The following is a 44671-nucleotide window of genomic DNA, read 5'->3' as shown; positions in this document are numbered from 1 at the left end:
TGCCGGAAGCCTATCGCAAACGACTGAGAACCAGTAACAGCATAGAACGACTCAACGAAGAGCTACGTCGTAGGGAACGCGTTATACGGATATTCCCCAATGATGACAGTCTTATCCGACTGATGGGAGCAGTTCTGATGGAGCACCATGAAAAATGGTTGACCGGCAAAAAGTATTTCATAATGGATCGCTACTTTGATGAGAGAGAAACAGCAAGAAAAGAAGCGTTAGCAGAACGAGCAGCATACCTGCATGTTGTCACCTGATTCATGCAGATACCGGAAGACAATTTACACCAACTTTTTGGACTTGACTGATACGGAAGTGCACTGATAAATAGAATAGATGGTTGTTATTATAATGTGATGGGTTTGCCGGTGAACAGGTTGATGGACATGCTGCAAAAAGCAGCTGTAACTTCATCTGAATTTAATTTTATCTCTGGTTTATTACCCTGGTCCTGACAAGCCTCCTGAAAGGAGACTTGTTCTATGAATGATTTTAGCTATCTTTCCATGAAAGAAATGCCGGCAGATGACCGGCCATATGAAAAGCTTGAAAGGTTCGGTGCACGGTCTTTGACCGATGCCGAACTACTTTCTGTTTTGATCAGAAATGGAACCAGAACAATACCTGCATTGCAGTTATGCCATAAGATTATGGCTCTGGCCGGAGATCAGGGTTTAATGATGTTGCAAGAAAACAGTATAGAGGAATTGATGTCTATTCCAGGTATTGGCAGAGTTAAGGCTTTGCAGATCAAGGCAGCACTTGAAATCGGAAACAGAACTGTGGAAAAGGCCAGAAGTAATCCGCGTAGGCAAATTAAAACTCCTGACGATGCCAGAGGTCTTCTGGAAGAACAATTGCGGAATCTTTCCAGAGAAGAATTGCATATGATTATGCTTGATATAAGAAACAGAGTTATCCGTATTGTCAGATTATCTGAGGGTGGTTTATCTTCTGCGGTGGTAAAGCCAAGGGATTTGTTCAGGGAGGCTGTTAAAGCAAATGCAGCAGCAGTTATTCTTGCTCATAATCATCCCAGTGGAGATGCTACTCCGAGTAATGATGACATACAAACAACACTTAAACTGATGGAAATTGGTTCGATGATGGGCGTTAGTGTAATTGATCATCTTGTCATATCTGTAAAAGATTCTGTGAGCATGAAACAAAATGGTCTAATTTGATTGCCTGTTGCTTTTACGGTATTATGTCGAGTGATAGATGTTAATATAATTTTTTTGAAGGGAAGTGGAGTTGTTTGCGCAAGGTTGTGCGTACACGTATTTTTACTATAGTCCTTATTAGTTTGATTTTGATCACTCTTATTTTACTGTCTTCGTTTCCAGGCAGTCCTTTAAATCATCTCACAACTCCATTTAGTGCTGTTCTTAAACCTATACAGTCAGGATTTAGTGGGGCAGTTGATAATGTAAGTGGCTTTTGGCAGTCTTTAACAGATGGGATAACGATCAGATCAGAAAATCAAACTTTGCTTGAGGAAAATGCAGCATTGCGTAATGAAATTGCTCAGCTGCAGGAAGCTGGAAGAAATTATGAGGAATTGAAATCTGCTTTGCAGCTGAAAGATGTTTTTGATAGATATGAAATAGTAGGTGCCAAAATCATGACACGTGAGATTGGTAGCTGGTTTGATGTTTTTAAAATTGATATGGGGACAGCAGACGGTCTTACAGTTACAGAAACAATGTCTTTTGCTGTTGTGGATGCGGAATCAAGGTTGGTTGGAAGGGTGTTATCTTCAGACCTTACTACGGCAAAGGTTCTCCCATTGCTGCATGAGGGGTTCGCCGTAAGTGCAAGGGTTAATGAAGTTAATGGTGCAATCGTAAGGCTGCGTGGAGATATTGATCTAAAAGGCAGTGGCATGTGTATTATTGATCAGATTCCTGAAAGTGCTTCTGTAAGAGTTGGCGATGAGATTGTTACAAGTGGTTTGGGAGGGCTTTTCCCAGCTGGTATAATTATTGGTGAAATAGTAGATATAACAGATAGTTCCGTCCCAGGTCAGAAATCTGCAATTCTTAAACCTGCAACTGAACTGGATAATTTATCTACGGTTTTTGTAATGAAGGGACATAGTAATGAGGTTGATTAAGCAGCATGGACGTCAATTTGGTGTATATGCTATTTATGTTGTTGGACTGACTTTAATACAGTTTACTTTTTCCGGCTGGTTGGTGCCTGTCCATTTCATGCCTGATCTTGCTTTGATTATGGTAATTATAAGCGGATATTTTTTTGGCCGTGATGATGGCGTTGTGATTGGTCTTGTTGCAGGTTTTTTGCGTGATATGCTGGCAGGAAGATATCTTGGACTTGGTATGCTGTTATTAATGTTTGCCGGTCTGATTGCCGCGACTATGCTAATAAATTTTTTTCAGAGGAATATTCTTCTTGTTCTTTTGCAGGTTGCCTTGATTACTATATTCTATGAGATTGCTTTGATTATCATTACTTTTTTGTTTCCAATGTTGCCGGATCAGATTTATAGTTTTGAGCAACTTATAAGCATTAGTCTGCGGACAATTGGTCCGCAATTATTAGTAAATATTATAGCTTCTGTTCCTCTGTTACTCTTGCTTAATTATTTAGGCCCATATCCTAAGGGGCAAAAGAAAACTGGTATTGATGATGACTCGGGAGAAAATGTATGGCGGATGACTTAAAGAACACATATTACATGTTTGATAACGATGAGGCGATACTTCATTCGTCTACAGGAGAAGTTAAGCCTGGCTTAAAACACCGGGTAAAAGCTTTTGTTGGCAGTAGATTTGCTTTGCTTAGTGCAGCTATACTCATAGCGGGAGGCATGATTTTTTATCAGACTGCTGCTCTCCAGCTTGATCCGGGTTCAGTTACCGGTGTTAGTGAGACAAGTGGGGTTGCAAGACAACAGGTGGTGAAGGCGCCGCGTGGAGATATTTATGACGCTGCCGGTGTTACACTTGCTTATTCAGAGACAATTCCGGTTTTGTATCTTAGCTATGCCGGCTTGTCGCCAACCGAGCTTAATACTATGCTGCTCGATCTAGCTCTTTTTCTGGAAGAAAACGGAGTTACGGTAAAAAGTGAGCTGGATGATTATTTTGAATTGGATCATAGTTCCTGTACCCATCCTGATGGTGATGGTGAGGATTGTGGTATACCTGTATTCAAAAAAACAATGGAAGAAACTATATATTGGCAAAGCAACAGAAATCTTTTTAATCTTAAAGAGCGTGATGATTTGGCAAATTCAGAATTTTCAGATGATTTTGTCAAGACTGACCCTGAAGTTTTTTATGATTATTTGCTGTATAAACAGTTTCAGATAGAAAATATTGATACTGATGGTATACGTTATAGCCGAGAAGATGCCTGGCGGATAATGAGACTTCGCTATCTTATTATGAAGGATTACTGGTCTTTTATAAATGGTACTCCGATTGAACTTACCAGGCAGGTTTCGGAAGAAATGGTCAGTATAATCTATGAACAGAATTATCGGTTCAAAGGTTTACTTATAGGTCAGGACAGTCAGCGCATGTACTCTGATCAGGTGAGGTATCTTAGTCATATTATTGGATATACCGGCAGAATTTCTTCCTTGCAGTATGAGGAACTGAAAGAGTTAGGATATGAGCCAGATGCAATTGTCGGTCAGGCCGGTGTAGAGTCTACAGCTGAAAGATATTTATCTGGTCAAAATGGAGTAAAACCTTATAATATCTGGTCGGCGGCAGGAGAAGACGGTGCTTTTTTCTCTGAGAATATTGGTAAAGATGCTGTTGCGGGGTATGATGTCAAATTAACAATTGACCTGGCATTGCAGAAAGTTGCGCAGCAATCACTTGAAAAGGTTATTGAACAAATCCGTAACAGTCCTGACAATAAGAATCTTGGTGATGCTGATGCCGGTGCTGTTGTTGCTTTAGATGTAAGTACGGGTGCTGTCCTTGCTATGGCTAGCTATCCATATTATGATCCGGTAGATTTTTTGATTCAGGCAAATGATGAGGCCGCTGCGGAAAGAGTAGAGCAGTATCTTACCGATAATGAGCAAAAACCAATGATGAATCGCGCTATCATGGAAATTTATGCTCCAGGTTCTACTTTTAAGCCTGTTACTGCGGTTGCAGGCTTGCAGTCGGGAGCTATTACAGCTGTCTCCAATACTTTCAGATGCCGTGGATCTGAAATCATTGGTGATTGGCCATGGCGCTGTCTTGAGTATCCAGGTGGCGGACATGGTGACCTGAATCTAACAAGAGGGATGGCTACTTCCTGTAATATGTATTTTTATCATCTGGGCATTGCTACAGGTGTAGATAATATAGATTATTGGGGGAAACAACTAGGTCTTGGTGAAATAAGCGGCATAGATCTGCCGGGAGAAGCAAAAGGATACCGTTCCAGCAAAGAAACAAAAGCTCTTTTAAGAAGTGATCCTAGTGATCAGATCTGGTTTCCTGCAGATACCTGTCAGACTGCTATAGGCCAGTTTGATAATAGCTATACTATTTTACAGCTGGCAAGATATACTGCTGCGATTGCTACAGGTAATCTGGTAACGCCGCATGTTATATCTCAGATCACCAGAGATGATGGAATTGTTATTGATTATAATGATCCGCAACCTCAGCCGATCGGTCTTGATCAATCAACATTAGATGCTGTAAGAGAAGCTATGATAGCCGTAAGTACAGATCGTGAAGGAACTGCAAGACGCTATTTTTCAGATTATCCTGTACAGGTTGCTTCTAAAACAGGTACCGCTGAGACCGGCAGAGAGGATGTTTCTTCTTCAAATGGTTTGTTTATCTGTTTTGCACCGGCAGATAATCCACAGATCGCCATAGCACAGATTGTTGAGAAAGGCGCATGGGGTTCAAACACTATACAGATTGCTGTGGATATTCTTGATGCTTACTTTGGTTTTGATCAGGGAAGTTCTGCTGGAGATGCAAACAGACTGCCTGGTTTATCGGGAATTGATTTGTCAGGGCAGCAAGCAAATGATGAATCCGGTATTTCAGGAACTACAGTTACAACAAATACAGATTCAACAGAAAATGATTTTTAATCTTTTTTTACTATGAAAAGACGGTAAAATAGTGTATTTTATTTTTATGTCTTGTTAGTTTTAACAAATATGGTTAGAATATAAGTTAGTTATGTCATAAATATCAGGAGGTAGTCTAGTGAATATTGTTTTGCTTGCAGATCATCGTAAAAATGAATTACTGGTAAATTTTTGTATTGCCTATAGTCAGATATTGTCCAGACATTCGATGTTCTCGCTTTTTAATACGTCGCGTTTGATTAGAGATGCATCGTCTTTAAATGTTGTCGGACTGTCAACGGAAATTTCCGGCAGCCTTGATCAGCTTGCTTCCAGAGCAATGTACAATGAGATTGATGCTGTTATTTACTTAAGAGATCCGATACTAGAGACATATGATGCTCCTAATTCTTTGCTTAAAGCTTGTGATACGAATAGTATACCTGTTGCTACAAATATAGCTACGGCGGAACTTCTGGTTCTGGCAATTGATCGTGGGGATCTTGATTGGAGAGAACTCGTTAGATAATGCTGTGAATCTATATTATAAATTGCAAGACAAAAATAATTTTATTTCAAATGCAAGTCTGTTAAAAAAGACTTGCATTTTTCTTGACGAATCGACCGATTAGCAATAGAATATTTGTTGAGTGTTGATTTCATCTGTCCTGGTATGCAAATGAAGTCATTGTTCTAATCTATTATTTATATATTTTGTTGACGGAGGGATATCCATGAACATTTTAAAATCTGTTTACGATCAGTTCGTAACACGCAATCCTAATGAGCCTGAATTTCATCAGGCAGTACTTGAGGTACTTGAGAGTCTTGAGCCTGTGGCAGAGAAGCATCCTGAATGGGTGGCTGCCGGTATTTTCGAAAGAATTATTGAGCCTGAGCGTCAGGTAGTTTTCCGTGTAAGCTGGGTTGATGATGCCGGTAAGGTACATGTAAACCGTGGTTTCCGTGTGCAGTTTAACAGTGCTATAGGTCCTTACAAGGGTGGTCTTAGACTGCATCCTTCGGTGAATCTTAGTGTTATAAAATTCCTGGGCTTTGAGCAAATATTCAAAAATGCTCTTACAGGTCTTCCTATTGGTGGTGGTAAAGGTGGTTCTGACTTTAATCCACGTGGCAGAAGTGATAATGAAATAATGCGTTTTTGCCAAAGCTTTATGACAGAACTTTGGCGTCATATCGGCGCAGATACAGATGTTCCTGCCGGTGATATAGGAACGGGAGCACGTGAAATCGGTTATATGTACGGACAATACAAACGCCTGGCAAATGAACATACCGGTGTTTTAACAGGAAAAGGATTGAACTGGGGTGGTTCTCTTGTTAGAACAGAAGCTACAGGTTATGGCTTGCTTTACTTCATGGATGAGGCTTTAAAAGCTAAAGGTAAATCCTTTGAAGGCGCTAAAGTTTCAATCTCTGGTTCAGGTAATGTTGCTATTTTTGCTACAGCAAAAGCTACTGAGCTGGGTGCTACTGTTATTACTCTTAGTGATTCAGATGGATATATCCATGATCCTAACGGTATTGATCTTGATGCAGTAAAAGAGATCAAGCTTGTAAAACGTGGACGTATCAAAGAGTATGTAGCTGATCATCCTGGTTCAACCTATACAGAAGGTTGTGCTGGTATCTGGTCGGTTCCTTGCGATATTGCTTTGCCTTGTGCTACACAAAATGAAATAGATGGTGCTTCTGCCAAGTTGCTGGTTGATAATGGCTGTTATGCTCTGGGAGAAGGTGCAAATATGCCTTCAACTCCTGAGGCTGTTGAAGTTTATCTTAAAAACAAAGTTATTTATGGACCTGCTAAAGCTGCTAATGCCGGTGGTGTTGCTACATCTGCACTGGAAATGAGCCAGAACAGCATGCGTTATAGCTGGACATTTGAAGAAGTAGACGCTAAATTAAAACAGATTATGATTGATATTTATAGCAGAGCAAGTGAAGCTGCAGCTGAGTACGGTGATCCAGATAATCTCGTATTAGGCGCTAATATTGCTGGTTTTGAGAAAGTTGCTACTGCAATGTATCAGTTTGGTGTTGCTTATTAATCTGCATGATTTTAGATTGTTTTTGTAAGTTTATACAATTATACCTGTAAAGTAGTTCTGAAACGAGTAATAGCTTTGCTTGTTGTGGAATAATATTTTAGCAAAAGCCTGAAATCAGATCTTTAAGGTCATGATTTCAGGCTTTTTTGTAATAGTATTGTGATAAAATATTAACTGTTATAGATAAATAATAGATTCTGTTAATCAGTAATATAGATTCTGTTAATCAGTAATTTTGTAATTGAATCAGGCTCTGTAAACTAAGAATGATAAAAAGAGACTTTAAATGCAAATTGGAATGGAGATATATTTATGAATTGGAGTATAAGTGTTTTACCTATAAGTGGTTTTGCAGCAAATTGCTATTGGCTTGAGAATGGTAAAAATGCCTGGATTATAGACCCGGCTGCTTATCCGGAAAAAAAGCCGCACACGGATGCTGTGCTACAAGGTATCATTGTTACTCACGGTCATATGGATCATATTCTGACTGCGGATTACTGGCGTGATAAATTTCAGGTTCCTTTGTATATTCATGAAAAAGATGCACATATGCTAACTGATAGCAGGGGAAATGTATCTGCTACCTTTGGCTTGCCACAGACATGGCGTGCTGCCGAAAAAACTGTAGTTGACGAAGATAAAATTGAATTAGGTGATGGTTCATGGCTTGATGTGATTGCTACCCCCGGACATACCAGTGGTGGTATTTGCCTAATGCTAAACGAAAGCAATGGCATTCAGTCTGCCCTTTTTACAGGAGATACGGTTTTTTCTGATAGTGTGGGCAGGACTGATCTTGGAGGTTCCGATTTGGAACTTAACCAGTCTTTACGTAGAATAAAGAGATTAATGAATAAAGAAAATCAAAAAATGTTGATTTATCCAGGTCATGGTCCTTCGATAAGCTTTATTGATTTGTGTTTTAAAAACCCGTGGGTTAGCCGCATTAGCTGATTTTTACTGCTCTTGTTTGTTCTTTAACTACTCTGAATAACATATTATGATTCGGTCTTTGATAATAAATAAACGGATAAAGAATTACAAATTTCTCAACAGCGTCGTCTGCGACAAGAACAGCTTTACTGCTGTCAAGCTGATTTAGAGCGCTAAGCTCTATTGAAAATAGCTGCTGTTGGCGATTGCTGTCTATATAATAAAGTTTTCCGTCAAACGTTATGAATGGCTTATCCAGTGTATGTTCGAATACCAGCTGACTTTCCAGTTTGATAGGAGTTTTTGTCTGATTAGTCTCCTTATCGGAATCATCATCGGAATCATCATCGGTATCTTTGTCGTCATCATTGTCGGTATCATTAAAAGATTGCAGGCTTATACCATAGACATGATACTGATTTTGCAAATCTGCAAAATAAAGCCAGTCTTTATCGATTTGCAGACTGCCTGCGACTCTTTCAATTAATACCTGAATTTCGTCCGTTTTTAAATCATATCGGATTAGTCCGTCATGTGCTGATTTACTGCTGATATATAGAGCTTCTTTATTTAAAATCATGTTAGTAGAGGCGGATTCAATAATAACTTCGCGTCTACTGCCATCTGTTTGGTATCTTACTACCTGCTCTTCAGGCATCTCTATAGCATAGAGCATGTCATCAAAAAAGATCAGATTTTTGATATCACTGGAACCAATTCTGACATTATTTGAGCCGTCTGTATTTATTTTTGATAATTCACCTTGAGATAGTCCGCTAACATAGTAGATCTGATTTTGATCAATAACCGGCCAGGAAACATAATTGTTAAGTAAAATCTTCTGATTGGCACCGTCGGCATCTGATTTCACAAAATTCCCATCACTATCATTAAAATAGATATGTTTGCCATCACTAATTGTAATATTCTCACTGGCAATATTTGCTTGACTCATCAATTCGGTTAAAACTTGCTGATCAGAAGGCAGACTTGCTTTGTCAGGATCAAAAGTTTCGATTTGTTCCTGCTCTTCAGTACAAGAGGTGATTATAATTAACAGCATTATAAGAACAAATGCCAGGGAGAGTGCTTTTTGCCGGGTCGTTCTGGAAAATGATTGCATTTAAATAACTCCTTGCCTTTACAGTATATTTATCAGATGATATTATAACATGTAACGCAGTGATGAAGAGAGTAAAAGATGAAAGATCTCAGAGAGGGTTGAGTCGGTAGGCTGTGAGCTCACCTGATTGGAAGTTTTTGAAGTTCACTTCGGAGCGGTCTGGCTGAAGGAATGATTTTATTTCTCCCAAAGGAGTTAAACTTTGTTATGTAGGCTGGAACGGTTTGCCCCGGTAAAAGCTGTTTGAGAGCCGGAGCGGTTGCTCTGGAATTCGGGTGGTACCGCGGATATTCTTCCGTCCCGTGTATGGGATGGGAGTTTTTTTATGTCTATTTATTACTATGGGAGGAATACATATGAGTGATATGAGAGAAGATTTAGGTAATTTACTGGATTCGTTCAAGCAGGAGCTTGATCAGCAGAAGTCTTTGTCTGAACTTGATGCTTTGCGCGTTAAATTTATGGGAAAAAAAGGACCTTTGACGCAGATACTTCGTGGCATGGGCGCTTTGTCAGCTGAGGAAAGACCTGTAATCGGTCAGTTTGTAAATCAGGTGCGTGCTGAGATGGAGGATTTGCTTGACCAGAAAAAGATATCTCTAAAAAGTGTTGAGAAACAGGCTGCTTTGTTAAAAGAGACTATTGATATAAGTATACCTGGCAGATCTCAACCATCAGGTGCCCGCCATCCTCTTACCAGAGCAATTGATGAAATTTGCGAAGTATTCATGAATCTGGGCTATCAGATAGCAGAGGGTCCTGAGATAGAGCTTGATAAATATAATTTTGGACTTTTGCGCATTCCTGAGGGACATCCTGCAAGGGACACACAGGATACATTTTATATGAACGATAATATTTTGCTGCGTACACAAACATCTCCTGTGCAGATACGTGTTATGGAACAGCAAAAACCGCCTTTGAAAATTGTCTGTCCAGGTAAGGTTTATCGTTCTGATACTCCGGATGCTACTCACTCACCGATTTTCCACCAGGTGGAAGGTCTTGTTGTAGATAAAAATGTTACCATGGGGGATCTTATCGGATCGCTGCAACTTTTTGCCAAACAATTATTCGGTGAACAGACAAAAATCAGATTACGTCCGCATCATTTCCCATTTACAGAACCAAGCTGTGAAGTAGACATTTCATGTTGGACATGCGGTGGAAGCGGTTGCAGAACATGTAAAGGTGAGGGCTGGATAGAAATACTTGGTGCCGGTATGGTACATCCTGAAGTTTTATCAAATTGTGGAATAGATCCTGAAATATACAGTGGCTTTGCTTTTGGTATCGGTGTTGAGCGTACTGCAATGGGGCGTTACGGTATAGACGATATTCGTCATTTTTATGAAAATGATATTCGCTTCCTGCAACAGTTCAGATAACTTTTGGAAAAGTGTATTTTTATCATACAATCAGATTTTTTAAAAATTTATAAATGCGACTGGAGGACTATATATGAAAGTATCAGTTGAGTGGTTAAAGGATTTTACCCCGCTTGATAAACCTATAAAAGAAATATGCGACGCAATGACAATTTCCGGCTCAAAGGTGGAAGGTTATGAAGTTCAAGGGGAAGAAATAACAAATGTTGTGACCGGTAGGATAGAATCGATAGACAAGCATCCTGATGCCGACAAACTTGTGATTTGTCAGGTTAATACCGGCAATGAGAAAATTCAGATTGTAACAGGAGCTGATAATATTTCAGTAGGCGATTGCGTGCCTGTGGCTTTAGCCGGTTCTACACTGGCTGGTGGTTTAAAAATCAAAAAGGGTAAGCTGCGTGGTCAAATATCTGAAGGGATGCTTTGCTCGATCGAAGAGCTTGGATATACAACTGCTGATTTCCCTGATGCTGCAGAAGATGGAATTTATATTTTGCCGGCGAATACAGCTCTGGGACAAGATATCAAAGAGGTTTTATCCATATGTGATACAGTCATAGAATTTGAAATTACTTCAAACCGCGTTGATTGTTTTGCTGTAGAAGGACTTGGCAGAGAAGCGGCTGTTACTTTTGGTTTGCCTTTTACTGCAAAAGAGCCTGAGGTAAAAGCTCTTTCTGATAATAAATCTGCTGATCTGGCGACAATAGAGATTGCTGCACCTGATTTATGCTATCGTTATTGTGGCAGAGTCGTAGAAGACGTTAGGGTTGGCGATTCTCCTGAGTGGATACGCCGCCGCTTGCGCAGTGCAGGTGTAAGGCCAATCAATAATATGGTTGATATAACTAATTATGTAATGCTCGAATTGGGGCAGCCTATGCATGCTTTTGATCTAAAAGATCTTCATGATCAGAAAATTATTGTCCGACGTGCTGTCGAGGGTGAAACAATGATTACTCTGGATAGTGTCGAAAGAGAACTTGATCCTTCGATGCTGGTAATAGCAGATGGCTCCAGAGCAGTTGCATTGGCAGGTGTTATGGGTGCTGAAAATTCAGAAATACAGCAAAATACCAGCACGGTATTACTAGAATCTGCTACCTTTAATCCTTTAGCTGTTCGCCTGGCTGCAAAAAAAGTAGGTCTGCGTACCGAAGCCTCTTCCAGATTTGAAAAAGGACTGGATATTAATCAGGCAGCACGTGCTCTGGATCGTGCTTGTGAATTAATAGAAGAGCTTGGTTGTGGAAAGGTCTGCCAAGGCACGATTGATGTATGGCCTGTGAAAAAAGAACCTGTAATACTGGATATGACAGCTGACTATATTAATCGCTTTTTAGGAACAGATATCTCTGCTCAAGAAATGAGCAGAATGTTGACTTCTCTTGGTTGCGAAATTGCAGATGGTCAGGATCAATCTATAAAAGTTACAGTTCCCAGTTATAGACCAGACTTGGAGAGTATAGCTGATCTGGCGGAAGAAATAGCACGTTTATATGATTACAATAATATTGAACCTACTTTGCTTTCTGGTAAACAGACTACATTGGGCGGACGCAATCAAAACCAGAAGATTATCGAAAAAATCAAGGATCTGATGATAGGAAGAGGCTATTATGAAGCTCTCACATATTCTTTTGAAAGCCCTAAGCAGCTTGATAAATTGATGCTTCCTTCAGATCATCCTTTGCGTCAAAGTGTTAGAATAACTAATCCTTTGGGCGAAGATTTTTCCTGTATGAGAACTTCAATGGCTCCAGCTCTTTTACAAGCTGCAGCAGGAAATAAAAACAGATCTGTAGGATGTGCCGACCTGTTTGAAATAGCATATACATATCATCCCAAGGCATTACCGTTAACTGAGCTGCCTATCGAAACACCTCATTTAGCTGCAATTAGTTATAATGAAAATGCCAAAGAAAAAGCAGATACTTTTTATCAGGTCAAAGGCATGCTGGAAACTTTGCTTTCGCACTTAGGCATTGACCTTGCTGAGTTAAAAGTAATAAGATCCGAAGAAAAGCCATGGCTTCATCCGGGGCAAAGCGCTGATATTCTAATTGCCGGCAAAAATACAGGCTGGCTGGGAACCGTGCACCCGGATACAGCAGAAGCTTTTGAAGCACCAGAAGGGTGTGTGCTTCTAGACCTTGACCTTAACGTTCTTATGCCTATGGTTAATAATAAACGCATATTTAAATCAATGCCCAAATTCCCAGCTGTAGATAGGGATCTTGCATTGATTTGTGATCAGAATCTGTTGGTCGATGAATTAAAAACAATAATCAGAGAAAATGGCAGCAAGTTACTTGAATCAGTAGATCTTTTTGACGTGTATCAAGGCAAACAGGTCGGTGAAGGTAAAAAATCTGTTGCCTATAATTTGAAATTCCGCTCTGCAGATAAAACCTTAAGTGAAAGCGACATCGCACCGGCAATGAAAAAAATACTTAAAGCGCTGGCAGAAAAAGATATAAGCCTAAGGGAATAATTTGCAGTTCAAGCTGAAATATTTTGTTAAAAAAGCAATTTCAGGGTTTTGTTCCTGCAAAACCTTGAAATTATGCTGATTCTGATGTATAAATAGTCAGTAATCATTAATAATTCTAGTCATTGTTTGACTGAAGATCTGGCAGACGTATATGACGTATATATTGATTGTTGGTTAATTAATTGTTTCTTGATTGATGTACGTTTCTGCACGATGGCGGCAAGCTAATAGCTTGTGATTATTTGATGGATTGTTATGAATTGCAAAATAAGAATTACGAACTTGTTTAAGACAAAAAGGATGGGTGAAAAGATGAAGAAGTTTACCAGAATTATTGCAGTTTTGTGTTTAGTTGCTTTCACAATTGCTATGGCAGCATGCTCTGCAAAAGAAGTTGAAATTGGCGGTCTTGAAGATTTAGAAGGTAAAGTCATAGGTGTGCAGCTTGGTACAACAGGTGATACTTTGACAGATGATATTGATACCAAAAAAGTTGAACGTTACAATGCTTATGTTGATGCAATAACATCATTGAAGCAAAAGAAAATTGATGCAATCATCATGGATAATGACACAGCAACAGCTTATGTGGCACAAAATGATGATCTTATGATCCTTGATGTTGGTTTTGAGCCAGAACAGTACGCTGTAGCCGTACAAAAAGGCGATAGTGAATTAAAGGCAGTTGTAGACAAAGTAATTGCAGAGATGAAAGCCGATGGTTCTTTAGAAGCATCTCTCGAAGCACATAAGGATGAGACCGGTACTGCTCCAGACATGAATGAAGGTGCTCCTAATGGTAAATTGGTTATGGGTACTGAAGCAGGTTTCCCACCATATGAATATCTCAGCGGTAATGCTGTAATTGGTACAGATATAGATCTTATGGCAAGAGTCGCAAAAGAGCTGGATATGGAATTAGTTGTTGAGAATATGCTTTTTGACGGACTTATAGCAGCATTGCAACAAGGCAAAATTGATGCAATAGCCGCAGGTATGACAATCAATGAAGAACGTCAGGTAAATGTTGACTTTTCTGCACCATATGTTGATGCCTCACAGGTTGTTGTTATTCGTAAAGCAAGCTTGAAATAAGACTTAAGTTAAGCTACAAGACGTAAGCTGACAATAAGACTTAAGTTAAGCTACAAGACGTAGGCTAGCAATAAGACTTATGTTCAACGATAAAACGTAGGTTAGTAATATGACGCAAGTTGACCGATAAAGTTTAGGCTGGCAATATTATGAGTAAAAAAATTGACTGAAAAGATTGAAAAACGACTGTCCTGCCCCGGCGGGGCAGCCGATTTTTTTGAAAGTGGGAGCATATTATGGCAAAACCAGAAAAGAAAAATAATGCCACAAAAAGTATATGTACAGATACTTTACCAATTGCCAAACCGTTCTGGCGCAGACATATTTACGATTTCCTGATTGCCGGTATATTTGCGATTTTTGCTTTGATGGTAGCTTTTCAACCTCAATTGGGTATTGAAGCCCCATTTTTAATTCAGTTGAGGACTAATTTTATCAATAATTTTATTGTTGATAATCGTTACATGTGGCTTGTATCTGGTTTGGGAACAACTTTAATAATAACCGTATTTGCTACTTTGCTTGGTCTGACATTAGGTTTGACCTTGGCTATAATCAAGGTTCTTGACTATAACGGCAAAAGAATTTTCTTTTTGACACGTCTGGCTGAGTATTATTTAACTGTCGTTCGTGGCACTCCGGTTGTTGTACAGCTGATGATAATATACTATGTAATATTTGGTTCGTTTAACGCAAGTAAGATATTGGTTGCAGTACTAGCTTTCGGTATTAACAGCGGTGCTTATGTGGCTGAGATAATCAGAGCTGGTATTCTTGCTGTTGACCGAGGACAGATGGAAGCCGGTAGATCCCTAGGTTTGACATACGGCGTAACAATGCAAAAAATTATTTTGCCACAAGCATTTAAAAATGTTTTACCAGCACTTTTTAACGAATTGATAACCCTGCTTAAAGAAACTGCTGTAGCAGGTTATATTGCAGTAGCTGATCTAGCCAGAGCAGGTGATATGATCAGGTCGAGAACTTTTGATGCTTTACTGCCATTACTGGTAGTCGCTGCAATTTATCTGTGCCTTGTCTTAGGACTAACCAATATTATGGGTAAAGTAGAACGGAGGCTGCGACGAAGTGATAACCGTTAATAAATTATGTAAAAGTTTCGGCGAATTATCTGTATTGAAAGAAATTGATATACATATTACAGTCGGTGAAAAGATAGTAATAGTAGGCCCATCAGGCTCCGGCAAAAGTACTTTCCTTCGCTGCCTTAATCTGCTTGATTTACCATCTGCAGGCGAAATTATAGTTGATGATGAAGAAATTACCGATAAAAAGTGTAATATAAATAAAGTCAGACAAAAAATGGGCATGGTTTTCCAGCATTTTAATCTTTTCCCACACTTAACTGTGATGGAAAATATAATGCTGGCTCCTGTTCAATTAAAGATCATGTCCGAAAAAGAAGCAGAAAAGAAAGCGTACGAACTTCTTGATAGAGTAGGACTTCGCGAAAAAGCAAATGAATATCCAATAAAACTTTCAGGCGGACAAAAACAGCGTATAGCCATTGCCAGAGCATTAGCAATGAATCCAGAAATAATGCTATTTGACGAACCTACCTCAGCTCTTGACCCAGAAATGATAGGTGAAGTTCTTGATGTAATGAAAGAACTAGCTGAAGAAGGCATGACTATGGTTGTCGTAACACATGAAATGGGCTTCGCCCGTAAAGTCGCAAGTCGTGTGCTTTTCATGGATGAAGGCCGTATTGTAGAAGAAGGACCGCCAGATGAACTTTTCGGCAACCCACAAAACGCCAGAACAAAAGAATTTCTATCAAAAGTCCTCGCGCATTGATGGTAACAATGGGTTACGCACCTATGGGGAGAGTTCGCACCTATGTGTGGGGACGGGGTTTGCCAGCCGCCGCCCAAGCTTAAGGAGTTGCGCACCTATGTGTGGGGACACCCTAAAAGTCAAGTTTAAATGCTCGAAACGACTGGCATTAAATAGTTACAGCCTTTACGAAAAAAAAGAATGTGTGGCATCAGGTGCCACACATCGATTATGATAAAATCCCTGACTATGACTGCCTTGCAGTCAGAATCAGGGATTATCCTTATATGTGTGTCTGACACTTGTGTCAGACACGGATTTCACGATATTAGCCCAAACCTACTGTGAATAGGGCTTTTTAGTCTCATTTTCTCATATGTGTGTCTGACCCTTGCTTTTCCAGGCGATTTTCCAGGCGTTTTTCCAGGTAATTTTCCAGAGATTTTACCAGATAGTTTGCGCAATCTATTTGCCCGCTCCACTCCTTTTGTCTGGTTTTGTCTGAAAATGCTAGTAATTGTCGAATAATAGGTGCTGAATTTCTTAGATATAATTACTCATATTTTCATTTGTACATATAAAATTTATGTAATTTTGTTTCGCTTTTTTTTCGTCAGAATTGATGATTTTTAGAAGCGTTTTTAAATCTGCGAAAGATTTTTGATTTGATATTATATCTGTATGTGTGCTCCATTTATAATGGGAGGGTTTGCTGACTATTTTAGCCTTTACCGGATTATACACAAGATAATTTATTGTTACTAAAAGATGTTTTTTGCCTGTTATTTTACTGGCAGAAAATCTTGCACCAAAATTAGAGCCTTTCTTATTATATCTGGCATTATAATACCTGCTGTATCTATAATTTATGCAACTAATAATTTTGCTTAAATTAATTTTTTGCATTTTGATGATTAAATGATAATGATTATCCATAATAGTATAAAATAAAAGAGTAAAAGGATATTTTTCTTTCACATTTTCTAATATTTCAAAAAAATTTGCTTTGTCAAATTGTTCTTCAAAAATATATGATTTATTGATACCTCTTTGAACAATGTGATATATCTCTCCTGATTGGAATGATCTGGGTTCTCTTGGCATAATCATCACCGACCTTTCTGAAATATAATAGCAAGTAAATTCAACTCAAAAAATAATGATAATTCGACAAAATTCGACTTTTTCTGTCAAAATAATGTGGGGACACCAGGTGCCACACATCGATTATGATAAAATCCCTGACTATGACTGCCTTGCAGTCAGAATCAGGGATTATCCTCATATGTGTGTCTGACACTTGTGTCAGACACGGATTTCACGATATTAGCCTAGACCTACTGTAAATAGGGCTTTTTAGCTTCAACTTCTCATATGTGTGTCTGACACTTGTGTCAGACACGGATTTCACGATATTAGCCCAGACCTACTGTGAATAGGGCTTTTTAGTCTCATTTTCTCATATGTGTGTCTGACACTTGCTTTTCCAGGCGATTTTCCAGGCGATTTTCCAGGCGTTTTTCCAGGTAATTTTCCAGAGATTTTCCAGGCGATTTTCCAGGCGTTTTTCCAGAGATTTTCCCAGATAGTTTGCGCAATCATTTTGCCCGCTCCACTCCTTTTGTCTGGTTTTGTCTGAAAATGCTAGTAATTGTCGAATAATAGGTGCTGAATTTCACTAAAAATGTATTTACAATTTAGGTTGTATTCAGTATTAACAAAGAATGCTAGGAGGGGATCCTATGGCTTTTTCACTTGAGGCAGCATTGGTAGTTCCTGCTTGCTTGATAGTTTATGTTGGTGGTTTATCGCTTGCTTTTCCCTCATATTTAAGGGTAAAAGATACTTCAGTTATTGTGGCAAAAGCTGTCTATTCTTCTTTGTCAGATCATAGTTTGTACGATTCAGGATTAATTATGCACGATCAAAAATATGGTGTTAGGGTTAGTTCTTCTCCTAAGAAAATGATTGATGCTTTTCTACTTTTAAAGGATATTTATACTCCTTTAAGCGGGTTGGTTGATTGGAGTGAATATGTTGAGTGATTTCCAGCGAAGAGCAGGTGCTATGAGTTTGTTTTTTTGCTTGGTTATAGGCAGTAGCGTTACTTTGCTCTTGCTATGTTTGCAGGCTGCTCATATTAGAGCTGGAGAGGTTAATGTAGTTCGGGCTATGAAGTCATCAATGGAAGCTTCGCTTGCATCATATGATAAAGATCTACTAAAATATTTCGGCATTTGGGGAGTTGAATCTAAAAATTTTTCGAACGAGGCTTTTTATGATGTTTTACCTGACTGGCAAAAAGATGCTGCTTTGATTATGTCTCCTGTCTTAAATTCTTTTTCAGAAGACTGTCTAAAATACCAAATATCTTCTCATATGCAGCTTCGTGCACCTGTTGGGTGGCTTGAAGAGCTTTTTCTTCAGTTAAAGAATCTTAAAACACCAATTCCTAATCAAGATTTTGTTCAAACAAATAAAAATGTATCTGATCTGCATTTGAGTTCAGAATTAGAGATTTCGCTTGTGCCATATTCTAGGCTCCCATTAGAGATTTCGCTTGTGCCATATTCTAGGCTCCCATTAGAGATTTCGCTTGTGCCATATTCTAGGCTCCCATTAGAGATTTCGCTTGTGCCACATTCTATGCAACCGTTAGAGCTGTCATCTGCGCCATATTCTATGATTCCGCTGGATTTTCCCTATGATTTTGACGATGTTATGGATTTCCAGTCAAAATTATCTGAGTACATGATTAAGTATTTACCACAAAATCTTACTATGCAGGCTATTCGTAGTTGTCTTGAGTGGGCTGTTTCACCTTTGCTTGATCCTCTTGAAGAAGCTGTTACCGGCTTAGTTAAAAAGAAGATAGATGAAATGATTGAAAACTGTTTACCTGTTTATCCTGCTGATTTTGGTTTTTCTTCTGATGGCTTTGATGTCGGAGATGATACGGAAACTGTTGTACCGGTATTTTATGATCCTGAAATGATTCAAAAAATGTCTGATATGGTTGATGTTCTTTTGACACCGGCGGATAATTTTCTTTGGCAGAAGCTTTTATTGTCGGAATACTGTCTTTATTATTTTCCTTCGCAAGTAGTAAGTGATAATTCAAATTTCACTTTTCCGCATATTGATAATAGCTCTGCTGATAATAGCTCTGATTCTACAGTTGTGTCTGTCAACAGGGAAAATGAAATAGAGATTATTTTGACTGGTGAAAGTGATCCGAAGAAGGCTGCTGATAGAGTTAGAGGAAATCTTATTATGGTTAGGTCGGTAATAAGAATTTTAGAAGTTATTGCTGATCAGAATAAACTGCAGTCATATCGTCCGCTTGCACAGACTTTTTCTGCGCTTATAACTGCTGCAAGTGCAGGTTCCGTTTATATTGATGCGGAATGGATTGTATGGTTATTGGCTGTTGCCGATGCTGTGCAAATGGCTGTTTCTGATACTGATGTTTTGATAAACGGAGGGCAGATTCCTCTTTGGACTTATTCTGAGCAGGAGTTTATTAAGTTTTCCTATAATGATTATTTGCGACTTTTTTTGTTGCTGAAAACTGAAGAGGAGATTTTGAGAAATATAGAATTTGTAATTATTAATAATTTGCCTGGTAATTACATTTTTGCCATCAGAACAGATGTTGTTTGGAACAAGAAGCTGTATAGTCTGGAGGCCTCGTATGATGATTTTTCGGATTGGTATTATTAAGTCGAGAAGAGGCGGTATTGCACTAGAAGCTGCAATTATTGTAACGATATTTGTTTTATTGATATATTTTATGCTTAATACAATTTTAGTAAAGCAGATGGAAGTTGCGATTGCGGGTGCCTTAGAAAATACTGCTGCTGAGATAGCCTTGCTTGTTCCTTTGATTGATGCTGTAATAGATCATCAAGATATTGTAAATGAAGAGTTTTTATATGATGGTTTTGTAGATGATAGTTTTTTTACTGAAATTTTTACAAATGGAGATAATTTTTTTGAAGAAATTTTGAAGCAGGCAACCCTCGACCTTGCTTCTTCTTTAGTTTTTGGAAATTTTATAGAGGCTAGAAGCAGGTTTTGGCTTGAAGAGTCGGCAGCGGGACAGAATTTATCGTTAAATTTAATGTCTGGCAGTCAATTAAGGCTTGATTGGAGAGAAAGTAGTAATCAACTTATTTTGGTAAATATTGTACACTTCAGAACTTTATTTGGTATTGTGGAGAGAGAAATAATTGCCGCTGTGCCTTTATGGGTAGGCAAATCCAGATTTGCTGCAGAAGATTTTGATACAGATAAGGATAGTGTCTGGCTTTTAGATAATTTTAGCAGAGGAAGGGCTTTGAGGGAGTATTATGGCGGCAATTTACCTTTTAATTATCCTGTGATAGCAGCTTTTAACGTTTCAGAGGCGATTTCAATAAAAAGTATGGATTTAACTGCTCCTTCTTACCAGAATTATGATCAGATTATAAAAACAATTAGTGTTAATATTAAAGATTTGGCTGGTTTTTCCGGTCATCAAAGTGCTAGTGAAAACTATCCTGATATTTATCCTGAAGACATACTATCGAGAAAATTATTATTGATAATTCCTGAAAATAGTCCTGATTCATTCTGGCAAAGCGCAAAATCCGATCTTGATGCTATTGCTGCTTCATATGGTGTGATTCTGGAAATAAAAAAACATGGTAAAAGTTATAAATATCAGAATAACGAATGATTCAGTCAAACTTGTATCTTAGAACTTTATGAGTTATCATTTTAAGGTGTTGAACAGGTTTTATCTGCGCGACTTTTCTTTGCTAAAAATCAGCAATTTTGAGGTGATAGATGTGAATGGTAAAATAAGAGACGATAGTACTGACATGCTTTTAAAAGGTATTCTCAGTCTGAAAGATATTGAAGAGTGTTATGCTTTTTTTGAGGATATTTGTACAATTGCTGAGTTAAAGTCGCTTGCTCAAAGATTGCAGGTTGCACGTATGCTGAGAAATAAAAAAACGTATACTGATATTTGTGAATCTACCGGAGTTAGTACTGCTACAATCAGTAGGGTTAACCGTTGTCTTGAATATGGTGCAGATGGGTATAAGATTGTTTTGGATAGACTTGAGGGAAATGATCAATAAATGCGACATAATAAATGTTTAAGAACAAATATGACAGAATAAATATACAAAAATTATAGAAATCATGACAAAATAAATATGACAAAAATATTGACAATACTGGAAAGGAATCTGATTGATGAGCATAATTGAGAAAATATTTGGAACGCATTCTGATCGTGAAATTAAAAGGCTGATGCCTCTGGTCAGAAAGATTGAAGAACTTGCCTCTAAGTATGAGGTGATGAGTGAGGAAGAACTGCAGGCTGTTACACCTTTGTTGAAAGAAAGATTGAATGCAGGCGAGACGCTGGATGATATTTTGCCTGATGCTTTCGCTGCGATAAGGGAAGCTGCTAAACGTGTACTGGGTATGTACCATTATGAAGTACAGTTGATCGGTGGTATTGTTTTACATCAGGGTAGAATTGCCGAGATGAAAACGGGTGAGGGTAAAACCTTGGTTGCTACACTGCCTGTTTATCTTAATGCTCTTACCGGTAAAGGTGTTCATGTCGTTACCGTTAATGATTACCTTGCTTCTCGTGATAGTGAATGGATGGGTAAAGTATACCGCTATATGGGTCTTTCAGTTGGTCTTATAGTGCATGGGATAAATAATGAGCAGCGTCGTGCTGCTTATGCTGCGGATATTACATATGGAACAAATAATGAGTTTGGTTTTGATTATTTGAGAGATAATATGGTTACCTACCTCAAAAACCGGGTTCAAAGAGATTTGAATTTTGCCATCGTCGATGAGGTTGATAGTATCTTGATCGATGAAGCCAGAACTCCGTTGATTATTTCAGGAATGGGTGAAGAATCTTCCGATTTGTATGATAAGGCAGACCGTCTTGTTAGAAGATTTAAACCTTTTGTTATGTCAGAGACCGATGATAAAGTTGATCAGGAAGAGCTTGTTGGTGATGCGGATTATATTGTTGATGAAAAAGCTAAATCTGCTGTTTTGACAAAAAATGGTGTAGAAAAGGCAGAGTCTTATTTTGGTATTGAGAATTTGTCTGATCAGGAAAATTATCAGATAAATCATCATGTTAACAATGCGCTGAAGGCTCATGGTACAATGCAGCGTGATGCTGACTATGTTGTTAAAGATGGTGAAGTTATCATCGTTGACGATTTTACCGGACGTTTAATGATCGGTAGAAGATATAGTAATGGTTTACATCAGGCTATTGAGGCAAAAGAAAATGTTAAGGTTGAGCGTGAAAATAAAACTCTTGCAACGATAACTTTTCAAAACTATTTCCGTATGTACGGCAAATTGTCTGGTATGACAGGTACTGCTCTTACCGAGGAAAACGAATTCAGGGCAATTTATTCTCTTGATGTTGTTTGTATTCCGACAAACCGTCCTATGGTGCGTGAGGATATGCCAGATGCAGTTTTTAAAACTCAAAATGGCAAATACACTGCTTTGCTTAGAGAGGTTAAAGAGGCTCATGAACAGGGTCAGCCTTTGCTTATTGGTACTGTTTCTGTTGAAAGATCAGAGTATATTTCTTCTTTATTTAAAAAGAATGGCATACCGCATAATGTTTTGAATGCAAAACAGCATGACCGTGAGGCTGAGATTGTTGCTCAGGCTGGTAGATTTGGTGCTGTTACTATTGCTACTAATATGGCTGGTCGTGGTACGGATATTTTGCTTGGTGGTAATCCTGAGTTTTTGAGTAAGCAGGAGATGCGTAAGCAGGGTATTCAGGAAGAGTACATAGAAGCCTCGACAACTCTAAATGATACGGAAGATCCTTTGATTATAGGGGCAAGAAAACAGTACAGAGAAATTTTTGAAAAGATACAGGTAAAAACACAGGCAGAACGGGAAAAAGTTGTTGCTGCCGGAGGTTTGTATATTATTGGCACGGAGCGACATGAATCAAGGCGTATTGATAATCAGCTGCGTGGTCGTTCCGGTCGTCAGGGTGATCCTGGACGAAGCAGATTCTATCTGTCGCTGGAAGATGATCTGATGAGACTTTTTGGCGGCGAGAGAATGACCAGGGTTTTTGGTGCGCTTGGCGTTGATGAGGATGTAGAAATACAGCACAAAATGTTGTCTAATGCCATAGAAACAGCTCAGAAAAGAGTTGAAGGCAGGAACTTTAGCATTCGTAAACATGTTCTTGAATATGATGATGTAATGAATAAGCAACGTGAGATTATTTATGGGCAGCGTAAACAGGTTCTGGAAGGCAATGATCTGCATACTAATTTCAGAAAAATGATTGAAGAGTCCATGAGAGAAACTATGCTTGATTTTTGCGCAGGTCTGTCAAATTCTTCTGAATGGGATGTTGTTGCTCTGGAAGCAAAAATCAGAGATGTTTTTGGGGATATTCCAGGATTATCAGAGTTTGCAAAAGCTAAAGAAGGGCTTGACGCTGAGGAAATAAATGAATTGCTCACCAAACAGGCTTTGGAAAAATACGAGCAAAGAGAGCAGGAGATTGGATCGGTTGAACTGATGCGTGAGGCTGAACGAGTAATCTTGCTTAGAACTGTTGATAGCCACTGGATGGATCATATTGATATGATGGATGACTTGCGCGACAGTATTGGTATGCGTGGTTATGCTCAACATGATCCTGTTATTGAATATAAAAAAGAAGGTTTTACTATGTTTGAGGCTATGAATGCCGCAATCAGAGAAGATTCTGTCAGGTTGATTATGAGAGCGAGATTTAATACAGAGCAAGCCATGCAGCGTCAATCTGTTGCCAGAAATATAACGGAAGGCCATGGTGGCAGTGGATTTAGTGGTCAGGCAGATCCTGCTGTTCAGGCGAGAGCGGCAGCGGCAGCATCTGCAGCTGGTGCAAAGGCAAGAGGCAGAGGTGCACAAGCTGGTGAGGCAAAACAACAAGTGCCGCAAAAACGTGATGCAAATAAAGTTGGTAGAAATGAACCATGCCCTTGTGGAAGTGGCAAAAAATATAAAAATTGCTGTGGTAAGGCTGGCGAAGTGTAATTTTACTATTTAATTTATCAAGGAGTTTTTCATGAATATAGAAAATTATAATAATAGAATAATGGCAGCAGCCGATAAAATATCTTCAGTTTTTAATCAGCCGATTGATTGGCTTTTGATTTTAGGATCAGGGCTGGGGGCATTGGCTGATAAGGTTGATAATCCTGTAGTTTTACCATATGAAGATATACCAGGATTTCCCCAATCGACCGTTCCCGGTCATGCGGGCAAATTTGTTTTTGGTAAATGGGGGAAACATACTGTAGCTATCATGCAGGGTCGTTTTCACTATTATGAGGGACATAATATTGAAGATGTAGTATTACCTATCAGAGTAATGCAAAGCATAGGTGTGAAAAATTTATTATTGACCAATGCTGCCGGTGGTATGGGGGATGGCATGAAACCAGGTGATCTTATGCTAATAAGCGATCACATCGGGTTTTGGGCTGAATCACCACTTAGAGGTCCAAATTTGGAAAATTTTGGTTTGCGTTTTATAGATCAGTCGCAGGTATATAACAAAGATTTTGGTGACATCATAATTAAAGCTGCAAAAGCTCTTGGTATAAAGATTCATCAAGGGGTTTATGCTTATTGCAAAGGCCCACAGTTTGAAACTCCTGCCGAAATAAGAATGTTGAAAATGTTGGGAGCATCTGCTGCTGGTATGTCTACTGTGCCGGAAGCTATAGCTGCAACACATGGTGGCATGAAGGTAGCAGCAATTTCTTGTATAACAAATTTTGCCGCAGGTTTGAGTGATCAGCCGCTTAGTCATGACGAGGTTATGGAAACAGGAGCCAGAGTTGCCGATTCAACAATCAGGCTTTTGACAGCTTTTCTGTCTGAAGTTTAACTTTTTGAAAATTAAAGGAGATAGTAATAATGAATTATGATGTAAAGGATATATCTTTAGCCGAATCAGGTCATAAGAAAATCAAGTGGGCTGCCGCAAATATGCCGGTGCTCAGCAGGATTGCAGGTGAATTTGAGAAGACAAAGCCATTTGAAGGTTTACGTATATCAGTCAGTGTACATGTAGAAGCTAAAACAGCTTATTTGGCACAGGTTTTACGTGCAGGCGGTGCAAGAGTGGCACTTACAGGCTGTAATCCACTGTCAACGCAAGATGATGTTGCTGCTGCCTTGGCAAGTGAAGGTATGGAAGTGTTCTGTATACATGCTGCTGATTCTGAAACTTATGTGCGTCATTTAAGACAAGCTCTTGCATTCAAACCTCATATTGTAATTGACGATGGTGGTGATTTTGCCCAGTTGTTACATACAACTGATATTGATTTGCTTTCTGATCTTATCGGAGGTTGTGAGGAAACAACAACTGGTGTTAAGCGCTTGAAAATTCTTGAAAAGACAGGTCAGTTGAAATACCCTGTAATTGCTGTCAACGATGCCAGATGCAAACATCTTTTTGATAACAGATTCGGAACCGGCCAGTCAGTTTGGGCAGCTATAATGTCAACTACAAATCTTCTTGTTGCAGGGAAAACCGTTGTAGTTAACGGTTTTGGTATGTGTGGACAAGGCGTTGCACTTAGAGCTGCGGGGATGGGAGCCAGAGTAATTGTTACAGAAATCGATCCGGTAAAAGCTTGTGAAGCTTTAATGGAAGGCTATGATGTAATGAGAATGGATGAGGCGGCTTCTTTGGGTGATGTTTTTGTCACGGTAACAGGCTGCAATGATGTAATTACTAAAAAGCATTTTAAGGATATGAAAGATGGAGCAATTTTGTGCAATGCCGGACATTTTGATGTAGAAATTAATATTCCTCAATTAGCAGAAATGGCAGTAGAAAGAAAATCTGTCAGAGATAATATTGAGTCATTTATTATGGCTGATGGCCGTAGCATCAATATACTTGCCCAAGGCCGTTTGGTTAATCTGGCAGCAGGTGATGGACATCCTGCTGAAATAATGGATATGAGCTTTGCTTTGCAGGCAAGATCTGCACAGTATATTGCAGAAAATGGCAAAGGTATGGAAGCTAAGGTATATGATTTGCCAGCGGTAATTGATGATTCAGTTGCTATGACTTTATTAATGCATAAGAAAAAAGGTCTTGATGTTCTTACTCCACAACAGCAATATTATATTGATAATTGGGATTTAAGTGAAATGGAATGATTTTTGAGAGGTTTTAAAATGACTGTAAACAAACCTAATGTTTTATTTGATTGTATAACTTTGGTTACTCCATTACCTGATGAATCAAAAAAAGGTAGAGCCATTGAAATCATACAAGATGCCTATGTTTGTGTGGCTAATGGCTTAATCAGTTATGTCGGTAAAGATAGAGAAAAAGCAGTCCAGACTTTTACCGGAGCAGAATATCAGATATATAATGGTAAAAACAAAATAATCTGGCCTTCAATGGCAAATATTCATGGTCATATACCGATGACTTTGCTGCGCAATCAGACTGATGACCACAATTTGCATGACTGGTTGTTTAACGTCATTTTCCCAAGAGAAGCTAAGCTTTCATATGATCATGTATATCATGGCACTATGATCGGCTTGGCGGAGATGATCAAAAATGGTACTGGTGCGGCGGCAGACATGTATTATTACAGCGACGCAGTTGCCAGGGCTGCAGTTGAAGCCGGCTTTAGACTAAATGTATGTCGTGATGGCAAGCAAGAAGGAAAAGATGGTAAACAGCATGTCCAGATAGATGATATATCAACTTTTAAGCAAAATTGGGAATCTAAATATGATGATTTAATTAAAACATCTTTATTGGTTCATTCTGTATATTTATACGAACCGTATTTATACGAAGAACTGGCTGCAGCCGCCAAAGAGCAAAATATTTTTGTTCAGGTTCATGTTTCTGAAACGGAAAAAGAAGTTGAGGATTGCTTGGCGAAATATGGCTGCAGACCTCCGGAGCAGCTCGATAAATTCGGTCTTTTTGATAATCCTTCGATTGCAGCACACTGTGTTCACTTAAATGATGATGATCGTGATCTGCTGGCAAAACGCAAAGTTGTTGTTGCACATAATCCATCAAGCAATTTTAAGCTCGGTAGTGGTTTTGCAGACATTGATGCCATGATAAAAGCCGGTATTAAAGTAGGACTGGGTACAGACGGTGCTGCCAGTAACAACAATCTTAATTTGTATCAGGAAATGAGATTAGCTGCTTTTTTGGCAAAAGGACTGACCAGAGATGCAAGCTGCCTGCCTGCACGTGATTTGATCAGAATGGCTACATATAATGGTATGCAAGGACTTGGGTTTGCCAATACCGGTTGTATATTATCAGGCTGGACTGCAGATTTACAGATTGTGGATGCTGACAGGCCTGCTATGTGCCCACTTGGTGATGCCGATGCGGCATTAGTTTATAGCAGTGAAGGTAATTTTGTCGAATCTCTGATGGTTGACGGCTGCTGGCTTATGGAAAAAAGAGAGCTGAAAACCATAGATGAGGAAAAGGCGATGTTTGAAGCTGTTAGATATTCAAAAACTTTGATTTAATAGATTTAAAATCAAAGTTTTTTATATAGATGAATTAAATAATGGATAGGTCATTTGAGTTTAAACTTTTCCAGCGTTTGCTGCTTATATAGGCAATAAAAAACCTCGTAACTGTCTTAATTCAACAATTACAAGGTTATTTGGAGCCGCTGGTGAGAATTGAACTCACGACCTATTCATTACGAGTGAATTGCTCTACCCCTGAGCCACAGCGGCAATAAACCACGAGAAGAATGATAGCAAATCAGAAGGCATGTTGTCAATTTTTCTTCCAAATCGATTTGGTTATTTTTGTGCCATTCGTGCCTTGAATTATATATAGGAGAGGTTATAATTAACTTAGTTGCAAGAAGTACAAATGTTTGGAAAATGTATTATTTTTATTATCAGGATTCATAATTTGCTCTTTTTGCTAAAACCTCGAAAATCACAATATAGAAGACATTATCAGGAGGCGATTTTTTATGAGTATGGCATTTGCGATGAACAATATTGATGTGCAGGCCTTTATCAGGGCACTGGATAAGTGTAAAGGTGGAGTTTATTTGGTAACTCCGGAGAATGACCGTTTTAATCTTAAGAGCAAATTAAGTCAGTTGACAGGTATTATCAGCCTGATTGAAGGTGGACGTTTAGTAGATGCTAAAATAGTCTGTGACGATCCTGAAGATGAGTCTTTGCTTTTCCGCTTAAATCTTTTTGGAGATCAGAAGGATTCATAAAGATTAAACATTAAAACAATTAAATATTTGAAATATGATTTTAGGAGTCTGTCTTGAAGTTCAAAGCTTCAAGAAGGCTCCTTTTTCGGCGTGCTATGCATGGGTAAAAGACATTGATCAATTTCACATTGCTAAAATAGTTGAGCTTATATCTTTATGATGTTATATTTAACTTTGAATATCGGGTAAAAAATATTTGAGTCTGACATAAGATTATTTGGAGTTTATAGATGGATTTTGCCGTACTGTTGTATTTTGAAGATAATGCTGATCGAGTTATTCATAAATGGGTTCATGAGCTTGTGGATATAGGTCTTGATGATCGTTTAATTAATATTGATATGAAACCTCATCTTACATTGGCTGAGTTCGATTTTACGGATTTGAGCAAGGTTGAAAAAATATTAGCTGATTTTGCAGCGTCCAATGCTCCTATTGATATTAAGTTTTCTAGTCTTGGAGTTTTTCCGGGTGAACTTGGAGTGCTTTTTTTAAACCCGGTCGTTTCTGAACAACTTGTATCTTTTCATAGACGGCTCAATAGTAAACTGGAAAAATGTTGTGAGGACTTTTCTCCTTTGTATAGTGAAGAAAACTGGGTTCCGCACTGTACTTTAGGGTTGGATTATGATGAGTTGCAAATGGGCAAAGCATATCACTATATGGCGAGTAAATTTGAGACGGTTGAGACTTCGGCTGTTTCGCTTGTATTATATGGTTGCTGTCCCTATCATGAGATGATGGTTTTTCCTTTATCAAAACTTGATTGATTCGATGACTGTATTTAGGATATAATACCAATTACTTTGATTGTCAAAAAAAGAAAGAATATAGGTGTGTTTACGCATGGCTCAAAATACAAATAAAAATTCCAATGAGAGAAAAAATCCCTCGAATTCAGTTTTGCCTAGATCTATAAATATTGTTTCAACAGAGGTTGAAAATTCAGAACAGGCAAGCTGCCAAATACAGACTGATCATCAAATTAAATTTGACCATAGTGATGAAGTTTTAAGGATGGGTCTGGACGTTGGTTCTACTACCGTTAAGATTGTACTGATGCAGGGTGATAATATTTTATATCATCAGTATAGACGTCATAATGCTGATAGTATTGGCGAACTGCAGAAGGCTTTTGCCGAGGTGGCGGAATTATTCCCTGATGCCAGCGTGCAGATCAGTATTACTGGTTCTGGTGGTTTGAGTGTTGCCAAGTGGCTTGATCTTGATTTTGTTCAGGAGGTTATTGCTGAGACCGAGGCTATCAGGGTTTATAATCCTGATGCTGATGTAATTATTGAGCTTGGTGGCGAGGATGCTAAGATTACTTATATGAAGCCGGTGCCAGAGCAGCGTATGAATGGTACTTGTGCTGGTGGTACGGGGGCTTTTATTGATCAGATGGCTTCATTGCTTCAGACAGATGCTTCCGGCCTTAATGAGCTTTCTGCCAGGCATAAGCGGTTATATCCGATTGCTTCAAGATGCGGTGTTTTTGCCAAAAGTGATTTGCAGCCTTTAATTAATGAAGGTGTTGCCAAAGAGGATCTGGCAGCTTCTGTTTTGCAGTCGGTTGTAAATCAGACTATTGCAGGACTTGCCTGTGGACGTCCTATCAAGGGACATGTTGTGTTTCTAGGTGGTCCTTTGCACTTTTTGCCTGAGCTTAGATTGGCTTATGAGCGTTCATTGAAACAGTCAGTGGATAGTTTTGTTACACCTGAGACTGCACAGCTGTATGTTGCTATTGGAGCTGCTTTGTTGGCTGATAATGAGCCTATTAGTTTGACTGAAATTACAAGGCGTTTCCAGACCAATAGACGTCTGGATCGTGATATTACTAGAATTAGAGCTCTTTTCCAGGATAAGCAGGAAAAGGAAGATTTCTATAAGCGTCATGATCAGGCTTCGATTGAGCTGATGGATATTGAGCATGCACGCGGGGCATGTTATTTAGGAATTGATGCTGGTAGCACAACAACCAAAGCTGTACTTATAGATAGTGATGGTCAGCTGATGTTTACATATTATGCCAGTAATCGTGGTAATCCTGTTAATAGTGCTGTCAAGATTCTAAATAAAATATATAGTCAGCTTCCCAAGCAGGCATGGATAGCCAGATCATGTGTAACAGGCTATGGGGAGAGTCTGATCAAAGCGGCGCTTGGAGTAGAAGAAGGCGAAATCGAAACTATGGCTCACTATAAGTCTGCTGAGTTTTTTAGCCCGGGCGTTGATTTTATCATTGATATCGGCGGACAGGATATGAAATGTATGCGTGTTCGTGATGGGGTTATTGACAGTATCATAGTGAATGAGGCTTGTTCGTCCGGCTGCGGTTCATTTATACAGACTTTTGCTGAAACTTTGAATATGGATGCTCACACCTTCTCCTTGGAAGCTCTTTCTTCAGAGAGTCCGGTAGATTTGGGTACACGTTGTACGGTGTTTATGAATTCAAGAGTTAAGCAGGCACAAAAGGAAGGTGCTACTGTAGGCGATATTTCTGCTGGTTTGTCCTATTCTGTTGTCAGGAATGCGCTTTATAAAGTTATTAAAATTAAAGATCCTGCTTCTTTAGGTAATAAAGTTGTTGTGCAGGGCGGAACTTTCCTTAATGATGCTATTTTGCGGTGTTTTGAACTTGTTGCCGGAAGAGAGGTTATAAGACCTAATATTGCTGGTTTGATGGGTGCTTTTGGAGCTGCTTTGCTTGCCAGGGAGCGGTTTGAAGGGCAGTCAACAAGTCTGGTAAATGCTGAGCAGCTGGCTGGGTTTAGTGTGGATACCGAACTGACACATTGTAATTTATGTACTAATCATTGCCAGCTTACTATATCTAGTTTTAGTAATGGAGAACGTTTTGTTTCAGGTAACAGATGTGAAAGAGGGGCTGGGCTTAATAGCGGGACTGCGGATCTGCCTGATTTGTTTGATTATAAATATAAGCGTTTGTTTAAGTACAAGCCTTTGACCAAAGACGCTGCAAAGAGGGGAACAATCGGTATTCCCAGAACTCTTAATATGTATGAGAATTATCCTTTCTGGTTTACCTTGCTTTCCAATCTTGGCTTTAGAGTTATTATTTCAGGACAATCTAATCATAAATTATTTGAAAAAGGGATGGATAGTATACCTTCAGAAAGTGTGTGTTATCCAGCTAAGCTTGCTCATGGTCATATTGAGGATTTGATTGCCAAGGGTATAAAGAATATTTTTTATCCTGGTATACCTTATGAGCAAAAGGAAATTGTTGCTGCGGATAATCACTATAATTGTCCTATAGTGACTTCATATCCTGAAGTTATCAAAAATAATCTGGAGAATATTCGTGAAAAACAGATTAATTTCATGAATCCATTTCTGCCCTTGAATAATAGAAAGAAACTGGCAGAAAATCTGGTAAAAACTTTTGCTGATTTTAATGTTAATCGAAGAGAAGTTTCTGCTGCTATCGAGGCTGCTTATCTAGAGGATGAGAAATTCCGTCAGGATATAAGGGATAAGGGGCTTGAAGTATTAAAGTATCTGGCTGAGACAGGCCAAAAGGGTGTTGTACTTGCAGGTAGACCATATCATGTTGATCCTGAAATACATCATGGCATTCCAAAGATGATTAATGGATTGGGTCTTGCTATATTGACGGAAGATTCAATTATGCAACCTGGGCTTTTGCAAAGACCTATACGCGTGGTTGATCAATGGGCGTATCACTCAAGATTATATGAGGCGGCGGCTTTTGTTGCCAATAGAAAAGAATTGGAACTAGTGCAGTTGAATTCTTTTGGCTGTGGCCTTGATGCTGTTACAACAGATCAGGTTCAAGATATACTTGAGGCTAGTGGTAAAATCTATACTGTTTTGAAAATAGATGAGGTCAGTAATCTGGGAGCTGCCAGAATCAGAATGAGATCGCTTAAAGTTGCTATGCAAGAGCGTGAACGCAATAAGTCTGAAGCATCAACCAGAGAGAAAAAGCCATATACTATAGAAAAAATACCATTTACTACCGAAATGAAAAAGAAGCATACTATTCTTTCACCGCAGATGTCTCCTATTCATTTCCGTTTTGTTGAAAGTGTTTTATGTCATCATGGTTATAATACAAAGGTTCTGGAAAAAACCAGTAATGAGGATGTAGAGGCTGGTTTGAAATACGTTAATAATGATGCCTGCTATCCTTCAATCATTGTAGTAGGCCAGTTAGTTAATGCTTTTTTGTCAGGTGAGTACGATCCTGATAATTGTTCCGTTTTTATAACTCAAACAGGTGGGGGGTGCAGGGCTACCAATTATGTGGCTTTTTTACGTAAAGCGCTTAAAGAGGCCGGCTATGGTCAGGTTCCTATCGTTGCTCTTAGTGCCAGTGGGATAGAAAGTAATCCTGGTTTTAATTTTACAATCAACATGTTGCATCAGACGGTGCAGGCTGTTGTACTTGGTGATCTGCTCCAGACATTGTTGTTGCGCGTTCGCCCTTATGAGCTTGAAAAGGGAAGTGCAAAAGCTTTGTATAAGTATTGGGATAAGGTTATTAAAGAATTTTTTGAAAATGATGGCTTTTCTGAAACTCTCGGACGTAGAGTCAGATATTATCAGTTGATTGAATTGATTGTGGATCAGTTTGATCAGCTTAAGCTTCAGGATATTGAGAGAAAACCAAGAGTGGGTCTTGTCGGAGAAATTTTGGTAAAATTCCATCCGGATGCTAATAATCATGCTGTCGAGGTTATCGAATCAGAGGGCTGCGAAGCTGTTATGCCAGGTTTGTTGGATTTCTTTTTGTATTGTGCGCATAATGAGCAATGGAAACATAAAGAGCTTGGTACCAGCTATAAAGGAGCATTAATTTCGAAAATGATTATAGGACTTCTTGAGGCGTACCGATCAAAAATCAAAAAAGTTTTGCTTGCTACTAATGGTAAATTTGATGTGCCTCAACATATTGAAGAGCTTGGCAGAAAGGCAGAAAAAATTCTCTCTCTTGGTAATATGAGTGGAGAAGGTTGGTTTTTGACGGCAGAAATGATTGAGTTGATTGAAGAAGGTGTACCTAATATTATCTGTGCACAACCTTTTGCCTGTTTGCCTAATCATGTAACGGGAAAAGGTATGATTAAAGAGCTTCGCCGGAAATTCCCACAGTCTAATATAGTTCCGATTGATTATGATCCTGGTGCCAGTGAGGTCAATCAGCTTAACAGGATAAAACTGATGCTATCTACTGCTTTACATCAACATGATAAAGAATAGTATTGAAAAAGAGTAGTATAGCTGATTAAAATCAGCTATACTTTCCCGATTCAGCCAATCATGCGGGCAAACCCTTCAATCCAGGTCGGATTGCTGGCTGCAAAAGTGTAATTGATGACAATGGTATCATTGATGCCATTGTCATTAATAAATTGTGGCAAATTCATATTTACCCTTCGAGGATCAACTACATAAATATCTTCGTAATGACTTGCCAGGTAAGGGACAAAGGCATTGCCATATGATTCTTTTATTACGATTACCTTTCTGCCGTTTTTTACTGAGGTGTTGAAATGGGCAAGTGCATGGTCTCCCTCAATAAAAGCAAGATATTGACTGTTGGCGCCAACACTTTTCTTAATTAATTCTATGGAATAACCACCGTTCATAGCCGCATCGGCATATGCTTTTCCTGTAACTGCCACCTGTGGTTCATAATAGCTAACCGTGTCAGGATTTTTCTTAAGTTCCGGGCTTTGTGTATATCTGTAAAGGCTACCAAGAAAATCACCAGGTATAGTTCCTTGTGTCAGTTGACTAATTGTTACTGGTTCAAAACCTGCCGACTGGGCAAAAGCCTGATATGCGTAATATGCTCCTAAAGCAGTCCAGTGGTGATCACTGCGGAAATATATGTACTCCTGCCAGTTTGCTGCTAGTTTGCTATAAGCGTCTACACTTTTGACAGCCGGCTGAAGTTGACCATATGTATAGCTGATGGCACTTTTTTGAGAATTGGTTAATGTATGGTATTTTTCAGGAGAATAAAATTCTATTGAAGTAGGAGCAAGCAAACTATATACCTGAGAATTTGGTGTTTTTGTCTGCAGATTGTTGATCAGTCCTGCATAGTAATCGGCTTTTGCCTGATTAAACCCATATAACTCCATTGCGACCTGATTAACAATTATAACCGCTGAATAGTTCTCAACAGGTGCATCGACACCAGGTGGCGGCGGAGCTGGTTGAGTTTCCTGAGGTTCAGTAACATTTGTCTGATCTGTTATTTCTTTTTCAGTAACATTTGTTTTATCGTCGTTATTTGTTTGTGCCGTGGCACTATCATCCGGATCAGGATTTTTTTCTTCAGGTTTTACATCTGTTGTAGGATTTGGTTGCTGAGTGTTGTTCAGATCGTTTTCCCTATCTGGTTTGCCAAGTACGGCTTGGCCTGAATCTGGTTTGCTTGTTATCTGCTGCAGATTTTCGCCCTCATGGAGCAGATTCTCACCTATTCCCAGGTCATTGCCGGGTCCTTGTATCAAGGTGACGTTATCTCCGGGCAAAGAAACTTGCATTAGGCTCTTTATTTGCCTGTCGGCTTCAATAAAAGTATCACGAAAGGGAAACTGGTCTGTAAACCAGCTTTCAAAGTCTTTGCTGAAACTGCCACTATAAAGACTCTGCCAGGTTAATTTCGGCATTTGCTGTAGTTTTCTGTTTTCACTTGCAGAAATATCTTTGTTTGGCCAGACAAATTTCAAAATCCCCAAAATATATATAGGCAACAAAAACATTATAACGATTTTTTGCTGATGTTTATTCATTTTTATCATATCTCCAGTTTCTTTTAATAAAACTTTTTATATTCTATAACATTCCTTAAAATCTGAAATACAGAAAGGGATTAAAACTTGAACCAGCCAGTGAAGCGGTGCAAAATAGCAGCAATAGTAAATGTATGGCGGCAACTGTAAAGGTATAAACCGGATGATATGTTCTGGCTTTTTTGGTTTGTTCCAGAGCTTTACCTGCAGCTTTTATAATCGGTGTGGTAAGTAATATTGCAAGTACAAGGAATAAAAGCTCATTTTGTAATAATATCTCTGCCATTACATTATAATGCTGGCCGGCTCCATTTGCGAACATTTTTGTAAACATTATTCCTATTTCCGAGGGTGTTGTAAAGTAGAAGAAAACCCAACCTAAAAGAACAGTAAATATAGAGTATATATGCCCGAAAAATCTCGGTATTTTTGCTAATACTTTCAGCAGGAATAATTTTTCAAAAGTTAGTAAAACAAAGAAATAAAGTCCCCAAAGAACAAAATTCCAACTGGCGCCGTGCCATAATCCTGTTAAAAGCCAAACTATGAGCATATTTCTGATCTGCCATTTTCTGTTTCCGCCAAGTGGAATATATAAATAGTCTCTAAAAAAAGAACTTAGTGAAATATGCCAGCGGCGCCAGAAATCTGTAATTGAATTAGAGATGTATGGATAATTGAAATTCTCTTTGAAGTCGAATCCAAACATATGACCCAGACCGATTGCCATGTCCGAATAACCAGAAAAATCAAAGTAAATCTGCAAGGCAAAAGCAAGAATACCTAGCCAGGCTTCTGTTGTGCTGAGGTCGTTTAGTCTGCTGCCAATAGTTTGAGCAACAATTTCACCGGCATGGTTTGCAATTAATACTTTCTTACCAAGACCGATCAGAAATCTGCTTATTCCTTTTGAAAATCCGTTCAATGTGATTTTGCGATTATCAATCTGTTCTGATATATCTGTATATCTTACGATTGGACCTGCAATCAGTTGAGGGAACAATGAAACATATAGCAGGAAATTGGCTAATGACTTCTGCACCTTGGCTTTTCCTCTATAAAGATCTATAGCATAGGTTAAAGTCTGAAAAGTATAAAATGAAATGCCTATAGGCAATGTGAGCTTTGGTACAGGGATATTAATACCAGGTATAAGGTTAAGATTTGATACAATAAACCCGCTATATTTAAAAATGGCAAGAGATCCAAGTGTTACTATTATAATGAAGGTTAAATAGAACTTTTTTTTGCCGGTGGATTCTTTATGCTGATCAAGCTTGAGTCCTGCTGCATAAACTAATATACCGGTCATAACCATCAAAAGGACATAAACAGGCTCTCCCCAAGCATAAAAGAAGAGTGAAAATATCAAAAGGATAATATTTTTGGTTTTGGTTTTGCCTGCAAATAAATAAAAAAGCAGACATAACGGCAAGAAGGCATACAAAAAAAACAGGCTTGAAAATACCATATTACACCTAAGAGAAATTATTTCCCGCTCATATTGAGTATGTAAGAACTCTTTATTATTGTGGGATCTATATCAATATATATTTGTGAACAGAAATATTCAATTGGTTTTTGGTTAAAAAACGTCAATATTTGTAAAGTTACTGTCATTGACATGGTTGATTTGAATATTTATATTTAATACATTAAAGGTTTACTAAAAGGTGATATGAAAAGGGGTACAATAATGTCTGATTTTACAGGAAAAAATAAAAATCCTGAAAAAATTCGTGAAGCTGTTCTAAAGATTACTTATGGGGGAATTCTTGCGGCAATTATTTTGATCGCTACAATGATTTTTCAGTTTCCCATACCAATGCCTGCATTAAAAGGTTATGTGAATTTTGGTGATGGTGTTATTATGGCTGCTGCTATGATAATGGGTCCTTATGCTGCTGTAAGTGCAGCAATAGGTTCTGCAATGGCAGATATTCTGTCCTCATATGTTGTTTTTGCACCAGCCACTTTTCTGATAAAAGGAATTATGGGACTTTTTGCCGGAATTATGTTCAAAAAATATCCTAAAATAGGAATTTTACCTGCGGCTGGAGTTATTGCTATTTGTGAAGTGATAATGATCAGTGGATATTTTATTTTTGAAATGTTTTATTATGCCTTGACACACTCACCTATAGCGTTAGCTCAGGGTGCGATGACCGCTGCCATCGCTCTGCCTTTTAACGCTGTGCAAGGGGTTGCAGCGATTTTGCTTGGTCTTGCTATGCTTCCTGTTGCCAGAAGATTAAGACTTAATCGGATGGCTGAGGATCCTTATTCTGGTACGGGTCCAGATACCAGGGAATAAGGTCTTGTGATCATTAACGGTGGATATGATATAATGACCACTATGGTGTTTGCAGCAAGCGAATGCTCAGATTTATGTTGGAAAGGAATACTGAATGTCTGACATACAAAATTCGGCAGAATCTGAATGGCTTAAACTTGCAAGGCAGGGGGATGCAGATGCTTTTTCCAGACTTGTTGAGCTTTATATGCCTAGGATTTTTGCTCTTTGCCTTAAACTTACGGGCAAACGCGAGGACGCTGAAGACTGTACGCAGGAGACTTTCATTAAAGCTTGGTATTCATTAGGCAGTTTTGGCTTTAAGTCTTCTTTTTACACCTGGCTATATAGAATTGCGGTAAATACAACTAAGGATATGCTCCGATCACGATCAAGACATCAAACAGTTTCTTTGGAAACAGATAATTCAGAAGATGACTCTGGTTTGTCTTATCTTGGTACAATCAGTGATTCGAGTCCATTACCAGACGAACAGATTATAGAAAAAGAATCTGTTAATCATATTAGAAATGCTATTATGCAGCTGCCAGAGACAATGCGTGATATTTTGTTGTTAAGGGATTTTCAGCATTTTAGTTATCAGGAGATATCTCAAATGCTTGATTTGACGGCCGGAACTGTTAAGTCAAGGCTTTTTAGGGCAAGAAAACAGTTATTAAAACAGTTAAATGAGACGGATCCGGGATTTTTTGGAACAATTAAGACAAAAGGTTCGTCTAAGCAATAAGGGTGGTACCCGGAAAGGAGCTTAAATATGAAAATTTCATGTTCAGATATAGAAAACAGAATGATAGATTATCTTGACGGTGAAATGACCGAGCAAGAGAAGAATGCCTTTGAGCGTCATATTGAAGCTTGTCCGGATTGCAAATCGGAATTATTGGTGCAGCAGCAATGGCTTGAACATAAAAATATGTTAGAAGAAAATGTTCAGATGACTGCTGAAGAAAAAGAGAGAGTTCATGAAAATATCATGAACACTATAAAGTCAAATGAGCAGGCACAAAGAGCCGTAATGTACATAAATAAATATCAGAAAGATCAGAAAAAACAGGGAAAAAATATTTCTGTTGCTGCTGATTCTTCAGAAAAAGAAGAAAAGAAGAATGATCCAGTTGAAAAAGATACCGGCAAAAAGGCGAAAATTCTAAATTATTTGTTCAGACCACAGTCTTTGGCTGGATCTGCCGCTATAATAGTTTTACTTTTTGTGGCTGGTTTTCTGATAAGGGATCTTGCCTATAGTAGAAGTGATAAAGCTTTCTTATTGGATAGTTTTGATGAGATTGCTACGATGGAGCAGACAAACGATTTGGAAGTGGATTCTGCGGGGCTGGATTTTGGGGGATCCATTATGGCTGAAGACGGCATTGAAAAATCGTCAGATGATATGATCATGGGTGAGGAAGAAAGCTCAGAAGAAACTTTTCAAGCAAATGGTGGTGTTGAGGGTGAGATAAAAGAGATGGAAATAAGTGATAGCTGGACAGTTTATACTGGTAAACTATCTGATCTGGCAGCTGTTTCCAATCTTTTTGCAATCAGAATTACAGATAATACTACTGATACAAATAATGAGAATGGTGAATCTGTAGATGCTGATGCGACTGTAAGTTTTTTATCTTCGGCAGATGCTTTAAGAATTCTTGTCAGAAAGTCTGCCCTGGATACTTCTGTAGACAGTAATGCGAGTAATTCGGAAATAGTTTCAGACAGTGATGAACCTCGAATAGATGCCAGTAATGGATCACTGGAAAATGGTGATAATATAGAGATAATGATCTTATCGGCATGGCCTTCATGGGAAATAAATCAACAAATGGATACTATCAGAACTATGCTTGAGACTAGTAATTCTGCTTATAGTCTTAAAAAGATCACCGATCAGGAGAGTATGCTTTCTGTCGAAATAGAAATCGGTCAGGAACAGTTTGCTGATTGGCAAAAACAAATAAATGAGCAGGAGTTAGGTCATCTTGACTGGATAGCAATCAGAATTGGAGGATGATTTTTTGGCTGACAAAATAATGCTGCTTGACGGCAATAGTTTAATTAATAGAGCTTACTATGGTCTTAATAACAGAAATCCTTTAACAGCACCTGACGGTACTCCGACAGGTGCTCTTTATGCATTTATGAATATGCTCTCAAAATATATGGAAGAGATTAAACCAGAGTATGCTTGTGCTGCATTTGATCTTAAAGAACCTACTTTTAGACATAAGGCATATGATCAGTATAAAGGTACCAGAAAACCCATGCCGGATGATTTGGCAATTCAAATTCCTTTATTGAAAAATTTGCTTGATTCTCTTGGTATGCCTCGCTTAGAAATACCAGGTTATGAGGCTGATGATATATTGGGAACTATGGCCGACAAAGCCGCTAAAGCAGGGTTTGAAGTAGTTATAATTACAGGAGATAAAGATAGTTTCCAGCTTGTAAGTGATAGTATAAAGGTTTTGCAACCTCTAACAAGAGGAGGTAAATCAGATACGCAGATAGTAGATGTTGAGTATGTAAAAAACAAATACTTAGTTGATCCAAAACAACTTATTGATATAAAAGCTATTATGGGTGATCCTTCCGATAATATACCAGGCGTTAAAGGTATTGGCGAAAAGGGCGCAATCAGCCTTATTAGCAAATATGGCTCACTTGATGAAGTGTACGAACATCTTGATGACATAACATCATCACAGGCGAAAAAGCTTGCTGAAAGCAAAGAAATGGCTTATTTATCTTTGCAGCTTGCAGAAATATGTTTAGATGTACCTCTTGATTCTAATATTTTAAATTGGAAGATTAAGAAAATTGACAAAGCGTCTTTGTTGGAACAGTTTCGCCAATATGGGTTCAAAAGTTTGATTGAAAAATTTAATCTTAGATCATCAGATGGTGAAAATTATGATTCTTTCAGTGGTGATGAGCAGGTAAGAATTCCAGACCATGTAATGATTGTTGATAAGTCAGATTTTTTATCAAACATTGAGCAGAATTTGCTGATTGATGAAAAGTTTTTAATTGCCCTGAAGTCAGTTAATGATGATAATTATTTGTTTTCTCTTTACGACCCGCTTAAAAGCTATAAAGATATCACTGATGGAAAAGCAAATGCTAAAGACATTGTAATTAGCCGCAAAAATCTTTGCTTTTTTTGTTCTGAACTTGATAAAACAGTTAATGATAAGACTTCAATAATAGTTTTTGACTATAAAAGTTTTCTTAAAATATCTGGCATTAATCCTTTTTCCATAAATCCACATGATACTATGATTGCAGGATATCTGCTTAATCAGATTGATGGTAAGCCAGATTTTGCAAGATTATATCAGCAAGCTACCGGTGATTTCTGGCAGGCATCTGATGAAGTTTCAAATCAGCCGGTGCAGCTTTCATTAAGTGAAGCAATCGCAGGTACGATATCTTCTGAGGCAGATGGTGAAGAGCAATTAACAGATTCTGGAGACAGAACGTATCAAGAGTCTGAACTTAAAGATGCAATCAGATATTGTGATGCTCTGGCAAAAATTTTCTCTGTTCAAAAAAGTGTTTTTGACGAAGATGAAAAACTTTCTAAATTAATGTTTGAGCTTGAGATACCGTTGACAAAAATCCTTTTTGAAATGGAGAGGCATGGATTCTTGCTTGATAGTGAAGAGTTGAACAGTCTTTCTGCCAGTATGCAAAAGGAAATTGATTTGCTGCAGGCGCAGATTTATGATTTGAGCGGTGAGTCATTCAATTTAAACTCTCCTAAACAGTTGGGACAAGTATTGTTTGAGAGACTGGGTCTTAAAACCGGCAAAAAAAGAAGTGGTGGTAATTTTTCAACTGATGCTGATGAACTTGAAAGATTAAAAAATGAGCATCCTGTTATTGAATTAATAATTGCGCATAGGCAGGTAAGCAAGCTGAAATCAACTTTTGTCGATGGCTTGTCAAAACTGATTGCAGCAGATAGGAGAGTTCATACAACTTTTAGCCAGGTTTTGACATCTACAGGCAGATTGAGTAGCTCCGAGCCCAATCTTCAAAATATACCTATAAGGCGTGAAGCCGGTGCTCAAATCAGGAAAGTCTTTGTGGCAGCACCTGAGCATATATTGCTGGATGCTGATTATTCCCAGATCGAGCTGCGTTTGTTGGCACATCTTTCGCAAGATAAAGCGATGTTGGAAGCTTTCACAAATGATCAGGATATACATATGAATACAGCCTGTAGTATTTTTAATTTACCGCCGGAAATGATTAATTCAGATCAAAGAGCGATTGCAAAAACTGTAAATTTTAGTATTGTATATGGTATAAGTGATTTCGGGCTTGCCAGAGATTTAGGTGTTACTGTCAAAGAAGCACATGAATACATTAAGAATTATAATGAACAGTACCCCGGAGTGCGTCGCTATCTGGATGGATTGATTGAAAATGCACATGAAAAGGGTTATGTTGAGACTATGAGCGGTCGCAGGCGGTATATAACCGAATTAAAATCAACTAATCGTAATGTACGTATGTTTGGAGAAAGAGCTGCTATGAATGCTCCTGTACAGGGAACAGCAGCTGATTTAATAAAAACTGCAATGGTAAAAGTCAGTTCAGAGTTTAGAAGAAACAATATGAAATCAGCTTTGATTTTGCAAGTCCACGATGAACTAATTGTGGAAGCTCCGGTAAATGAAGCAGATCAGGCGGCTGTTATTTTACAGCAGGCGATGGAAAGTGCAGCTGCTTTAAGCGTCCCTCTGATAGCTGAGGTTCATCGTGGTTATAATTGGTCTGAGTGTAAGTGAGTTTAGACAGGAGTATTGTGGATGTTTATTATAGGTATTACAGGTGGAATTGGTTGCGGCAAAAGTACAGTGGCTGCTTTATGTAAAGAGGCAGGATTAAAAGTTCTGGATGCCGATGCCATTTCGCGTGAAATAACAAGATCCGGCGGGGTAGCTTTGCCTGAAATTGTAGACATTTTTGGCATGTCGGTTTTGAATGAAAAAGGTGATCTTGATAGATCAAAAATGGCAAAAACAGTTTTTAAGGATAAGAAGAAATTAGATATTCTTAGTTCGATTATTCACCGTCATGTGGTTGAACAAATGCGTTATAAAGTTGAGCAGCTATCCGAGAAAAAAGAAAAAGCGGTTATTCTTGATGTTCCTATACCTGTGAAACATGGTTTTCTTGATCTATGCGATCAGGTATGGGTTGTATGGGCAGAAGAAAGTGTTCGTCTAAAGAGACTTAGAAAAAGAGGAATGTCGGAAGATGAAGCTAAAAGGCGAATGCAGATGCAGATGACAAAAGAAGAGTATCTTAAACTTGCCGATCGGGAAATTGATAATAGCTCAAGTGTTGAAGATTTAAGACAGCAGGTAACTGTAATGTTTCAGCAGGAATTGTCTACAAGAGGTATTCGCTATCAGGAAATTGATAAAGCAGATACGGAGCAGGCAGAGTAGATTATGGATATAAAGAAATTAAAAAAAGATAAAAGCGGCATTGTCTGGATTATTGCCATAGTTGCTGTAATAGTGATAAAAATTGTTTTGGCAGAAGGTTTTTATGATTTATTCTTCTGGCTTAATATTGCCTGGCTAAGTTGCTTTTTACTTATTAATATTGTAAGACAACTACCAGCTTTGCAAATGAGAACTGTTAATGATGTTTTAGCATGGGCTTTTTATCAGAGTGGAAGCTTGCTTTTGATAGCCTTTTCGCATCGGTTTGAGACTGTTGACAGAAAAGCTTTCTGGATTGGATTAATAGGGCTTACTGCTATATTTTCTGTAGGACGTATTTCGTCATATTTGCTCAAAAAAAGATTCGACAAAATTGAAAAAATGTGAATTGCCGAATCTTTTTTTCTGGTTGCAAATTTATCAGACATTAAAACGGAAAAGAACAATATCTCCATCTTTCATGATATATTCCTTACCCTCAGATCTTACCAGCCCTTTTTCTCTTGCCTGAGCATATGTTCCCGAAGCTATAAGATCATCAAAATTAATTACTTCAGCACGTATAAAGCCACGTTCAAAATCTGTATGGATTTTGCCTGCTGCCTGAGGTGCTCTGGTTCCTTTTTGAATTGTCCAGGCTCTTACTTCTGGTTCTCCTGCTGTAAGATATGACATTAGACCAAGCAGATTGTAGCCTGCATGAATTATCTTATCTAGTCCACTTTCTGTTAAACCAAGGTCTTGCAGAAACATTTGCTTTTCTTCATCGTCTAATGTTGATATTTCTTCTTCGATTTTGGCACTTATAACGACTACTTCTGAATTTTCTGTTGCCGCGATCTTTCTGACGGCATCAACATAAACTGGTTCTGGACCGTTTATATCCTGTTCATTTATGTTTGCTACATATAATACAGGTTTAAGCGTCAACAGGAAGAGATCATTTTGATAAACAAGCTCATCTTCCTGAGTAATCAAGGTTCTTGCAGGTTTGCCGTCAGCCAGGTGTCCTGCAAGTTTTTCGTAATAAGCTACTTCGGCAAGATATTTTTTATCTCCACCTTTTAACATTTTTTTTGTTTTCTCGATCCTGCGATCCATATACTCCATATCAGATAGTATAAGTTCCAGATTTATTGTATCAATGTCTCTGGCTGGATCAGTCTGACCGTCTACATGCATTACATCTTCATCATCAAAGCAGCGCACAACGTGAACAATGGCATCTACTTCACGAATATTGGCTAGAAATTTATTTCCCAGACCTTCACCTTTACTGGCTCCACGTACAAGTCCTGCAATATCCACAAATTCAATTGTAGCGGGAGTTATTTTTTCCGGCTTGTAAATTTCTGCCAGCTTATCAAGTCTACTATCAGGAACGGCTACAACACCGACATTGGGCTCTATTGTACAAAAAGCATAATTGGCAACAGATGCCCCTGCCTTTGTAATTGCGTTAAACAATGTGCTTTTGCCAACATTAGGCAGACCTACTATACCAAGACGCATTTATTATTCCTCCGATTAATGTTTATCCTGTGGTATTATGGCAGATTATCGCCAGTCAGGCAATATCAGCTTCAATAATATTAGCTGATTATCAGCTAAAAAGATAGATTTGACAGATAATGCATGTTATTGTCAGTTTTTGTCGAAAAAAGGACGCCAATAATTGTTTAGATAAGTTTATCATTTGAGTGGCAGAAGTAGAATTTTACGGATTGCGTGAAACAAAGCTTTTTGAATGAAGAAACTTAGATTTTGAATGATAGGTTTAAGAT

Annotated in this window: 37 protein-coding genes, 1 tRNA gene and 1 other annotated feature; of the genes, 31 read left to right on the top strand and 7 right to left on the bottom strand. The window is 38.4% G+C overall.

Annotation, left to right across the window (positions count from 1 at the left end; translation table 11 throughout):
* From AC0KSB_RS06050 to AC0KSB_RS06010, 9 genes are all read left to right on the top strand, one after another.
* The coding region (locus tag AC0KSB_RS06050) for a transposase (protein WP_472307316.1) at positions 1–266 on the top strand (266 nt) is incomplete at its 5' end.
* A gap of 63 nt (positions 267–329) precedes the next feature.
* Entirely contained in the window at positions 330–464 is a 135-nt protein-coding gene (locus AC0KSB_RS06045; protein ID WP_472307332.1) for a Maf family protein, read from the top strand.
* Between the two features lie 27 nt (positions 465–491).
* Entirely contained in the window at positions 492–1193 is a 702-nt protein-coding gene (gene radC, locus AC0KSB_RS06040) for a RadC family protein (RefSeq protein WP_472307314.1), read from the top strand.
* Between the two features lie 74 nt (positions 1194–1267).
* The gene (gene mreC, locus AC0KSB_RS06035; protein ID WP_472307312.1) at positions 1268–2125 is read left to right on the top strand and encodes a rod shape-determining protein MreC; all 858 of its coding nucleotides are present in this window, start codon (positions 1268–1270) and stop codon (positions 2123–2125) included.
* Positions 2112–2696, top strand: a complete 585-nt coding sequence (gene mreD, locus AC0KSB_RS06030; RefSeq protein WP_472307310.1) for a rod shape-determining protein MreD — start codon at positions 2112–2114, stop codon at positions 2694–2696. Before mreC ends, mreD begins: the two co-directional genes overlap by 14 nt.
* The gene (locus tag AC0KSB_RS06025; RefSeq protein WP_472307308.1) at positions 2681–5095 is read left to right on the top strand and encodes a penicillin-binding transpeptidase domain-containing protein; all 2415 of its coding nucleotides are present in this window, start codon (positions 2681–2683) and stop codon (positions 5093–5095) included. The genes mreD and AC0KSB_RS06025 overlap by 16 nt, the downstream gene beginning before the upstream one ends.
* 118 nt (positions 5096–5213) lie before the next feature.
* Complete coding sequence (locus AC0KSB_RS06020) at positions 5214–5603, top strand: methylglyoxal synthase (protein ID WP_472307306.1); 390 nt, start codon at positions 5214–5216, stop codon at positions 5601–5603.
* Between the two features lie 205 nt (positions 5604–5808).
* Positions 5809–7146 carry an NADP-specific glutamate dehydrogenase gene (gdhA, locus tag AC0KSB_RS06015; RefSeq protein WP_472307304.1) on the top strand — a complete coding sequence of 446 codons (1338 nt, stop codon included), beginning with the start codon at positions 5809–5811 and terminating at the stop codon, positions 7144–7146.
* 312 nt (positions 7147–7458) lie between these two features.
* Positions 7459–8103: an MBL fold metallo-hydrolase gene (locus AC0KSB_RS06010; protein WP_472307303.1), complete on the top strand. Its 645-nt coding sequence runs from the start codon at positions 7459–7461 to the stop codon at positions 8101–8103.
* Here the strand turns inward: AC0KSB_RS06010 and AC0KSB_RS06005 are convergent.
* Positions 8096–9205, bottom strand: a complete 1110-nt coding sequence (locus AC0KSB_RS06005; protein ID WP_472307302.1) for a DUF5050 domain-containing protein — start codon at positions 9203–9205, stop codon at positions 8096–8098. The two genes, AC0KSB_RS06010 and AC0KSB_RS06005, sit on opposite strands and share 8 nt — an antisense overlap.
* A gap of 50 nt (positions 9206–9255) precedes the next feature.
* Positions 9256–9511: a binding site (T-box leader), on the top strand.
* Positions 9512–9570: 59 nt separating this feature from the next.
* Between AC0KSB_RS06005 and pheS the strand changes: the two genes are divergently transcribed.
* The 5 genes from pheS (at position 9571) to AC0KSB_RS05980 (ending at position 16003) form a co-directional block, all read left to right on the top strand.
* Positions 9571–10593: a phenylalanine--tRNA ligase subunit alpha gene (pheS, locus tag AC0KSB_RS06000; protein WP_472307330.1), complete on the top strand. Its 1023-nt coding sequence runs from the start codon at positions 9571–9573 to the stop codon at positions 10591–10593.
* A 73-nt stretch (positions 10594–10666) separates the two neighbouring features.
* Positions 10667–13090, top strand: coding sequence for a phenylalanine--tRNA ligase subunit beta (gene pheT / locus AC0KSB_RS05995; RefSeq protein WP_472307301.1), 2424 nt, complete (start codon positions 10667–10669; stop codon positions 13088–13090).
* Positions 13091–13402: 312 nt separating this feature from the next.
* Positions 13403–14185 (top strand): transporter substrate-binding domain-containing protein, encoded by a 783-nt coding sequence (locus tag AC0KSB_RS05990; RefSeq protein ID WP_472307300.1) that lies wholly within the window; start codon positions 13403–13405, stop codon positions 14183–14185.
* 464 nt (positions 14186–14649) lie between these two features.
* Positions 14650–15288: an amino acid ABC transporter permease gene (locus AC0KSB_RS05985; protein WP_472307328.1), complete on the top strand. Its 639-nt coding sequence runs from the start codon at positions 14650–14652 to the stop codon at positions 15286–15288.
* Positions 15275–16003 carry an amino acid ABC transporter ATP-binding protein gene (locus AC0KSB_RS05980; RefSeq protein ID WP_472307299.1) on the top strand — a complete coding sequence of 243 codons (729 nt, stop codon included), beginning with the start codon at positions 15275–15277 and terminating at the stop codon, positions 16001–16003. Before AC0KSB_RS05985 ends, AC0KSB_RS05980 begins: the two co-directional genes overlap by 14 nt.
* Before the next feature lie 522 nt (positions 16004–16525).
* On the opposite strand, the gene AC0KSB_RS05975 is transcribed toward AC0KSB_RS05980, so the two are convergent.
* Together AC0KSB_RS05975 and AC0KSB_RS05970 are read right to left on the bottom strand one after the other, a co-directional pair.
* Positions 16526–17086 (bottom strand): transposase, encoded by a 561-nt coding sequence (locus tag AC0KSB_RS05975; RefSeq protein WP_472307298.1) that lies wholly within the window; start codon positions 17084–17086, stop codon positions 16526–16528.
* Positions 17087–17389: 303 nt separating this feature from the next.
* On the bottom strand, positions 17390–17584 hold the full coding sequence (locus AC0KSB_RS05970) for a hypothetical protein (RefSeq protein ID WP_472307297.1): 195 nt from the start codon (positions 17582–17584) through the stop codon (positions 17390–17392).
* 140 nt (positions 17585–17724) lie between these two features.
* Between AC0KSB_RS05970 and AC0KSB_RS05965 the strand changes: the two genes are divergently transcribed.
* The 8 genes from AC0KSB_RS05965 (at position 17725) to AC0KSB_RS05930 (ending at position 27592) form a co-directional block, all read left to right on the top strand.
* Positions 17725–18027 (top strand): hypothetical protein, encoded by a 303-nt coding sequence (locus AC0KSB_RS05965; protein WP_472307296.1) that lies wholly within the window; start codon positions 17725–17727, stop codon positions 18025–18027.
* Positions 18028–18049: 22 nt separating this feature from the next.
* On the top strand, positions 18050–19705 hold the full coding sequence (locus AC0KSB_RS05960) for a DUF5702 domain-containing protein (RefSeq protein WP_472307295.1): 1656 nt from the start codon (positions 18050–18052) through the stop codon (positions 19703–19705).
* Positions 19677–20702, top strand: a complete 1026-nt coding sequence (locus tag AC0KSB_RS05955; protein WP_472307294.1) for an endonuclease toxin domain-containing protein — start codon at positions 19677–19679, stop codon at positions 20700–20702. The genes AC0KSB_RS05960 and AC0KSB_RS05955 overlap by 29 nt, the downstream gene beginning before the upstream one ends.
* Before the next feature lie 112 nt (positions 20703–20814).
* Positions 20815–21111: a YerC/YecD family TrpR-related protein gene (locus AC0KSB_RS05950; protein WP_472307293.1), complete on the top strand. Its 297-nt coding sequence runs from the start codon at positions 20815–20817 to the stop codon at positions 21109–21111.
* A gap of 118 nt (positions 21112–21229) precedes the next feature.
* On the top strand, positions 21230–24085 hold the full coding sequence (secA, locus tag AC0KSB_RS05945; protein ID WP_472307292.1) for a preprotein translocase subunit SecA: 2856 nt from the start codon (positions 21230–21232) through the stop codon (positions 24083–24085).
* 31 nt (positions 24086–24116) lie between these two features.
* Positions 24117–24944, top strand: a complete 828-nt coding sequence (locus AC0KSB_RS05940; RefSeq protein ID WP_472307291.1) for a purine-nucleoside phosphorylase — start codon at positions 24117–24119, stop codon at positions 24942–24944.
* 29 nt (positions 24945–24973) lie between these two features.
* Positions 24974–26233: an adenosylhomocysteinase gene (locus AC0KSB_RS05935; protein ID WP_472307290.1), complete on the top strand. Its 1260-nt coding sequence runs from the start codon at positions 24974–24976 to the stop codon at positions 26231–26233.
* An 18-nt stretch (positions 26234–26251) separates the two neighbouring features.
* A complete protein-coding gene (locus tag AC0KSB_RS05930; protein WP_472307289.1) occupies positions 26252–27592 on the top strand; it encodes an amidohydrolase family protein in 1341 nt (446 codons plus the stop codon).
* Positions 27593–27733: 141 nt separating this feature from the next.
* On the opposite strand, the gene AC0KSB_RS05925 is transcribed toward AC0KSB_RS05930, so the two are convergent.
* Positions 27734–27808, bottom strand: a tRNA-Thr gene (locus tag AC0KSB_RS05925).
* A gap of 248 nt (positions 27809–28056) precedes the next feature.
* Between AC0KSB_RS05925 and AC0KSB_RS05920 the strand changes: the two genes are divergently transcribed.
* From AC0KSB_RS05920 to AC0KSB_RS05910, 3 genes are all read left to right on the top strand, one after another.
* Positions 28057–28314 (top strand): hypothetical protein, encoded by a 258-nt coding sequence (locus AC0KSB_RS05920; protein ID WP_472307288.1) that lies wholly within the window; start codon positions 28057–28059, stop codon positions 28312–28314.
* 230 nt (positions 28315–28544) lie between these two features.
* The gene (locus AC0KSB_RS05915) at positions 28545–29084 is read left to right on the top strand and encodes a 2'-5' RNA ligase family protein (protein ID WP_472307287.1); all 540 of its coding nucleotides are present in this window, start codon (positions 28545–28547) and stop codon (positions 29082–29084) included.
* A gap of 76 nt (positions 29085–29160) precedes the next feature.
* Positions 29161–33567: an acyl-CoA dehydratase activase-related protein gene (locus tag AC0KSB_RS05910; RefSeq protein WP_472307286.1), complete on the top strand. Its 4407-nt coding sequence runs from the start codon at positions 29161–29163 to the stop codon at positions 33565–33567.
* A 50-nt stretch (positions 33568–33617) separates the two neighbouring features.
* On the opposite strand, the gene AC0KSB_RS05905 is transcribed toward AC0KSB_RS05910, so the two are convergent.
* Together AC0KSB_RS05905 and AC0KSB_RS05900 are read right to left on the bottom strand one after the other, a co-directional pair.
* On the bottom strand, positions 33618–35114 hold the full coding sequence (locus tag AC0KSB_RS05905) for a DHHW family protein (RefSeq protein ID WP_472307285.1): 1497 nt from the start codon (positions 35112–35114) through the stop codon (positions 33618–33620).
* Positions 35115–35169: 55 nt separating this feature from the next.
* Positions 35170–36426 (bottom strand): MBOAT family O-acyltransferase, encoded by a 1257-nt coding sequence (locus AC0KSB_RS05900; RefSeq protein WP_472307284.1) that lies wholly within the window; start codon positions 36424–36426, stop codon positions 35170–35172.
* 384 nt (positions 36427–36810) lie between these two features.
* Between AC0KSB_RS05900 and AC0KSB_RS05895 the strand changes: the two genes are divergently transcribed.
* From AC0KSB_RS05895 to AC0KSB_RS05870, 6 genes are all read left to right on the top strand, one after another.
* Positions 36811–37428 (top strand): ECF transporter S component, encoded by a 618-nt coding sequence (locus AC0KSB_RS05895; RefSeq protein ID WP_472307283.1) that lies wholly within the window; start codon positions 36811–36813, stop codon positions 37426–37428.
* A 94-nt stretch (positions 37429–37522) separates the two neighbouring features.
* Complete coding sequence (locus tag AC0KSB_RS05890; RefSeq protein ID WP_472307282.1) at positions 37523–38155, top strand: RNA polymerase sigma factor; 633 nt, start codon at positions 37523–37525, stop codon at positions 38153–38155.
* A gap of 27 nt (positions 38156–38182) precedes the next feature.
* Positions 38183–39436 carry an anti-sigma factor family protein gene (locus tag AC0KSB_RS05885; protein WP_472307281.1) on the top strand — a complete coding sequence of 418 codons (1254 nt, stop codon included), beginning with the start codon at positions 38183–38185 and terminating at the stop codon, positions 39434–39436.
* A 4-nt stretch (positions 39437–39440) separates the two neighbouring features.
* Positions 39441–42221: a DNA polymerase I gene (gene polA / locus AC0KSB_RS05880; RefSeq protein WP_472307280.1), complete on the top strand. Its 2781-nt coding sequence runs from the start codon at positions 39441–39443 to the stop codon at positions 42219–42221.
* Between the two features lie 21 nt (positions 42222–42242).
* Positions 42243–42887, top strand: coding sequence for a dephospho-CoA kinase (coaE, locus tag AC0KSB_RS05875; protein WP_472307279.1), 645 nt, complete (start codon positions 42243–42245; stop codon positions 42885–42887).
* Positions 42888–42890: 3 nt separating this feature from the next.
* Positions 42891–43274 (top strand): hypothetical protein, encoded by a 384-nt coding sequence (locus AC0KSB_RS05870; RefSeq protein WP_472307278.1) that lies wholly within the window; start codon positions 42891–42893, stop codon positions 43272–43274.
* A gap of 33 nt (positions 43275–43307) precedes the next feature.
* Here AC0KSB_RS05870 and ychF read toward each other — a convergent pair whose 3' ends face one another.
* The gene (gene ychF, locus AC0KSB_RS05865) at positions 43308–44399 is read right to left on the bottom strand and encodes a redox-regulated ATPase YchF (protein WP_472307277.1); all 1092 of its coding nucleotides are present in this window, start codon (positions 44397–44399) and stop codon (positions 43308–43310) included.
* Positions 44400–44671: the final 272 nt, after the last annotated feature.

Source organism: Ercella succinigenes, from assembly GCF_900002895.1.
Note: the sequence above shows the minus strand (reverse complement) of the source record. Positions and strands in the feature narration are given on the sequence as shown.

Bases quoted from the DNA above. Each gene is read 5' to 3' on its own strand.
- radC (WP_472307314.1), top strand. From the start codon at position 492: ATGAATGATTTTAGCTATCTTTCCATGAAAGAAATGCCGGCAGATGAC.
- mreD (WP_472307310.1), top strand. From the start codon at position 2,112: ATGAGGTTGATTAAGCAGCATGGACGTCAATTTGGTGTATATGCTATT.
- AC0KSB_RS06025 (WP_472307308.1), top strand. From the start codon at position 2,681: ATGGCGGATGACTTAAAGAACACATATTACATGTTTGATAACGATGAG.
- gdhA (WP_472307304.1), top strand. From the start codon at position 5,809: ATGAACATTTTAAAATCTGTTTACGATCAGTTCGTAACACGCAATCCT.
- AC0KSB_RS06010 (WP_472307303.1), top strand. From the start codon at position 7,459: ATGAATTGGAGTATAAGTGTTTTACCTATAAGTGGTTTTGCAGCAAAT.
- AC0KSB_RS06005 (WP_472307302.1), bottom strand. From the start codon at position 9,205: ATGCAATCATTTTCCAGAACGACCCGGCAAAAAGCACTCTCCCTGGCA.
- pheS (WP_472307330.1), top strand. From the start codon at position 9,571: ATGAGAGAAGATTTAGGTAATTTACTGGATTCGTTCAAGCAGGAGCTT.
- pheT (WP_472307301.1), top strand. From the start codon at position 10,667: ATGAAAGTATCAGTTGAGTGGTTAAAGGATTTTACCCCGCTTGATAAA.
- AC0KSB_RS05990 (WP_472307300.1), top strand. From the start codon at position 13,403: ATGAAGAAGTTTACCAGAATTATTGCAGTTTTGTGTTTAGTTGCTTTC.
- AC0KSB_RS05985 (WP_472307328.1), top strand. From the start codon at position 14,650: ATGTGGCTTGTATCTGGTTTGGGAACAACTTTAATAATAACCGTATTT.
- AC0KSB_RS05975 (WP_472307298.1), bottom strand. From the start codon at position 17,086: ATGCCAAGAGAACCCAGATCATTCCAATCAGGAGAGATATATCACATT.
- AC0KSB_RS05970 (WP_472307297.1), bottom strand. From the start codon at position 17,584: ATGATTGCGCAAACTATCTGGGAAAATCTCTGGAAAAACGCCTGGAAA.
- AC0KSB_RS05965 (WP_472307296.1), top strand. From the start codon at position 17,725: ATGGCTTTTTCACTTGAGGCAGCATTGGTAGTTCCTGCTTGCTTGATA.
- AC0KSB_RS05960 (WP_472307295.1), top strand. From the start codon at position 18,050: ATGAGTTTGTTTTTTTGCTTGGTTATAGGCAGTAGCGTTACTTTGCTC.
- AC0KSB_RS05955 (WP_472307294.1), top strand. From the start codon at position 19,677: ATGATGATTTTTCGGATTGGTATTATTAAGTCGAGAAGAGGCGGTATT.
- secA (WP_472307292.1), top strand. From the start codon at position 21,230: ATGAGCATAATTGAGAAAATATTTGGAACGCATTCTGATCGTGAAATT.
- AC0KSB_RS05940 (WP_472307291.1), top strand. From the start codon at position 24,117: ATGAATATAGAAAATTATAATAATAGAATAATGGCAGCAGCCGATAAA.
- AC0KSB_RS05935 (WP_472307290.1), top strand. From the start codon at position 24,974: ATGAATTATGATGTAAAGGATATATCTTTAGCCGAATCAGGTCATAAG.
- AC0KSB_RS05930 (WP_472307289.1), top strand. From the start codon at position 26,252: ATGACTGTAAACAAACCTAATGTTTTATTTGATTGTATAACTTTGGTT.
- AC0KSB_RS05920 (WP_472307288.1), top strand. From the start codon at position 28,057: ATGAGTATGGCATTTGCGATGAACAATATTGATGTGCAGGCCTTTATC.
- AC0KSB_RS05915 (WP_472307287.1), top strand. From the start codon at position 28,545: ATGGATTTTGCCGTACTGTTGTATTTTGAAGATAATGCTGATCGAGTT.
- AC0KSB_RS05910 (WP_472307286.1), top strand. From the start codon at position 29,161: ATGGCTCAAAATACAAATAAAAATTCCAATGAGAGAAAAAATCCCTCG.
- AC0KSB_RS05905 (WP_472307285.1), bottom strand. From the start codon at position 35,114: ATGAATAAACATCAGCAAAAAATCGTTATAATGTTTTTGTTGCCTATA.
- AC0KSB_RS05900 (WP_472307284.1), bottom strand. From the start codon at position 36,426: ATGACCGGTATATTAGTTTATGCAGCAGGACTCAAGCTTGATCAGCAT.
- AC0KSB_RS05895 (WP_472307283.1), top strand. From the start codon at position 36,811: ATGTCTGATTTTACAGGAAAAAATAAAAATCCTGAAAAAATTCGTGAA.
- AC0KSB_RS05890 (WP_472307282.1), top strand. From the start codon at position 37,523: ATGTCTGACATACAAAATTCGGCAGAATCTGAATGGCTTAAACTTGCA.
- AC0KSB_RS05885 (WP_472307281.1), top strand. From the start codon at position 38,183: ATGAAAATTTCATGTTCAGATATAGAAAACAGAATGATAGATTATCTT.
- coaE (WP_472307279.1), top strand. From the start codon at position 42,243: ATGTTTATTATAGGTATTACAGGTGGAATTGGTTGCGGCAAAAGTACA.
- AC0KSB_RS05870 (WP_472307278.1), top strand. From the start codon at position 42,891: ATGGATATAAAGAAATTAAAAAAAGATAAAAGCGGCATTGTCTGGATT.
- ychF (WP_472307277.1), bottom strand. From the start codon at position 44,399: ATGCGTCTTGGTATAGTAGGTCTGCCTAATGTTGGCAAAAGCACATTG.